Origin of the sequence: Sphingomonas sp. ERG5 (assembly GCF_000803065.1) — a bacterium.
Lineage (GTDB): Bacteria > Pseudomonadota > Alphaproteobacteria > Sphingomonadales > Sphingomonadaceae > Sphingomonas.
In genome coordinates, this window is the sequence record NZ_JSXI01000071.1 from 1 (window position 1) to 49,429 (window position 49,429).

Annotated in this window: 36 protein-coding genes and 1 tRNA gene; 17 read left to right on the top strand and 20 right to left on the bottom strand. The window is 64.3% G+C overall.

Annotated features, from left to right (window positions below):
* The 5 genes from icmH to OO12_RS27205 form a co-directional block, all read left to right on the top strand.
* Positions 1-1,309 (top strand): type IVB secretion system protein IcmH/DotU (gene icmH / locus OO12_RS23060; RefSeq protein WP_052216211.1); only part of this gene is annotated, 1,309 nt, incomplete at its 5' end.
* Positions 1,310-1,314: 5 nt separating this feature from the next.
* Positions 1,315-4,860, top strand: a complete 3,546-nt coding sequence (gene tssM / locus OO12_RS23065) for a type VI secretion system membrane subunit TssM (RefSeq protein ID WP_034161122.1) — start codon at positions 1,315-1,317, stop codon at positions 4,858-4,860.
* On the top strand, positions 4,857-5,342 hold the full coding sequence (tagF, locus tag OO12_RS27200; protein WP_052216212.1) for a type VI secretion system-associated protein TagF: 486 nt from the start codon (positions 4,857-4,859) through the stop codon (positions 5,340-5,342). The genes tssM and tagF overlap by 4 nt, the downstream gene beginning before the upstream one ends.
* The gene (locus OO12_RS23075) at positions 5,339-6,100 is read left to right on the top strand and encodes a PP2C family protein-serine/threonine phosphatase (protein WP_034161123.1); all 762 of its coding nucleotides are present in this window, start codon (positions 5,339-5,341) and stop codon (positions 6,098-6,100) included. The genes tagF and OO12_RS23075 overlap by 4 nt, the downstream gene beginning before the upstream one ends.
* Positions 6,097-7,929 (top strand): serine/threonine-protein kinase, encoded by a 1,833-nt coding sequence (locus tag OO12_RS27205; RefSeq protein WP_052216213.1) that lies wholly within the window; start codon positions 6,097-6,099, stop codon positions 7,927-7,929. Before OO12_RS23075 ends, OO12_RS27205 begins: the two co-directional genes overlap by 4 nt.
* Here the strand turns inward: OO12_RS27205 and OO12_RS27210 are convergent.
* The 14 genes from OO12_RS27210 to OO12_RS29195 all read right to left on the bottom strand — a co-directional run bounded on the left by OO12_RS27210 (position 7,901) and on the right by OO12_RS29195 (position 33,075).
* Complete coding sequence (locus OO12_RS27210; protein WP_160296889.1) at positions 7,901-8,737, bottom strand: CPBP family intramembrane glutamic endopeptidase; 837 nt, start codon at positions 8,735-8,737, stop codon at positions 7,901-7,903. The two genes, OO12_RS27205 and OO12_RS27210, sit on opposite strands and share 29 nt — an antisense overlap.
* A gap of 41 nt (positions 8,738-8,778) precedes the next feature.
* Positions 8,779-11,898, bottom strand: coding sequence for a CHAT domain-containing protein (locus tag OO12_RS23090; RefSeq protein ID WP_034161124.1), 3,120 nt, complete (start codon positions 11,896-11,898; stop codon positions 8,779-8,781).
* A complete protein-coding gene (locus OO12_RS23095) occupies positions 11,895-19,607 on the bottom strand; it encodes a two-partner secretion domain-containing protein (protein WP_160296890.1) in 7,713 nt (2,570 codons plus the stop codon). Before OO12_RS23095 ends, OO12_RS23090 begins: the two co-directional genes overlap by 4 nt.
* A 28-nt stretch (positions 19,608-19,635) precedes the next feature.
* The gene (locus OO12_RS23100) at positions 19,636-21,276 is read right to left on the bottom strand and encodes a ShlB/FhaC/HecB family hemolysin secretion/activation protein (protein WP_152616616.1); all 1,641 of its coding nucleotides are present in this window, start codon (positions 21,274-21,276) and stop codon (positions 19,636-19,638) included.
* Positions 21,277-21,713: 437 nt separating this feature from the next.
* Positions 21,714-24,368 (bottom strand): type VI secretion system ATPase TssH, encoded by a 2,655-nt coding sequence (gene tssH / locus OO12_RS23105; RefSeq protein WP_034161127.1) that lies wholly within the window; start codon positions 24,366-24,368, stop codon positions 21,714-21,716.
* Positions 24,365-25,387, bottom strand: coding sequence for a type VI secretion system baseplate subunit TssG (gene tssG / locus OO12_RS23110; RefSeq protein WP_034161128.1), 1,023 nt, complete (start codon positions 25,385-25,387; stop codon positions 24,365-24,367). Before tssG ends, tssH begins: the two co-directional genes overlap by 4 nt.
* On the bottom strand, positions 25,351-27,228 hold the full coding sequence (gene tssF, locus OO12_RS23115) for a type VI secretion system baseplate subunit TssF (protein WP_235364982.1): 1,878 nt from the start codon (positions 27,226-27,228) through the stop codon (positions 25,351-25,353). The genes tssG and tssF overlap by 37 nt, the downstream gene beginning before the upstream one ends.
* A 12-nt stretch (positions 27,229-27,240) precedes the next feature.
* Positions 27,241-27,774 (bottom strand): type VI secretion system baseplate subunit TssE, encoded by a 534-nt coding sequence (gene tssE, locus OO12_RS23120; protein ID WP_034161129.1) that lies wholly within the window; start codon positions 27,772-27,774, stop codon positions 27,241-27,243.
* Positions 27,775-27,784: 10 nt separating this feature from the next.
* Complete coding sequence (locus OO12_RS23125; RefSeq protein ID WP_034161130.1) at positions 27,785-28,564, bottom strand: type VI secretion system accessory protein TagJ; 780 nt, start codon at positions 28,562-28,564, stop codon at positions 27,785-27,787.
* A gap of 28 nt (positions 28,565-28,592) precedes the next feature.
* A complete protein-coding gene (locus tag OO12_RS23130; RefSeq protein ID WP_034161149.1) occupies positions 28,593-29,087 on the bottom strand; it encodes an Hcp family type VI secretion system effector in 495 nt (164 codons plus the stop codon).
* A gap of 55 nt (positions 29,088-29,142) precedes the next feature.
* Positions 29,143-30,636, bottom strand: coding sequence for a type VI secretion system contractile sheath large subunit (tssC, locus tag OO12_RS23135; protein WP_034161131.1), 1,494 nt, complete (start codon positions 30,634-30,636; stop codon positions 29,143-29,145).
* 32 nt (positions 30,637-30,668) lie between these two features.
* The gene (tssB, locus tag OO12_RS23140; protein WP_235364983.1) at positions 30,669-31,286 is read right to left on the bottom strand and encodes a type VI secretion system contractile sheath small subunit; all 618 of its coding nucleotides are present in this window, start codon (positions 31,284-31,286) and stop codon (positions 30,669-30,671) included.
* Positions 31,283-32,293 (bottom strand): type VI secretion system protein TssA, encoded by a 1,011-nt coding sequence (locus OO12_RS23145; RefSeq protein ID WP_034161133.1) that lies wholly within the window; start codon positions 32,291-32,293, stop codon positions 31,283-31,285. Before OO12_RS23145 ends, tssB begins: the two co-directional genes overlap by 4 nt.
* Positions 32,294-32,328: 35 nt before the next feature.
* Positions 32,329-33,075, bottom strand: coding sequence for an OmpA family protein (locus tag OO12_RS29195; protein ID WP_160296891.1), 747 nt, complete (start codon positions 33,073-33,075; stop codon positions 32,329-32,331).
* Positions 33,076-33,254: 179 nt separating this feature from the next.
* Here OO12_RS29195 and OO12_RS23155 point away from each other — a divergent pair, with 179 nt between their 5' ends.
* From OO12_RS23155 to OO12_RS23180, 6 genes are all read left to right on the top strand, one after another.
* Positions 33,255-35,291, top strand: coding sequence for a type VI secretion system Vgr family protein (locus OO12_RS23155; protein WP_034161134.1), 2,037 nt, complete (start codon positions 33,255-33,257; stop codon positions 35,289-35,291).
* Positions 35,292-35,336: 45 nt separating this feature from the next.
* Entirely contained in the window at positions 35,337-35,906 is a 570-nt protein-coding gene (locus tag OO12_RS28765; RefSeq protein ID WP_052216217.1) for a DUF6931 family protein, read from the top strand.
* Complete coding sequence (gene tagH, locus OO12_RS23165) at positions 35,903-37,399, top strand: type VI secretion system-associated FHA domain protein TagH (RefSeq protein ID WP_034161135.1); 1,497 nt, start codon at positions 35,903-35,905, stop codon at positions 37,397-37,399. Before OO12_RS28765 ends, tagH begins: the two co-directional genes overlap by 4 nt.
* 116 nt (positions 37,400-37,515) lie before the next feature.
* Positions 37,516-38,496, top strand: a complete 981-nt coding sequence (locus OO12_RS27225) for a M15 family metallopeptidase (protein ID WP_052216218.1) — start codon at positions 37,516-37,518, stop codon at positions 38,494-38,496.
* Positions 38,493-38,996: a hypothetical protein gene (locus OO12_RS23175; RefSeq protein ID WP_034161136.1), complete on the top strand. Its 504-nt coding sequence runs from the start codon at positions 38,493-38,495 to the stop codon at positions 38,994-38,996. Before OO12_RS27225 ends, OO12_RS23175 begins: the two co-directional genes overlap by 4 nt.
* Before the next feature lie 580 nt (positions 38,997-39,576).
* On the top strand, positions 39,577-40,713 hold the full coding sequence (locus OO12_RS23180; protein ID WP_152616617.1) for a hypothetical protein: 1,137 nt from the start codon (positions 39,577-39,579) through the stop codon (positions 40,711-40,713).
* A gap of 162 nt (positions 40,714-40,875) precedes the next feature.
* On the opposite strand, the gene OO12_RS23185 is transcribed toward OO12_RS23180, so the two are convergent.
* Positions 40,876-40,968 (bottom strand) — tRNA-Ser (locus tag OO12_RS23185).
* Between the two features lie 187 nt (positions 40,969-41,155).
* Between OO12_RS23185 and OO12_RS23190 the strand changes: the two genes are divergently transcribed.
* From OO12_RS23190 to OO12_RS28955, 3 genes are read left to right on the top strand one after another with little or no spacing between them, the layout of a single operon-like run.
* Positions 41,156-42,043 (top strand): DUF1134 domain-containing protein, encoded by an 888-nt coding sequence (locus OO12_RS23190; RefSeq protein WP_034161138.1) that lies wholly within the window; start codon positions 41,156-41,158, stop codon positions 42,041-42,043.
* 41 nt (positions 42,044-42,084) lie between these two features.
* Complete coding sequence (locus OO12_RS23195; RefSeq protein ID WP_152616618.1) at positions 42,085-42,492, top strand: DoxX family protein; 408 nt, start codon at positions 42,085-42,087, stop codon at positions 42,490-42,492.
* Positions 42,492-42,647 carry a hypothetical protein gene (locus tag OO12_RS28955; protein WP_200887545.1) on the top strand — a complete coding sequence of 52 codons (156 nt, stop codon included), beginning with the start codon at positions 42,492-42,494 and terminating at the stop codon, positions 42,645-42,647. The genes OO12_RS23195 and OO12_RS28955 overlap by 1 nt, the downstream gene beginning before the upstream one ends.
* Before the next feature lie 10 nt (positions 42,648-42,657).
* On the opposite strand, the gene OO12_RS23200 is transcribed toward OO12_RS28955, so the two are convergent.
* Both OO12_RS23200 and OO12_RS23205 read right to left on the bottom strand, forming a co-directional pair.
* Positions 42,658-43,200 carry an NADAR family protein gene (locus OO12_RS23200; protein WP_052216219.1) on the bottom strand — a complete coding sequence of 181 codons (543 nt, stop codon included), beginning with the start codon at positions 43,198-43,200 and terminating at the stop codon, positions 42,658-42,660.
* A complete protein-coding gene (locus OO12_RS23205; protein WP_034161139.1) occupies positions 43,201-44,526 on the bottom strand; it encodes a dihydroorotase in 1,326 nt (441 codons plus the stop codon).
* Between the two features lie 70 nt (positions 44,527-44,596).
* On the opposite strand from OO12_RS23205, the gene ygfZ reads away from it, so the two are divergent.
* Positions 44,597-45,319, top strand: coding sequence for a CAF17-like 4Fe-4S cluster assembly/insertion protein YgfZ (ygfZ, locus tag OO12_RS23210; RefSeq protein ID WP_034161140.1), 723 nt, complete (start codon positions 44,597-44,599; stop codon positions 45,317-45,319).
* Here the strand turns inward: ygfZ and OO12_RS23215 are convergent.
* Positions 45,314-45,736 carry a VOC family protein gene (locus OO12_RS23215; protein WP_034161141.1) on the bottom strand — a complete coding sequence of 141 codons (423 nt, stop codon included), beginning with the start codon at positions 45,734-45,736 and terminating at the stop codon, positions 45,314-45,316. The genes ygfZ and OO12_RS23215 overlap by 6 nt on opposite strands.
* Before the next feature lie 262 nt (positions 45,737-45,998).
* Between OO12_RS23215 and OO12_RS23220 the strand changes: the two genes are divergently transcribed.
* Both OO12_RS23220 and OO12_RS23225 read left to right on the top strand, forming a co-directional pair.
* Positions 45,999-46,931, top strand: coding sequence for an AraC family transcriptional regulator (locus OO12_RS23220; RefSeq protein ID WP_034161142.1), 933 nt, complete (start codon positions 45,999-46,001; stop codon positions 46,929-46,931).
* Between the two features lie 6 nt (positions 46,932-46,937).
* Positions 46,938-47,483, top strand: coding sequence for an AAA family ATPase (locus tag OO12_RS23225; protein WP_034161143.1), 546 nt, complete (start codon positions 46,938-46,940; stop codon positions 47,481-47,483).
* Positions 47,484-47,534: 51 nt separating this feature from the next.
* Here the strand turns inward: OO12_RS23225 and OO12_RS23230 are convergent, their stop codons facing one another.
* Together OO12_RS23230 and OO12_RS23235 are read right to left on the bottom strand one after the other, a co-directional pair.
* A complete protein-coding gene (locus OO12_RS23230) occupies positions 47,535-48,836 on the bottom strand; it encodes a UDP-glucose dehydrogenase family protein (RefSeq protein ID WP_034161155.1) in 1,302 nt (433 codons plus the stop codon).
* Positions 48,837-49,039: 203 nt separating this feature from the next.
* The coding region (locus OO12_RS23235; protein ID WP_034161156.1) for an OmpA family protein at positions 49,040-49,429 on the bottom strand (390 nt) is incomplete at its 5' end.

Consider the following 49,429-nt stretch of genomic DNA (forward strand, 5'->3'; position numbering starts at 1 on the left):
CTCCCATCCCGCCCAGTCCGGTCCCGACGGCGGATATGGTGCGCCGCCGCCGCTGTCGCGATCGAGCGCAGTCCCGGCGGGGTCACCACTCGCCCCTTCTCGCCTCGCCGAGGACGATGTCCCGCTACCGGCGACCGCGCCAACCATCCGCAACGTCATGCTGGCCGAAGCCGAGCCAGTACTCGCACTGGCAGCGAGTGTGCGCAGCGGACGGGTGCGAATGGCGATGCCCGAACTCCATCGGCAATGCACGCAGGCGGTTGCGCGCTTCGAACGCGCGATCCAGCCGCATTATTCCGAAGAGAAGCGGCAGCGGGCCAAATATGCGGTGTGCGCCACGGTCGACGATATCGCGCAGAATCTGCCCGGAATCGGTACCGACGGTGCGGAATGGGCGCGGCGTTCGATGGTCGTGACATTCTTCCAGGAAAATATCGGCGGCGATCGTTTCTGGCAGCTGGTCGATGACATGTTGCGCGTACCGCATGACAATCTCGACCTGATCGAACTGTATCACACCTGCCTTGCCGCAGGGTTCGAAGGCCGGTTCCGCGTCATGTCTGATGGCCGGCGGCGGCTGCACGAGATCATGACGCGGCTGCAAAGCGCCCTGCCGCACGTCCGATCGCTCTCGCAGGTCGAATTGGTACCGGACTGGCGGGGCGAGAAGGCGCCGGCCGCGCGGATCGGCTGGAGCGTCCTCGCGCTTGCCGCCGCTGCCGCCGCGGCACTGCTGCTATTGCTCTACATCATTCTGCGCCTGATGCTCATGTCGAGCGGCGAAGTGCCCTCCGACCGGCTGTCCGCGCTGACGCCCGACGCGCGCCTGACATTGTCCCGTCCGGCCGTCGCGATGGCCGCGACCGACAGTGCGCAAGCGACGCAACTCAAGCGCTTCCTGGAACCGGAAATTCGCGAAAAATTGGTCAAGGTCGAAGAGGATGCGCAGACCGTGCGCGTACGAACGACGGTTGGGCAATTGTTCAAATCCGGCTCCGACGCGCTCGAACCCGGCCGTGACACGCTGTTTCACCGCATCGGGCGCGCCGTTGAGAACGAACGCGGCAGCGTGACGATCGAAGGCCATGCCGACAATGACAAGGTAGCGACGGTTCAATTCCCCAATAATATGGCGCTGTCCGAAGCACGGGCGGAAGCCGTCGGCGCATTGATCCGCAGCGATCTCAGCGATCCGTCGCGCGTGTCGACCAAGGGATTGGGCGAAACCGTGCCGATCGCCTCGAACGCGACAGCGGACGGCAAATCCCAGAACCGGCGCGTCGAAATCGTCGTGCCGCGGCGGTACTGACCCTTATGCGCAGATTCTTTCGCGACTGGTTCCGCAATTGGTACGCCGTGACGATCGTCGCCGCGCTGCTGCTGGCAGCCTTGCTGGCGTTCGGGCTGCCGCTGTTCGTTGCGTTCTTCCGCCCGCTATCAGTGCGCATCGCGTGCGTCGTGGCGGTTGCGCTGGGATGGCTGCTGTGGTGGTTCCTCAGACGTCTGCGCGCGCGCAAGGCGGCGGACGCGATCGCCGCTGAACTTGCCGGACCGGATGCCGTCGAGGAGGAGGGCAAGCTGCTTGGCAAGCGCATGGGCGAAGCGCTGACCAAGCTGCGCGCCAGCACGGGCCATCGCCGCGACTATCTCTACAGCCGGCCCTGGTATGTCATTATCGGACCGCCCGGTGCCGGCAAGACGACCGCTTTGCTCAATTCCGGACTGAGATTTCCGTTCGTCGAACAGGCAGTGCAGGGCGTGGGTGGAACCCGCAATCTGGATTTCTGGTTCGCCGATGAAGCAGTGCTGGTCGACACCGCAGGGCGTTACACCACGCAGGATTCCGACGCGACGGTCGATGCGGCGGGATGGAAAGCGTTTCTCTCGCTGCTGAAGCGCAACCGGCCGGCACATCCGGTCAACGGCGTGATCGTCGCGATCGGAGTGGATGAACTGATCCGCAGCAATTGCGCCGCGATCGATGCGCACGCGCGCGCCATACGTCGCCGGCTGGTCGAGATGCGCCGGACGCTCGAGGTCGCGGTTCCGGTGTACCTCCTGCTGACCAAGGCCGATCTGATCGCCGGCTTTACCGAATATTTCGAAGATCTGGACGTCGAGGGCCGGCGCGCGGTGTTCGGATCGACCGCCAGTTTCGCAGCCGGCCGCCCGGCCGCCGACACGCTCGCGCACGCATTCGATACCATGACGCAGGCGATCGCCGATCGGCAGGCGCGGCGTGTGTTCGAGGAAGTCGATCAGCGCCGCCGTGGCCTGATGATCGGCTTCCCGTCGCAGCTTCGCTCGTTGCGCGCGCGACTGATGCGGCTGCTCGATGGCGCCTTTGTGTCTGGCGAGGAAGCGGCGGGGCAGCTTCGCGGTTTCTACCTGACCAGCGGCCTGCAGGAAGGGGCGCCGCTCGATCGTATCATCGCGGGCATGGCCGAAGTATATGATCAGCCATCGGCCGCACCCGACGCCGTATCCGGCGGTTCAGGGCGCGCCTATTTCCTCAATCGCCTGCTCGCCGAAGTCATGTTTCCCGAGGCCGGGCTGGTCACCACCGATACCAGGGCGAAAACGCGCCGGCGTGGGCAGTTGATCGGCGCGCTGGCGGCGATTGGCGTGGCGGCCGCTCTGGTCGCGACGGCATGGGGCGTCAGCTTCGTGCGCAATCGTACATTCCAGGCGGACCTGACGCGCCAGGTCGCCGTTGCGGAGAAGCAGTTTCAGGAGGCGGGTGTCGATCTGGCGCAAGTTCGCGAAGACGATGCAGACCTGCGCGCGGCGATCCCGGCGCTCGACACGCTGCGCAATTTGCCGCGCGGTTATGCGCAGCGCGCGGCCGGCGGTCCCCCGCTGGCGATGACCTTTGGCCTCTACCAGCGCAGCCTGAGCCAGGAAGCGCTGGAAACCTATCGCGATGCGCTGCGCCGGGTGTTGTTGCCGCGCTTGCTGTTGCGCCTCGAGACGGTGATGAAAGCGCAAGGGCGCGACCCGATGCAGCTGTACGAGCCGCTCAAAGTGTATCTTATGCTCGGGCAGAAGGGCCCGATGGACGCCAATTCGGTACAAGCCTGGGTCACCACGGATTGGGCAAACGAACTCTATCCCGGGGCCGACAGCCAGGCCGAGCGCGCCGCGCTGTCGCGCCATCTCAAGGCATTGCTCGAGGATCGCGATATGGCGAGCGTCTGGCCCAACCGCCAGCCGCCGCTCGATGCGCAACTCGTCGCCAGCGCGCGCGCCGCGGTGCAGACATTGTCGCTCGCCGACCGTGCCTATGCGGTGCTGCGCCAGAAAGCGGCATCGGCGGGCGCGCCATGGGAGGCGGCGAACATCCTCTCGCAAGGCGATGTGCTCGCCTTCGCCGCACCCGATCAGGTCCTGTCCGCGCGGATTCCGTATTTCTTCACCCGGGCCGGCTATGAAAAGGCCTATCTGCCTGGCCTGGTTACCGTCCAGCAGGATTTGAAGCGCGACCTGTGGGTGGTTGGCGGCGCCGACGAAGCCGGCGTCGGAGCGGAGCTGAGCAATGTCCGGCCCGGCGTCACCGGACTATATGCCAAGGACTATATCGCCGCCTGGGAAGGGCTGATCGCCTTGATGCGGCCCGGCGCCTATTTCAGCGACCCGGCCGCCTTCGGCGCCTTTACCAAGAGCCCGTCGCCGATGAAGCGCGTGCTGCTCGAACTGCGCAAGAACACGACTTTCACCGGCGGCGCGCAGGCCGGGCTGGCGCGGGCCGGACGGTACGCCCTCAACCGCTCCCGCATCGGTCGCTTGGGGCAGGAAATGAATCGCGACCGGGCGCGGGGTATCGACGCCGGGGACGAGATCAGCGGCTATTTCGCCAGCGTGCAGGACTATGTCGGGGATGGCCGCGGATCGGCACCGATCGATGAATTCGTCGCAGCCCTGAAATCGGCCGGACAGGCGGTGATGGCCGCGCGCTCCGTTGGCGGCGGCGGCGGCGCCGATACCACGCAGGCGCAGATGGCCGCGGCGATCGCTGCGGTGAAGGCCGCCGCTTCCGGCGCGCCACCACAAATGCAGCCCTTCGTCACGCAAGCTGCCGGCGGGGGCAGCGCGGCGCAGGTGAGCGCTGCGGGCGGCGCAATAACCGATGCCTACACGCAAAGCGTCCTCCCAGCCTGTCGGGAGGTTGCCCAGGAGCGCTACCCTTTCTTCGGCGGCGCCGTGCAGGATGCGGCGATGGTTGATGTGTTGCGCGTGTTCGGGATGGGTGGCGTGATCGACAGCTTCGCGCAAAGCCGACTGAAACCGCTTATCGACACCGAGGGGCCAATCTGGCGCTGGCGCGAGGGCAATGCGGTAACGGCTGCGCTCAACCCACTGACTCCCGAGGCGTTTGCGCGGGCGGGCGAGCTGCGCGATCTGCTTGTCGGTGGGCTGCCGGTAAAGGTGTCGGTGGCGGGCTTTGGCAGTGGTGTCGATGCGGTCGAAGTGACCAGCGGCGGCACACGATATCGTTTCACGGCGACCGACAACAAGCCGCATCCCTTGCTCTGGTCGGCAACGGGCGGACTGCCCGAAGCATCTGTCGTGTTGCTCTCCGCCGCCCGGAAACCTGCCACGACGCCCGCCAAGCCGGCCGAGGCATCGCCCGCGCCGGATCCGTCTTCCGGCACCGAGCTCGCGCGGTTCGCCGCCGAGGGACCTTGGGCGTTGTTCCGCGTCATGGATATGGCGGAAAAGCAGAATGCCGGAGCGCAAGCGATCCGGGCGAGTTTCGGCCAGGGCGCGATCAAGACGACCCTGGCGATTGCGTTGCCAGGAGATCGCAACCCGTTCAGCCGCGCCGGACTCTGGTCTTTCCGGTGCCCGGCATCGCTATGAGCGGCGTCGCCCTGTTCGGAAAGCTGCCCGCACATGGCGATTTTGTCGCGCGCGGTTTCTCTCACGATCAACGCGAGCGGATCGATGCGTGGCTGTCGCCCTCACTGGCGCAAGCGCGAGCCGACCTGGGCGACGCGTTCGCCGATACATTCGATCGTGCATTGCCCTGGTGCTGTGCCGGCGACGGGTTAGCGGGTGCTGTCGCGGCGTCGCAGGACGCGCTGGGCCGACGCTTCCCGATATTGCTGATGATTGGCGACCCCGCTGCGGCGACGCGGTGCGAGGAATTGCTCTATGCCGCGATCGGCGAGCGTTGGGAGGTCGACCGGCTGGTCCGGGAAGCGGGCGACGCCGGCGATGCGCTGACGGTCGATGCCGCAAACCGCTGGTGGAGTTCCGATGATGGCACGGGTGCTACATTGAACGGCGCCTGCCCGCCGACGCTGATATCGGCAATGCTCACCCCGTCGCCGGCATCATGACAAGTCTCAGGATCGACAGCGTCGCGGGCACGCACCCTGGGCTCGTCCGGCGCAACAATGAAGACAGTTTCTGCGATCGCGCCGCCGACGGATTATGGGCCGTGGCCGACGGAATGGGCGGCCATGCCCATGGCGACTGGGCTTCGGCCGCAGTGGTTCAAGCGCTGCAGAGTGTCGATATACCCGGCGATTTCGATACCGCCGCGCAGTCCGTCGCGGACGCGATCCATAGTGCCAACCGCCGTATCTGGTCCGAATCACAGCGCCGTGGACAGCAAATGGGGTCGACAGTCGTCGCCCTGCTGGTGCGCGAGCAGCGCTTCGCGATCCTCTGGGTCGGGGACAGCCGGGCGTATCTGCTGCGCGGCGGCGTGCTGCATCCGCTCAGCCGCGATCATACTCAAGTCCAGGAAATGGTCGATCGCGGGCTGATCACGCCCGAGGATGCCCGCCATCACCCTGGCGGGCACGTCCTCGCCCGCGCGATCGGCGTTGGCGCACGCATGGCGGTAGACGTCGTGACGGACGAGGTCGAGCCGGGCGATGTGTTCCTCCTGTGCAGCGACGGCCTGACCGGCAAGGTCGAGGATGGCGAGATCGCGGCGATGCTCGACATGGGTGAACGGCAAGCGACGCTCGACGCCCTGATCGCGACCACGCTTGAGCGCGGCGCCCCCGATAATGTGACGGCCATCCTGATCGGGGTCGGCGAAACCACCTTGCTCGCGCTGGCCGGCAGCCGGGACATGCTGCCATGAGCAAGCCACCGGGCGGCGGGGACGACGATCCCCGTACCGTGTTCGTGCCATCTACCGCTACGCCATCCGGGACCGATGGCGAGCGTACCGTGTTCGAACCCTCTCCTGCGACTGGCCCGCAAAGCATCAAGGTCGGCGACGTGCTGAACCACATGTTCGCGGTGCGGCGCTTCATCGCCCGTGGCGGAATGGGTGAAGTATTCGAAGGCGCGAACGTGATCACGGACGAACGCGTTGCGATCAAGGTGATGCTACCGGCACTCGCCGCCGACCCGAACGTGATCACCTTGTTTCGTCGCGAAGCGCGGACCCTGACCCGGCTCCATCATCAGGCCGTCGTCCAGTATCGGGTGCTCGCGCAGGAACCTGAACTCGGCGTCCTGTACATCGTCACCGAATATATCGACGGCACCAACCTGTCCGACGTGCTCGGCACGCTTGCGCCGACACCGGAACAGCTTGGCGCGCTGCTACGCCGGCTCGCATCGGGTCTGGCCGCAGCGCATGCCCTGGGTGCGATTCACCGGGACATCTCTCCTGACAATGTCCTGTTGGGCGGTGGCGAGCTGGCGCAGGCAAGGATCATCGATTTCGGCATCGCCAAGGATCTCGACCCCGGCACCGCGACGATCGTTGGCGACGGCTTTGCCGGCAAGCTCGGCTATGTGGCGCCCGAACAGCTTGGCGATTATGGCCGTGAGCTCGGACCATGGACTGATGTCTATAGCCTGGGCTTGCTGATCCTGGCGGTCGCGCGCGGGCGCGATCTCGGGCTGGGCGGGTCGCTGGTCGATGCGGTCGACAAACGGCGTGCCGGCCTGGATCTTTCCGCGGTACCTGCGACACTCAGACCGATCGTCGAACAGATGATCCGCCCGAAACCATCCGAACGATACCCGTCAATGGCAGCTGTGCTGGCCGCACTCGACAGGGCGGAAGTGTCTCGCGAGCCCGTGAAAAGCCTGCCGCGCGCCTGGGCGATCGGCGCAGCCGTCATGGCCGTGTTTCTCCTCGCGGTGATTGGGTGGCTTGTCCTGGGCGGTCGCGGCGCGGATCGCGGTCCAACCGATCGAGCCGGTGTCGGAGGTAGCGCCGATCCGGTCACACGAGCAGGCAATGCGATCAATGCGGCGTTACCGTCGGTCAGTTGTACATGGCTCCAGGTTGTCAGCCTGACCAATGCCGCGAATGGGGCGCATGTTGCGCTGACCGGCGTCGCCGGCAGCCCGGCGGCGGCGCTGACCGAAATCAATCGCGCGCTGAAGACACAGGATATTTCCGGCGCGGACATCGATTTCTCGCAGGTTGCGCCGATCAACCAATCCGGCTGTGCCGCGCTGGACGCTTATCGCCAGATCCGTGCCCCCTCAGGCAATCGCCTGTCGGTGCCGCAGCGCAAGTTCGAGTTGCGCACCCAACCACCCGGCTCGGCCTATCCCGGAAGCATTGCCGCCAACGCAGTGATCGGCATCGTGCTGGCCGACCCGAGCCGCGATTTGACGCTGGTCGGGCTCGAGCCGTCGGGTAAAATCGACATGCTCGTGCCGAGCAGAGCGGCGTTCATGGAGCAGCTGAAGACATCGCAGAAGGGGGTGCCGTTCGCCGACCTGGGCGGTGATCGCTACCGGTTACAGATCGACCTCGACCATGCCGGCTGGTCGGGATTGCTGTTGATCACCGGCAAGGGGCCGTTCGACCCCGCCGTCGTCGCTCCGGCGCTTGGTGCGCGGGGGGCGGACTGGCGCGACCGGCTGGTGTCGATCGCCGCCGAGCGCGGCTGGGAAGCCGATATGATCTGGTTCAGGTCGGTCGATGAGGTGAAGGACTGAGATTGCGCCCGGCGGTCATTGATGCCGCGTCCTGCCCGCGCCCGCGAAATGGCCACAATAATATCGGCACCAGCACGACGCAGAGCGCTATTGCCATCGCCCAGCTGGCATTCAGGCCCTCACCCGATCCTCCCCAACGGGGACTGCCGACCAAATCCAGATCGGCAAGGGCACCAAATGACCCGACACCTGGATTGGGGTCGAGCCCCAGCACTAGTTGTTCGGTTGCGTTCCAGGCGAAATGCGCCGCGAAGGCTCCGGCGATGCCACCACTTCGTGCCGCCAGGACGCCGAACAGAACACCGCCAAGCATCAGGTTGATCAGTCCGACACCGTCGCTCGTACCGGCGAGCACATGCAGTGCGGCAAAGGCGATCGCAATGCCACCGACCGCGAGCGGCGTTCCCACCACCCGCGCCAGCAGCGGCTGCAACCAGCCGCGGAACATCGTCTCCTCGGCCGCGACCTGAAGCGCGATGACCAGCACGCCGGCCAGTAATGCCAGCGAGATACCGCCAGCCGTTCCGTGCCGCAGCGTTCCCGCCAGCGCGGCATAGCCAGTTGCCAGCAGCACCCCGCCCAGGCCGAGCGCGAGGCCCTGCCCGCTCGTGTGAAGCGGTCGCTGCCCCAGTCCCCACGCCGGCAGTCCCGACAATGCGGCGCCCGCGAGCGCAAACGCCAGCAACGGCCCGAAGACAAGGACGGTGAACAGGGCCTCGGAGGTTGCGCCGGTGGCGGTTCCCGCCAATTCCGAGGCGATCCGGGGCCCAAACCATAGCCATGCCGCAACTGCCGCAAGAGCCGTCACCACTATGGCGAAAGCCCTCACCCGAGCGCCCCGCGGCTCTGTCACCGTTGCGTCAGTTGGACCGGTGCGGTGCTCAGCATCGGCTTATTGCTGTCGCCAACCAGGAAATAGGGCGCCCAATAAAATGGGTGGCTATAGGTTGGCTGATCCATCAGCGACCGCTGTGCGGCCTGCAGCGCATTGCCCATCGTCCCGCTGCGCGCATTGGCGTAGAATGTCCGGATGAACTCATCGCTCTCCTGTTCTGCCGACACTTGCCAATAAGTCGCGAGAACCGCGCGCGCATTGGCGGTCAGGAAAGCCCGCACAAGTCCCTCAAGCGTGGCACCGGCCTCTTCCTGCCCGGATTGGCGGGCAAGGTCTTCGTTGCGAACACCACTTGCCGTGTCGCAAGCGGACAGCACGACAAGATTGGCATCAAGCCGTAGCGCAGCAATCTCGGAAAAGCTCAGCAGTCCGTCCGATGCCGCATCGCCAAAGGAGGTGACGAGTGCGGGCGGCGATTTGGCACATCCCCAGACACCTTCCTCAAGCCCATGGGTGGCGAAATGCAGGACCTCGAACTGGGCAAGATCAGTGCGTTCCTTGATGCCGGTATCACTGAATGCAGCATCGATCATCATCGGCGCACCCTTGTCGCCCAGCGCTTCGGCAGCGATGCTCAGCTCAAGGCTGCTGATCGGCTTGAGCGCGCGAGACAAGGTCGCCAGACGACCGAAATCGACTGTACAGCCGAAACCGACATCGATGCCGCGCGCCGCTGCCGGGGCACCGTCCGATGGCGGTGGCGTATGCTCACCCAACCCCAGGAACGGTTTGGGCGCACGCGATGCCGGCAAGGCGCGCGCGACGAGAAAGGAGCGCGGCGACAAGGCGTTCGACACCGTCGTGGTCCGCGCGAGGAACGCTGTCTTTGAAAAATCGAATTGATTGTCGCGCACGGCCTTCTGGTCATAACTGGTGACGAGCGCGCCGATCGGCAGCCGTTCAAGCGGGCCGGCAGGATCAACCACAATCGCGCGTGCTTTCGACACCAGATCCGACGCGGGGCCAGTAACCAGGCGATACAGCGCGTAGGCGGCAGCGTCATCGAACGGCACCAGCTTTCCCACCGCAAGGTCGCCATCGATCGAGGCGCGGACTCGTGTCGCTAGCCCATCCACCGCTTGCTTGGCGGCGGCACTGTCAGCCACGTGATAGATGAACGCACGATCTGTGGTGACATAAATCCCGTAGATGCGCCGATTCAAAGCAGCGAGTTTGAGGAAGCCCTCTCCTGGAGCCAATGCCGCGCGCACTTCCGCGAGCGACGCCGGCCGTTCCTCGACCGTGCGATAGCGTGCGTCGCCGGCCAATTGCGCGTCGATCGCAATCAATCGCTGCTCGGCAGCCTGCCGCGCCCGTTCCAGATCGGCCCGGGGTGTGGTTTCACCCGACACACGACCGGCCAGAGCATAACGCAGACGCGTGATCTCGCGCTCCAGATCGGCGCGCTCGCGCACTGCCTTGCCGACCGCCGGATCCGATGTGACGACGGTCTGCAACTGAGTCAGCTGGCGCGCGACCGCCGGCTCTCCGCTTGCCTGGATGGCGCGGAAAAAGCTGTCGAAAGTGTCGGACTGCGGCGCCTTTGCGCCCTCCGCGACGAGCAGGTCGAGATAATCCTCCATGCCAATCGATGCGCCAAGCGAGGTCGATCCGGCGTCGATCAGCGCGTTGACCGCCTGGGCGAAATTGGCACGCACTTCCGCCCGCGGCGCGCCGCTCCGCGCGAATACCGCGGCGCGCTCCAGATTGGCCTCTGCAATCGCCGGCTCGTTTCCGGTTCCCGCATTGGCCAGGGCGCCTCGGCGGAGTGCGTCGATCGCGCGATCGAAATAGGTCAGCGCTTCACCATAACGGCCGGTCCGAGCAAGCAAGCGACCGCGCTGGCGATCAATCCGCGCGCCGAGCCACAGCAGTTGCGATTGATCGATCCGTTCGCTGGAAAGCGGACGAAAGGCCTTGGCGGAGGCATCAAGCGCGACACTCGCCCCCCGCTCGTCGCCTCGCGACAGCAGAGCGACGCTGCGCGCGTAATTTGCCTCCGCCTCAAGCGCCAGACGCGCGAGATCCCCCGCATTGGGCACTGCCAGCGCGCTCGCCGCGTCGGCGCGCGCCGCGCGCGATTGATTCAGGAGCCGCAAGGTCGCGGGATCGCGCAGTGGCTGGTCCGCCGCAACGGGGGCACTGGTGATTCGATCGAGAATGCCCAGCGCATCGCTGAAAGCGTGTCGATTGAGCGCATCGAGTGCAAGGTACGTGTCGCGTTTATGCGCCAGGAATGGCGTCAATGTGCCGGGTGCCGCCGCAAAGACGCGTTCGGCGTCGTCGAAATGAGTGCGTGCGGCGTCAGAAAAGCGGATGTTGGAATCTGCGAGCCCCGCCTCCAGCAGCAATTCGGCCCGCACCGCAGGCGATGCGCCGGCAGGCAATCGGCTGATCGCATCGTTCAATACTCGCGACGCATCGACGTACAGGCCCTTGTGATTGAGGCTGATTCCCTGATTCAGCCCCGAGGCGGCGTCAAGTGGCGTGTCGCTTACCGCAAGCGATGCCGGCTCGGCGCCGGGCCGTGGCGGCAGGACCGCGGAATCCAGCGTCGCCGCGACCGGGCGCGTGATATCGGAGTTCGGCGCGCGAACTCCGCCGATGATCGCCAATCCTTCTTCAAGCTGCGCGACCAGCCCGGGCGTCGCTTCGCCAGTGATCAGCGTGCCGCGTCGCGTCAGATCGATGCGAATTGTCTCGAGCCCCAGCGTGCGACTGAAGCAGCGCCGCGCGGTCGCCGGTTCGCCTGCCAGCGTCACGGATGCAACGCCGCCGCATTCTCCCCCTGCATCGATCGCCGCCAGCGCCGCGGGCGTTCGCGCCACCGCCCTGATCGAGCCGAGCGGACGGCTTGCCGCCACATTCTGGCAGGTAATCGTGTAGGAGCGGGCAAAGGTATCCGGCGTGGCGGGATCACGCCACTCGCGCGACGCGATACATGCTTCACCAGCCGGGTTGCGCCCGAGGCTGAAGCTGTCGAGCCGCGCAGCCGGTGTGACCGTCGCGCATCCGGTGAGGACGCCGACGGCCGCTGCAACAAACGTCATCTTGCACGCGACACCACGGATCATGGTTTCTGCCCCTCGACCTCGTCCTGTTGGTCCGGCGAAAGCGCCGGAAGACCGGTCAATAATTCCTCATTGTTGCCGCCGACCACCGGATCGAAGGGCGTCGATACGTCCTGCGCTACCCCGAACACATCGTCACTGCTCCATTCGAACGTTTGCAGCACCGGCTGAATCACGATCGTGGTGAGACATCCGACACCCGATCCGGCAAGGCAACCATTGATGCGGCTGTTGCCCAACAGCGTCGGATCGATATCGATCACGCCGGATCCCAGCAACGACGCGCCGGGACCACCGATGCCGTTGATCATGCCGAACATGGCGAAACCGCCACTGACCGATTTGCCCGTCGTCCTGAGCGTGAGGGCGGGCATCGCAGGAGACGCCTGTGTTCCGCCAAGGACAAGACCCGCAAACTGCCCGGGCACGCCGGTATTCTGGAACAGCGCGAAATCGGCAAAGCGGATGTTCAAGCTATGGGCGGACACCAATGTGGTCGCCCCCGGATCGTAGAATCCGCCGCCGAGCCCGGCATTGTACAATGCCGAGTTTCCGTTGTTGATCAGCGCGAGCGCCTGCGCGCTCCCCGCTGCGCCAGGCGTGAGTACATTGAGGAAGCCTGACGCCAATCCCACGGCGATCCGGTCACCACGCAAATCGAGCGTGGCATTGTCAAACAGCAGACGTCCTCCCCCATTGCTGGTGGCGGTCACGCGAATATCGCTTGCCGAGCCGTCAGTGGCGCCACCGCCAATGCGGAAAACGCGGCCCAGGCCACTTCCGGTGACGGTCCCATCAACCGCGACGGCACCGGTCGTGAGCATATCGACCGAGCGTCGGCCGCTATCGGTACCAAAGGTGATCGCGCCGATCTGCAACGTACCAGCGCCTTGATCGAACCGCACCGAGTCGGCGTTGATCAGCGCAATCTCGGTATTCGACAGCCGGAATCCTCCGGCCGCCGTGCCATCGCCGAGCCGCATCGCCGACGTCGCCGCGGCATTGTTCTGGAACCTGACGGCGGCCGCACGCTGCGTTCCGGTCAGCGCCACGTCAGCGGCGCGCACCGTGATCGACGGCCCGGCCGTCAGTGCACCGAGTGTGGCCAGCCCAACGGCGTCGATCGTCGCAGCGCCTCCTGCCTGCCCGCTACCGAGTTGCAGGTCGGTGCCGCTGGTCAGCGACAGCGCGCCACCGGCACGCGCATCTGTGACCTTGATTCCGCGGCCGGTAACGGCGATCGCGCCGTTCGCCGCGATCGCTCCGGCGGTCATCGCACCGTCCGCCCCCAATGTGAGGTCGGTGCCGGCATTCGCATCCGCCATCGTCAGCGTGCTGCGCGCCTTGACCAGTGCCTGCCGCGATGCGGTCAGCTTGCCGGCAATATCGATCGTGTTGCCGTTGAGCGCCAACCCTTCGGAGGAATCGACCGTTCCCAGCTTCATGTTGCCGGCATCGACAATGATATCGCCCGAGGTCGACCGGAGCGAGGTGCCGCCCGTGCCGAGACCCGACAGCGCGCCTGCTGTGCGAATCTGGATCGATCCGGCGCGAACCGCATCGACCTGAATCTCACCACCGGCCAATGCCGCGGCACCCGACGTGGACACGGATGCAGCCGACAACAGGCCGCTGGCGTTCAGTCTGATCGACGATCCCTGAATCGCGCCGGTCGTGATCCCGCCACTCGCAGCCGCCAGGTTCACGGCGCCGGTTGCCGTGACCAGGCCGGTCTTCAGATCGCCGGCCGACAAGCCGATATCGATCGTGCCGGTGACGATATCGCCCGTGGTGACCGATGCCGAATGACGAAGCGCGCCACCGGCGACACTGCCGTCATAGCCGCCGACGCTGCTCGATTCGATCGACCCCAGCTCGATGATTTTCCCCGCACCCGCGCGGAGCCCGAGCGCACCACTGGTGCGTAGCGCGGATCCCGCCAGCGCGATCGCGCCGGCAGTATCCAGCACGATGGCCGGTGCCCCGCCCGCTCCCAGATTGGAGAGGGTCAGCCCTGGCCGCGCATTGATATCACCGCTCAGGGCGGTGATGACGATCGCTCCGCCTGCACGCTGGACCACTGTGCGATCGCCAAGCGCGACGCTTGCACCCGTCACTCTATAGGCGCCGCCGGCGGTGACATCGCCATTGACCGTGGCGCGACCGCTGGCGAGGACAGTGATATCCTGGCCGCTGGACAAGCTGTCGAGAACGACTTCACCATTGGTTGCGGTCAGTGCGAGCGGGCCATTCGCATGCGCTTCCCCGAGCAGCAGGCTGCCGCCGCTGATCGCCATGCCGCCCGAGGCGAACGCCCCGCTGCCGGTGATCGCGCCGTTGGACGATGCCGACACATTTGCCCCGGAGATCGTGACGAAGCTCAGCCCGGTTCCCCCGGATAGCGTCAGCGCACCGGTCGCGGCAACCGTCTGCAGACTCGTCTTGCCGGTCGACGTAAAGGTCGTATCGCCCGCGACAACGTCGCCGCGCACAGTCAGATCGCCATTGTTGGCCACCAGGCTGATCGCGTTGCTACCGACGTCGATCGCTCCGACCGAGATCGAGGATGCGGTGATCGAGGTAGGGCCACCTTCGATATTGCCCAGCTGAACCGCCCGGCCGACCGTCAACGAGAAGGCCTTGCCCGGTCCCGCCGACAGATCGATGCTGCTGCCATTCTGGAAACCGGTCACGTCGCCGGTCGGCGCGCTGACCGTCAGCGTGCCGCCGGTGCTGCGGATGAACGATGCGCGGATGTCGTGACCCGCGGCCACATTGACTGCTCCGTTCGCTCTCAACCCTTGTGCCAGCAGGATATCCGCCCCGGCAGCGGTGGTGGTGAGCGTCGCGGTCCCGTCCGCCATCACGCGCGTGGCGAACAGCGTCCCCGCCGAGGTCAGCGTCACATTGCCGTCTGCGCCGATTGCCGTAAGGCGGCCAAGGCTGATCGTGCCCTGCACGGCATTGACGCCGATCGCGCCGATGGACGTGATGTCGCCACCGGTGACATTGCCCGTCGTTGCCGTGATGCCGACACCCCGGCCGGAGATCGAGTCATAGCCGACCGAACCACCGGTAAGCGACACCGCATTGGCGGCGGAGATCGCCCCGGTCCGGACAGCACCGCCCCCCCCGTCAATGGTGACCCCGCCACCCGCTACGCCGATCGTGCCGGTCGTCACGCCATTCGCGGCCGTCGCCGTGAAACCGTCGGACAGCAATAGGTTGCGGGTGGAAATCGTCGCGATCGGCGTGGCCGCACCGGTCGGTGCCGCAATCACCAGCGATCGTGCCGTCACATCGCCAAGCGCAACGCTGCCGGCATCGGTCGTGGCCGTCACCGCCGATTGTCCGAATTTCCCTCCGGACAGCAGTGAATTCGCCGCGAGCGAAATGCCGCCGCCGGTCGCGCTCAACATGAGCGCTTCGCCACTGACGCCGTCCGTGTCGGACGCAAGCACCAGGCCGGGCTGCCCGATGATCGCGCCGCCGGTCGCGGTGATCGTCACCGCGCCCGCCGCCCCCTGTCGCCCGCCGAGCGTAACCGACTTGCCGGTGACCCGGTAGTTGCCCACAGCGGTGACATCGCCATTGACCGCGGCGCGACCGCTGGCGAGGACAGTGATGTCCTGGCCGCTGGACAATCCGCCGAGAACGACATCACCGTTGGTTGCGGTCAGTGCGAGCGGACCATTCGCATGCGCTTCCCCGAGCAACAGGCTATTACCGCTGATCGTCATGCCGCCCGAGGCGAACGCCCCGCTGCCGGTGATCGCGCCGCTGGACGATGCCGATACATTCGCCCCGGAGATCGTGACGAAGCTAAGCCCGGTCCCGCCGGATAGCGTCAACGTGCCGGTCGCGGCAACCGACTGCAGACTCGTCTTGCCCGTCGACGTGAAGGTCGTATCGCCCGCGACGACATTGCCACGCACGGTCAGATCGCCGGCGTTCGCGTTCAGACTGATCGCGTTGCCGCCGACATTGATCGCGCCGACCGAGATCGAGGATGCGGTGATCGATGTTGGTCCGCCGACGATATTGCCCAGCTGAACCGCACGGCCGACCGTTAGCGAGAAGGCCTTGCCCAGTCCCGCCGACAGATCGATGCTGTCGCCGTTCTGGAAACCGGTCACGTCGCCGGTCGGCGCGCTGACCGTCAGCGTGCTGCCAGTGCTGCCGATGAACGGCGCGCGGATGTCCCGACCGGCCGCAACATTGACCGCTCCGTCCGCCGTCAGCCCTTCTTCCAGTCGCACATCGGCGGCGGCAGCGGTGGTGGTGAGCGTCGCGGTTCCGTCCGCCGTCACGCGCTTGGCAAACAGCGTCCCCAACGCAGCCAGCGTCACATTGCCGTCTGTGCCAGTCGCCGTAAGTCGGCCAAGACTGATCGTGCCCTGCGCGGCGTTGACATCGATCGCCCCATTGGAGGTGATGTCGCCGCCGGTGACACTGCCGGTCGTTGCCGTGATGCCCACACCCCGGCCGGAGATCGAGTCATAGCCGACCGATCCACCGGTAAGCGACACCGCGTTGGCGGCCGAGATCGCCCCGGTCTGGACAGCACCGGCACCACCGTTGACCGTGACTGCACCGCCCGATACGCTGATCGAGCCAGTCGTGACACCGTTCGCCGCCGTCGCGGTGAAACCGTCGGACAGCAACAGGTTGCGGGTGGAAATCGTCGCGATCGGCGTGGCCGCACCGGTCGGTGCCACAATCGCCAGCGATCGTGCCGTCACATCGCCCAGTACCACATTGCCGGCATCGGTCGTGGCCGTCACGACCGATTGACGGAACTTCCCTCCGGACAACAGCGAATTCGCGGCGAGCGAAATGCCGCCGCCGGTCGCGCTCAATATGAGCGCTTCGCCACTGACGCCGTCCGTGTCGGACGCAAGCACCAGGCCGGGCAGCCCGACGATCGCGCCACCGGTCGCGGTGATCGCCACCGCGCCGCGTGCCTCCTGCCGCCCGCCGAGCGTGATCGACTTGCCGGTGACCCGGTAATCGCCCGCCGCGGTGACATCGCCGAGCACTGCCGCCTCGCCGGTGCCGGCGCTGATCGTGACACCGCCACCATTGGCCTGAAGCGCCTTGGTGAAGAGGATCGCGCCGGTCGCGGTGGCCGACAGGGATCCACTGCTCGTCACCGTATCGCTCACCGACATATTGCCGCCGACCGCATTCAACGCAACGCCGTCGCCATCGACCTTGCCAAGGGTGATCCCGCCTGCGGTGGAATTGATCGATACCGCCCCGCCACTCACATTCTGGATGATCACGGCCGCGCCGGTCGCGGACGCCCCGAGCGCGCCGGCCAGCGTGTTCAATCTTACCGTACTGGAGCTTGTTACCGATGCCCGTCCGTCCGTGCTCTCGACCGTATCCAGAATGATCGGCGCGGCGCCAACGAGCGTCACGTCGCCGCTCGCGCGGATCGTGGACTGGATCGACAATGCCCCGACGGGCGCCGCCAGCGATATCCCCTGCCCTGCCCCGGTCACGGCAATGCTCGCGACGCTGAGGCTGCCCCCATCGCTACGCGCCGAGAAACCCTCGACGAGGTTGAGATTGCCGAACGTCAGCGAGCCATTGCTGACGATCGGCGCCGCCTGCGTTGCGGGATTTCCACCAGCCACCGAAAGGCCAGTGAGAGCGCGTGCCGTCACATCCCCCAGAATCAGCGTGGCGCCATTCGTTTCGTTGCGGACGGCAACCCGCAGCGCGCGGTTCGTGCCGGCCGTAATACGGCCGGTCGATGTCAGGTTGATCCCTTGGGGCCCGGCAGCCTGCAATCGCACGAAGTCCGACGTGTCGGTGCTGGTCGATGTCAGCTTGAGCCCCGCGACGCTCGAAATGCCGCCGACCCGCGCTTGCAGGTCGATCGTGCCGCCGCTCGTCACGTTCTGGCCATTCAGCCTGACCGATGCCCCACGCAATATGAGATCGTCGTCCGCGTCGAGATCGCCCCCGAAAATAGCGTCACCGACCGCATCGACCAGGATCGAACGACCGCTTTGGATCGCGCCGGTGGTGAGCGCTCCGGCAGAAATCAGGGTTACGGCCTGATTGGCATCGATCGCGCCGGTCTTGATCGCCCCGGACGTGCTGGTCAAAGCAACGGCATCACTGCTGCTGGTGAGCGCGCCAGTGGTGAGCGTTGTGCCCTGGAGCTTGATCTGGCCGGTCAGCGTTATGTCGCCCGTCGTCACCGCCGCCTGCCGCACGATACCGGTGTCGAATGCGCCGCCGCCCACAGCACCAACCAGGCTGCGCGCGATCACCGCGCCGAGCGTTACGCTGCCATTGGCTGCGCCGGACTGAATACGAATGCTCGATTCCCGATTTGCGCCACCTTTCAGGATCGTGCCCGGCGCAAAATTGATCGTTCCGGAGGGCGTGTTCGTCGCCGTGCCATCGAATGTCGCCGACAACGTCAGCGCTTCCCGATTCTGCGTCGAACCGTCCGCGTTCGCCAGCAGCGTGAGCCCTGCCAGGCCGGTCAGCGACCGGCTCGCCGTAATGTCGATTGCGCCATTGGCGCTCTGGAGCACGGGAGTTGCGCCCCCCAAGGTCACCGTGCGCCCATCGACCGCATAGTCGCGTCCCGCGGTCACCGCTCCGGCCACCGTCACGTCGCCCGCACCGGTCAGCAGGATATCACGCCTCGACGACAATGCGCCAGTGAACGACGCCGAGCCCGTGGCCCCGGCAAGAATGTCGCTGCCGCCATTGTCGGTGCTGGTCAGGTCGCCCCTGACGAGCAGATTGGCAATGCCGCCGGTATCCGCGGTGGTCCCGGCCACCGTCACCCCGTCGACCGCGCTGACCAGCCGTCCGGCCGACAGGACGATCCCGCGCGTGCCGGAGGTCGCGGTCGTGACGCTCGCATCCACCTGGAGCAGGGCGTCGGTCACGGTTGCCTGTGATGCCAGCGCGAACAACGCGTCCGCCCCCGCCACCGTGCCGCGGACGAGCTGACTGCGCCCGCTGACCGCGGTGCCGCGATTGATCTTGATCGACAGCGGACTGCCGGCGTTGAACGTCAGATCGACATCGCTCGCGGTGATGAAGGCGACATCCTGATCGGTCGCATCGAAACTGCCATAAGCATCGATCTTGGGCGCGACCATGATCAAGCCGCGATTGCCGCCCTCAACCTTGATCCGCGCACCGTTCATCACGGTAATCGCGGACTGGCTGCCTGCGGCGGTGCTCAGCTTGAAATTGCCGTTGCGATCGAGGAAATCCGCGTCCGTCATATCGAGCGTACTGAGCACGAGCGAGCCAGTATTGATGTTGGCCTTGCTGCCAACCATGATGCCGCTGCCGTTCATCACCCAGACCGCGACGTTGCTGCCCGACGACAAGGTGCCAAGGATTTTCGAAGGATTGCCCGACAAATCCCGGTTCAGCACCGCAGCCTTGAACCCAAAGCCGCGGTCGAAACGAACGGTACCGTTTTCGGGGATGTTGAACCCGTCGTTCCAGTTGATGATCGTGTTATCGGCACGCAGCGATACGTCGAGCCGGTTGTTCCCGGGATTGAAGACCGGCGCACTGCCGTTATTGCTGCCGGTCGCGGTGCCAGGATTGGGCAGCGACTGACCATGGGCTGGCAGCGCCATGAACCCGACGATTGCCGTGGTTGCCGCCAGCCAGCGCCGGTGCCGGACATACATGCCGCTGCGTAGCCCGGATCTTTTCATAGCAAATCCTATCTTTTGCGACATGCCCTTAACGCGCCGGATCGCGAAACTGCACCGTCAGTGATACGAGCACGCGCGCAGGCGGCTTTCGATGGTCGATCAACAGCGCTTTATCGAGCGGCTTGGCATAACCGATGTCGAGCACCAGCCGGTTGCGCAGCGACAGGCGCACACCGCCGCCGACACTGTTGAAATGTCGCGGCCCTTCGATCGAATTGCGATCGAGGTTGCGCAGGTACAGATGGTCGTAGAATCCGTAGAACTGCGTCCCGAACGCCGTCGTGATGGGCAACTCCGCCCGGATCTCGCCATGGCCGCCAAGCGCGCGATCGCCGCTGTTCGAGCCCGGATCATAGCCGCGTCCGATCGTCAGGTTGCCGAGCGCGAATTCTTCGTAATTCAGCAGCGGGTCTTTGGTCCACTGTGCCTGGCCCTGGGCCATGATGCTGAAAATAGGGCCGATATGGAGCAGCCCATCGATTGCGGCGCGCACCACAAAAGCCTGTGGATTGCCGTCGAACCGTGAGGTCAATATGCCATTTTTGAAACCGCGATCACTCGCACCGAAGATGCCCAGTCCCTTACGCAATTCCACCGACGCGCCGTACGAGAACGAAGGCGCACCGCTTTTCGTCAGCCCCTGATAATCCACATCGATGCCGACAAATCCGATCCGCAGCCGGTCGCGCGACAATATGACCGCGGCGTCTCCCGCGCCCAGGTTCGACGTCTGATTGACGAAATCGAAACCGCCCCGCAGGCGCGCATTGCTGCGTACCGTTCGAACCAGCGGATGGATCACATCGAAACCGGTGATGAACGTCTTGGTCCGCAGATCCAACGGACCGAGATCGGGCCGCGACCAAGCATAGCTGGCGCGCGCACCGAATGTCGTACCACCCCCATCGACGCCAAAGATATGGCCGCCCTGGACGATGATCTGCTCCTTGAAATCGGCGGTGGTGGACGCTCCGAAATAGGTCAGGTCGGACATGCCGGTCAGGCCATAGATTTCACCGCGCACATAGGCCGTTTCCCGCCCGAGCAGCTTTGAATTATAATTCTGGGCATTGCCGAACAGCGCATAGCGGCGCGAACTCACTGTCAGTTCGCCAATCACCGCGCCTTGTTCCGCACCGGCCGGGCGCAGGGCGAGCGCCACGTCGAGGCCGGGAATATCACCCGCGAGCAACAGCAGACGTTCCGCCTCGCGTTCGTTCAAGGGATCGAGCGCCTGGATCGCAGCGAGGCGGCGGCGCAGGATATTCTCATATCGGCCGGCCTCGCCGCGAACCCGGATCTCGACGATGTGCGCGGTGATCACTTGCAAGCGCAGCACGCCGCCAGTGATTTCCTGGGGCGGAATCTGCACTGACGCGACCCAACCGCCTCTGCGCAGCGCCGCATTCGCCCGATCGCGGATCTCGCAGACGATCTTGAGTGTCTGTTCGCCACTTGGCGCGACCACGTCGGCGAGCGCGCGCGCGATTTCCGGCTGAACCGGCGAGCCATCGGGCCGCGACAATTCGATGCGATTGATCGTGAGCCGCAACGGCGAGTTCTCGAACGGACAATTGGGTACCGCCAGGGCGCCCCGTGCATCGACGGTCGCCTTCGATTCGGCCTGCCGATCCGGGGTTGGTGGCGTGATTTCCTGACGCGATGGCAATACCTGCGCGCCGGCGGAACCGGCCGAGGCGGAAATTGCGGCTCCTGCAAGCCCAATCCAACCGTGCAACATCCGTCGCCGAGCCATTTTATCCCCTTTTACTTGCCGCCACTGTTTAACGGATCAATCAGCAACATCAAACCCTTGTCGATGCATCTTTCCAAATTTTGATGTCATGCGACGAACTTCTGTCACCGGGATGTCGTATTTCAGGCAATCATGATTTGCCCATGTCGAGCATTCACCGCGACCGGCGGTTCTTCACCATTGGCAACCATACCGCACCTCCCTGTTTGTCATCGCAAGCGGCACACCGGCCGCAAACAATGTCGTCGCGCTGCTAACGCCACACTTGCCAATCGGTGCCCTGATGATCGCGTGCGCCGGCAATTATTGTGGAACCGGACCGGCATCGGCCCGATCCGCCCCGGTTCTCGTCACGCCGTCGCTTCCTCGACTACGGCCACGACCGGCTCAGGACCGCCGGCAAAGTCATAACTGAATCCGTCGCCCTCGACGCTCAGCCTGATCCGGGTCACTTCTTCGCCGCGCATCTTGCGCTCGAGCAGCGCCACCGACATCTCGGGCAGCATGGTGTTGGTCAGGATCGCGTCGATCATCCGCCCGCCCGACGCAATTTCCGTGCAGCGCGCGACGATATGGTCGACGACGTCGGCGCCGATCTCCAGCGCAATGCCGTGATTGTCGGCAATGCGCTTTTCGATCCGTCCGAGCTGGAGCCGCACGATCCCCGCCAGCATATCCGGGCTGAGCGGATAATAGGGCAGGACCAGCAAGCGCCCCAGCAAGGCCGGCGGGAATACTTTGAGCAGCTCGGGGCGAAGCGCGGTGGCCAGCCCCTCCGCATTGGGCGCCGTCTCCTCGTCTTCGGTCAGTGACATGATCAGGTCCGTCCCGACATTCGACGTCAGCAGAATGATCGTGTTGCGAAAATCGATATGCCGCCCCTCGGCGTCGTTCATGAAACCCTTGTCGAACACCTGGAAGAACATCTCGTGGACATCCGGATGTGCCTTCTCCACCTCATCGAGCAGCACCACGGAATAAGGCCGCCGCCGCACCGCCTCGGTCAGCACGCCGCCCTGGCCATAGCCGACATAACCGGCCGGGGCGCCCTTCAGTGTGGAGACGGTGTGCGCCTCCTGAAACTCGCTCATGTTGATGACGATCATCGACTCATCGCCGGAGAAAAGCAGGTCCGACAGCGCATGCGCGGTCTCGGTCTTGCCCACCCCCGAAGGCCCGCACAGCATGAACACGCCAACCGGCTTGGATGGGTTGTCGAGCTTGGCGCGGCTGGTCTGGATGCGTTTGGCAATCGCATCCATCGCATGATCCTGTCCGACGACGCGGCGCTTCAACCGGTCGGCGATGGTCAGGACACTGGCGATTTCGTCCTTGACCATTCGGCCGATCGGAATCCCGGTCCAGTCGCCTACCACCGCGGCAATGGCGTCGGCATCGACCACACCGAACACCATCGGATCGTCTCCCGCCGCATCGGCCAGTGCCGCGAGCGCCGGTTCGAGCGTATCGTCTCCGCCGGTCGTCTCGGCATCGTCCGGCGCGGCACGCGCGGCGATCACCGCGTTCAGCGCGTCTTTCTCACGCGCCCACTTCGCCTCGATCTTTGCGACCTCGTCCCGCGCGGCGGCGATTTCCGCATCAACGGCGGCAAGCCGGTCATCGTCGCGATAGCGCCCCTCGGTCTCGCGTTCGACCACGCCGCGCTCGGTCTCCAGCAATTCGAGCCGTCGACGCCGATCCTCCACGGGCGCGGGCGTCGCATGCTGCGATACCGCGACACGGGCCGCGGCGGTATCGAGCAGGCTGACCGCCTTGTCGGGCAATTGCCGCGCGGGCACATAACGCTGCGACAATGTCACAGCGGCGGCCACCGCTTCGTCGAGGATGACGACGCTGTGATGCGCTTCCATCACCGGCACGACCGATCGCAGCATATCGATCGCCACGGTCGTTTCCGGTTCGCTGACCTGGACTGTCTGGAAGCGGCGGCTCAGCGCCGGATCCTTTTCGAAATACTGGCGATACTCTGCATAGGTGGTGGCGGCGATCGTGCGCAGCCGACCGCGCGCCAGTGCGGGCTTCAGCAAATTCGCGGCATCGCCCGTGCCCGCCTGCCCGCCGGCACCAACCAGGGTATGGGCCTCGTCGATGAACAGGATAACCGGCGTCGCGGCATTCTCGACCTCATCGATCACCTGACGCAGCCTTTTCTCGAATTCGCCCTTCACGCTGGCGCCGGCCTGCATCAGCGCGACATCGAGCGACCGCAGCGAAACCCCGCGCAGCGGCGGCGGCACATCGCCGTCGACGATGCGGCGCGCGAACCCTTCGACCACCGCGGTCTTGCCGACCCCGGCTTCGCCAACCAGAATCGGGTTGTTCTGCCGGCGGCGCAACAGAACATCGATCAGCTGCCGGATTTCGGCATCCCGCCCCACGACCGCGTCAATCTCCCCGGCCCGCGCTCGCGCCGTCAGATCAACCGAAAAGCGTGCAAGGGCCTCGCCGGGCGAAGAGTCCGACGCGCCCCCGCCGGCTCCCACGTCCGGTGTGGCTATCTCGGTCGTTTCACCCGACGATTTCACGATCGACGCGAATTCCGCTCCCAGTCGATCGACGGAAATCTTGCGCCATTCCCCGCTCATCGCGAACAAGGCGTTGCGCAGCGTCGGTGTCCTGAGCATCCCGTAAATCAGATGGCCCGAACGGATCCTGGCCGCACCGAACTGCAATGACGCGTAAAGCCAGCCCTTCTCGATCGCTTCTTCCACTTGCGGCGCAAAATCGGCGATCGCCGATGCGCCACGCGGCAGGATATCCAGGCTCGCGATCACGTCGCGCGCAAGCCGCGCATCGTCGATGCCGAATGCCGTGCGGATCGCGGCGACGTCGCCCTGCGGATCCTGCAGCAGCAAATGCACCCAGTGAACGAGTTCGACATAGGGGTTTCCCCGCATCTTGGCGAAGCTCGTCGCGGATTCGATCGCCTTCAACGTCGCTGCGTCGAGCCGTCCGAACAGCGATGCGCGGCTGATCTCGGTCATGCCAGTTCCTCTTGTCGCACACGACGACGGAGATGCGCGTCGGCGCAAATCACGTCGTCATTGATTTTACCCACCCACCCCGTCCAGCCGAGGCGCGTGCCGGCATCAAGGCGGGCCGGGCGCGTGTGCCGGCCGGCAACCTCGATCGCGACATCCCATTCGAGATGGCTCGGCGCGAAGGCATCAAGCGCCTCGGACAGGATGCGGAAGCGCGCGCCGGACGGCAGCAACGCATCATAATCGGCGCGAGAACTGGCCCGGACGACGACCCGAAACGCATCGGAAGCGACACTGACCTTCGTCCCCGCCACCGCCTCTGACCCCAACGCGCAAAAGCTGCGCCCCAGCCGGGTGCGATCCTCGGCTTCGATATCGCGCCAGCGCGGCTGATATTCGAGCACCGTGACGCGTTGCCCGATAAGGTGCCCGATCGAATCCTCGATCCCGCCGGCGCTTCGCCGCGAGGCGAACAGCGCAGCGTAATGAATGCGCGCGCGCGCCGGAAAAGCTGCGTCCTCACCAACGCCTTCGGTGGCGCCGGTGAGGTGCGCGATCTTGGACGCAAATCCGTCCTCCATGGGCCGATCGGCTTGTGCGGTCGGTTGCGAATCCGCCCAGGCGCGAAAGAAGAATTGCAGCATCCGCCCGGCAAGCAGATCGAGCCAGCGGCCAAACGGACGGGTCGTCGCATAGCGTCGCTCGAACGACGCGAATTCGGTCATGTGCGACGGCAGCGGTCCCATCGGTCCGGTCAGCCCCAACCAATACCCGCTCACGCGCGCGCGCCCTTTCACGATCTCGACCTCGTCGAGCGTGGAATCGGGAAACGCCATTGTCGGGACTTGCGACAAATCGACGATGTTCTGCGCTGGCCGCCGCGCCCGGCCGATGCGTGGCAAATCCGGCGCGCGCGCCTCCGCGCCCCGCGCGATCGGGAACAGTCCGAACCGTCGCGTCTGCGCCGCCACGCTGGCGAGAAACGTCAGATGGTGTGACGGCGCCCGATCCTTGGCGGCCATTGCTGGAACTCCCCTTCGTTGGCGCTTCTGACGTGAGTTTCGGTGAATGAATTGATGCTGGCGAATTCGGCGAGAAAGCGTTCGAGCACTGCCGAAAAAAGGAACATTCGCCCCTTGTCGAATGCGGTGTCGTCAAGCGTCACCTTGATCCGGTGCCCGCGCGCGATCGCCATGCGGTCGAGCCCGGGAACTCTCCGCGCGACCTTCGACGATCGAATCCCGACAACGCCATCGACTTGCCGCCGCGATGCGGCATCATCCTGTCGACCGTATAAGGCGAGATGATCTCGCAACACTTGCGGGTCATCGCTGTCTTCAGGCGCCAGGGTGGCATAATTCGGCGTCAGATGACCGATCACGCGCCAGGCCGCGTCACCCATGCCAAGCGGCGCGCGCGGGCGGGTCGGCGCCCGCAACACGCTGACCGCACGGGTCGGAAGCCCCGAGACGGTGAAATGCTGGTCGCCTCGAAAGGTCAGCAATTCGGGCAATTCCCGGTTGGTCACCAATGCGCGCACCGCCAGTTCCTGAACGCCGTCCAGGCGCGTGGCGTCGCCGGGCGCGGTGAGGCCGATCCAGGTCTCGGTCCCGGTATATTCCCCGCGCCGCCGCAGCCTTTGTTCGCGCGTGGAAAGGCGCCGGGGGCGCAATTGCGTCGTATAGAACAGCGCCTCGTTCCAGTCGTAGAGCAGCGCGCCGAAGGCGTAGAGCGGCGCGACCGTGCGCGGATCGACCTTGTCGGGACGATGCGCCTGCACCTCGAGAATACGAAACACTTCGAAATCGAGCGGCCGGGCCCGGTCCGGGATAACGTGATGCTCATGGTCGAACCGCGACACCTGCACCCGGCCAAGCTGTTTTTCGAACAGGTTGATCGCCGGGGTGGCGAACAAGCGGAAATTGCTCGGATCGAGCGCATTGTGCAGCACCGGTGCGGTCCGGTCGAACAGCAGCACGACGTCGCAAGCCTTGGGACTGGCGGCAAAGGCGCGCCCGAGGCCCTTCAGGTCGACGAACAGAAACCGCTCGGGGCAGGCGAAATATTCGGTGAGCAGCCGATAACCGCGGAACGACCGCAACTCGACCGGGAGCAATGCCTGGTCATCGTCAAACCCCACCTGGCCTGGCGACGGCAGTTTCAGCCACCCATTCGGCCCCTCCGCGGAATCGGCCGACCTCGCCACCACCGCCAGCGTTTCGCCGATGATCTGTCGATACAGCTCGGCCGGCACCGCCTCCGATCCCGCCAGATAGAGCGGCAAGGAGTCGGGCAGTATCTGCGGCAAATCGACACCGTCGATCGCTTCGAAGCGCAGCCTGAGCCCAGCTTCCGCGCGAACGTTCGCGCTCGACGCAAAGGGCGCGACTGCGGCCCGGCTGGCGAGATATTCGACCTGCGTGATCTTGATCGGCCAGAGCGTCACATCGTGCCCGCTGCGAAACTCGACCGGAACGCCTCCCTGATCATGCGCGGTCGCGACCATCGGCGTTCCCCGCGGCACCACATAACCCTTGATCAGCGCGGGATCGCCACCGTTTGGTTCGAAACCGGCGATGCAGATCGACGGTGTCGGCGCCAGATAGTGCGGCTGTATCGCGTGCAGCAGATGCTGGGTGAATTCGGGATATTGATCGGCCAGCTTGAGCTGAACGCGCGCGCCGAGATAGGCGACCCCTTCGAGCAGACGCTCGACATAGGGGTCGGGATCCGTCGGCGTTTTCAGCCCCAGCCGTCCGGCCACCGCCTCATGTTCTTCGCCGAACGCGCGCGCTTCTTCGCGAAGATAGGCGAGTTCGTCATTGTAGAAGCGCAGAAGGCGCGGATCGATCCCGCCACTCACCGCCGCGAACGCCTATTCACGAACATTCACCGTCGCGGTTTCGGCCTCGACCTCAGTGCGGAATTTGACCGGCATGACCTGCGCGGCGGACGTGATGTCGCCTTGAATCAAATAGGTCAGCGCATGCGGGGTATCATCGTCATCGACCGGATCGACCGTCAGTCCCTCACGATTGAGGCGCGGCTCGAACAACCGGATGGCGCGGCGGATCTCGCGCGCCCGCGCCAGCACCGCACGACGATTCAGCGTCCGACCCGCCAGATCGGTCAGTCCGAAGTTGAGCACCGATTCCGCGACCTGAGGATAGGGTTCCAGATCGACCAGCGATTCCAGGTTCGTCGTGTTGAACAGCCATGCCAGATCACGGCGAATGGTGGCACGCAGCGCCGCTTCATTGAATCGCTCGAGCCGCGGCACCGAATAATAACGGAATTTCTCGCGCGCGACCTCGGGCGCTTCGTCGCTCATGTCACGCATTCCCGAAATATCGAGATCGGCCACGAGCTTGTCGAACAATGTCGGGGTCAGTCGCTGAGTGACGGCCATGTCGATCCGATCAATCCAGCACGAGCGAACGCACCGACAACAATTCGCAATCCTGCCCGTCGGAAAGCGACCAGAGACGCTGGCCCGATCCGGTCTGTCCATTCGGGCCATCGTGCCAATTGGTCGCACGCCCAAGCTGCTCGGCGGCATCGTCCGTGACGCCGGGATAGCGCGCCGGGATCAGCGCGGCGACCGAATGACCCGCCTTCATCGCGATCTCGACCGGATACCAGACAACATCGCGCAGATCCTTGGGTCCTTCGCTCTTCAATCCAGCGATCGCGTCGAACGGAAGCAGCCCGTATCGCCCGCCGATAATCGCTTCGATGCACGGACCGAACCGGACATCCGCATCGGCGATCCACTCGAACCGCTGACCGTCGATCGTGCCGGCCAGATCCGGCGCTTTCTCAAAGGCCTCGTCTCGCGCGGTCAATGCCGCTTTCCCGTCACCGATCGCCATCAATCGAATGGAATCGGCGACACCGTCAGCCCAGGAGGGCCCGCCATGAACCATCGCGGTCGAGGTGCCTGCAAAAACCGCCTCGCGTTCACGCTCGGCGGCGATGGCCTGGCCATAGACGACCGCCAGCATCGCCGCCTCAGGGGAAAGCTGCGCCAGCACGCCAAGGTGCGTCGCCGCCTTGTCCCATTCGCCACGGACCGAAAGCAATTGGAAGAGGAACAGGCGTGTGAGCACATCGCCCGGTTTGCGGCGGACGTCCTCGATCAGCACGCGACGCGCACCATCGAGGTCGCCCGACCGCAAAAAGTCGTCCGCGTTGCTCATCGCGCGCTCAACGGACGACCGGGGCGGATCAGCCCGCCTCGTTCTGACGGATATCGTAATAGGCGGTGACGACGCCGCCGTCCTTGCCGCCCTGTTCATTCTGAGCCTGGTAATCGAACGTCACCTTGGCGCAGTTGAGCGTCACCGATTCCATGATGTTGTCGCCACCGGAGGAACCATTATTGTGAATGTCGGAGACAATGATGTCCTCGAGCTTGATCTTGTAATAGGTCAGCGGCTGATTGCCGTCGCCAGCCTTCTGCGAATAGATCGTCGCTTCCTTGATGTGCTTGCCCGAAGCACAGGATTTGAACAGCAACGGTGAGGCCTTGTCGACTTGCTTCTGGATTCGAATGTCCGAAATCTCGGCTTTGCCGGATCCGCCGCCGGCGCCGCCGGTGTGGAACGAGCCGTGCTGGACCGCACCGAAATCAAACGAAATGATATCGATCTCGTCCTGGTGGTTCTTCTTGCGCGATTCGCCCTGGATACCATCGATTTTCAAAAACAGATCGACTGCCATCATACTTCTCCTGTGTGCGCCTAAGCTACTGATACACTACGTTAGATTGCCGACTTCAGGCCGACGTCTTGGGAAGGCGTGAGACCATGCTCAATGTCACATCCATGCCTTCGAGCTGATAATGCGGTACGAACATGAACTTTCCGAGATAGAATCCGGGATTTTCTTCGTCGGGAATAACCTCGATCTGCGCCTGTTTCAGCGGCAGGCGCGCCTTGGTTTCATCGTTCGATGTCGTTGGTGAACCATCGACATATTGCAGAACCCAGTTGTTGAGATCGCGCTGCAACTGCTCCGCCTCACGCGAACCGCCGACCCAGTCCCGCACCATGCATTTCAGATAATGCGCGAAGCGGCAGCTGGCGAAGATATAGGGAAGCCGTGCGGACAAATTGGCGTTCGCCGTCGCTTCCTTCTTGTCATAGGCGGCCGGACGGTGAACCGTCTGCGCGCCGATAAAGGTCGCCTGATCGGTGTTCTTGCGATGCAGCAAGGGCATCAGCCCCGCATTCGCGAGCTCGGCTTCGCGGCGATCGGAAATGGCGATTTCGGTCGGACATTTCAGGTCGATGCCACCATCGTCGGTCGGGAACATCGCCGTCGGCAAATCCTCGACCGTGCCGCCGGATTCAACGCCGCGAATGCGCGTCGTCCAGCCATAGGTCTTGAACGCCTCGGTGATCCGGGTGCCCATCGCATAGGACGCGTTCAGCCACAGATGCTGGTCATGCTCGCCGCCGACATCCTCTTCGAAATCGAACTCATCGACCGGATCGGTCTTGGCGCCATAAAGCGGACGCCCGAGGAAACGCGGCAACGCCAGCGCCAGATACCGGCTGTCCTCGGTCCGGCGGAAGGTCCGCCACGCGGCATAATCGGTCGCATCGAACAGCTTGCCCAGATCGCGCGGATTGGACAGCTCGGTCCAGCTCTCCATGCCCAGCAACGACGGCCCCGCCGCGGCGATGAACGGCGCATGCGCGGCGGCGCCAATCCGCGACAGGCCCTTCATGACCTCCAGATCAGGCGCGGAGTGGTCGAAATAATAATCGCAGACGAACGCGCCATAGGGCTGCCCGCCCAGCTGACCGAATTCGGATTCGTAAATCTTCTTGAACAGCGGGCTCTGGTCCCACGCGGCATCGCGATACTGGCGGAACATCCGCCGGCACTCTTCCTTCGACATGTTCATCACCCGGATCTTCAGATCCTTGCCGGTGGATGTATTCATGACGAGATAGTTGAGCCCACGCCACGTTGATTCCAGCTTCTGGAATTCTTCGTGATGGATGATCTGGTTGATCTGTTCGGTCAGCTTGCGGTCGATTGCCGCGCGCAGGGCGTCGACGGTCGCGAAGACGTCACCGCCAATGATCTGGGCGTTGTGAAGCGCCTGCTCGGCCAAAGTCTGCACCGCCTGTTCGATGCGCGATTTCCGCACATCGTCAGTCGGCTTGAATTCCTTTTGAAGCAGCGCCTGGAAATCGTCCAGCGCAGCTTCATCTACCTGAGGCTGCCCGCTTGTTTGATGCAGCGCTTCTTGCGCCATAGTCGGCTCCGATTGCGATTGAGGGAATACGATTAAGCGGCGTCTTCGGTTCCACCGCCGGACTCGGCTTTCGTCTTGGCCGCGGAAATAGCCTGCAAAAGCGCCGGATCCTTCAGCACTTTATCAAGCAAATCCTGCGCGCCGTTCTTGCCGTCCATGTACGACAGCAGATCCTCCAACTGAGTCCGCGCCTCGAGCAACTTGGCCAGCGGCTCCACATTCTTCGCGATCTCGCCCGGAGACAGATCGTTCATCGATTTGAAGGTGAGGTCGATGGCCATCTTACCGCCATCGCCGCCGAGCGTGTTGTCGACCGCAAAAGCGACGCGGGGCGCGATCGCCTCCATGCGCTGATCGAAATTGTCCATATCGAATTCAACGAACTCACGTGCCTCGGCCGCTTTCCGGTCCTTCAGGCTCTTACCCGAAAGATCCGACATCACGCCCATCACGAACGGCAGTTCGACCTTCTGGCGCGCGCCATAAGTTTCGACTTCATATTCGATATGGACCCGCGGTTTCCGATTTTCCCGGATGAAGCGTTGTCCGCTCTTGATCGCCATAGGTGTCACATCCCTGTTTAATCTTACACTGACTGGTATTTGGCTGGTGTCGTCTTCACGTGCTGCCCCGCGATCCTGGCAAGTCACATCATATCCGAACGACCATTCTCCTCGATCCGCGCGCGTAGCACCCCGTCCGCATCGGCTACGCCGTTAGGCGATATATCTCTCAATAACGCCATAAAGTCCATTGCAATCCAACCTTTAATTCGGCCCAGGGCTGCAGGAATAGGGCTGGATGGTTCGCGTCGCACATAATAATCGATCACGGAATCGAGCGCGCGCGCAACATCCTCGCGGCTTTCTATCGCGCGACCGGCCGGCCGGCCGGCTCTGCGGCCGCCCCCGCCATCCGACGCGCCGCTCTCTTCAGCCTCCAGGGCCGCGCCGTCACCCGCGCCGGTGGACAATGTCACATAAGGGAGGACTGCATTGCGGATCGATTCGAGAACTTCATAAGTCGGCTCGAAATTGGTCCCCGTCTGGTTGGCATTGGTCGCCTGTTCGGAAAGGACTGCATCGGCACGCGTCAATGCATCGGTAATATTGTTCAACTGGTCGATAATGGCCTGCAATTGTTCGACCGGGGTATCGGCGATCGCCGCGCGAAACTGGCCATAACCGTCGCCGGACTCCCCTTCACGCGCGAAGCGTTCGAAATCCTCGCCCGAAAAACTGCCCAATCGCCCGTGCTCGACCAGCACCACACGCCGAAGCGGTCCGATAAACTCGCCGATCCGGACCAGCGATTCACACGGCGCCTTGCGCCCCTCAATGCCATATTCCTCAAGCTTGGGATGAACGTCATCCCAGAAGGACTCCATCAATCCGGCCAGCGCCTGACAGCCATCCTCGACCAGCGTCAGCCGGTTCGACCGCGCGCCGGCCCGCGCCAGATAGACGGCCAGCCAGAGATCCCTGGTGAGCTGGCTCTGCCCCGTGATCGCGGCGACCGTGTCCTTCCAGTCGACATCATCGGCCGCGCCGGATGCGGCACGCTCAAAGGCATGCTCGATCGCGCCGCGCTCGGGCGAATAGGACAGGTCGGGCCCTGCGGGATCGTTCGCGGCAAGCGGCACCAGAAGGGCCGCCATATCCGCCTGGCGATCAGGCCCGGACGAGGCGGGACTCAGGAGATCAGCTCCGCCTCGACCCGACGATTCGTCGGATCGGTCGACCGATGACCGGGAAGCGGCACATCGGGGCCGAACCCACGCGTCTGGAGACGCTCCGGTTGCACGCCAAGGATCACCAGATAATCGGCCACGGCCTTTGCCCGCGCCCGCGACAGCGCCATGTTGATATCGCGCGTGCCGCGCAGATCGGTGTGCCCCTCGATCAGGAAACGCTTCGATTTCAGCTCAGGGGTGAGCAGTGATTTGGCGAAGATCTGGGTTGCGGTCACACCGTCCGCCGACAGCTTGGCGGAATTGAGATCGAAGCCGATCATCAGGTCCGCGCGGGGCCGCCCCACCGCACCGACCGTGCCCATGGCCCCTGCACCGGCCACGGCCGCCGCTCCGGCGCCAGCAATACGCCGGGGTCCGGCGCCATAAGCGTTGCCGTTCCGTGGCTTGCCGCGGACCATTACCGCTACGGGCTGGCCGGCAACGCGCTTCACGCCCCCGCCATTCACGCCCCCGCCATCGCTGCTGGCCGCGGCGTCCACCGCCGGACGCGCCAGGCGGAAACCCTTTGTCACGGGCGCATCGCGGCTGACGGTTTCCGTCGTCGCGCCGTCGCACTTGCCGGCGAAGGTGCAGAGATAGCCTTCGACGCTGGGTTTTTCGCGAGGTGCTGCTGCCCCGCCGCTCTGGGCGATCGCGGGGAACGCACAAAGAGCCGTGAGGGGAATTATAAGCGAACGCGCCAACATGGCCATCTCCAAGCCAGGTAACATTTCAGCAGACCCCAAGTTTAAGACCCCGATACTGTCGAAGCAACCCGCAACAGCCCCGGGTCACCGCTTGACTTGGATTAAGACGCTGGAGCCATTGTAAGGTTCCATCCGACACAGTAAGTATCGGAAGAATGGACAACAAAGAGGAGTAAGCGGTGCCGGACACGACACAGCGCCTCACCCGGATGTCAATCGATGTCGGTGACGAGCAGGTAGAGCTTGAACGAATCGAGAGCACCGAGACACTGGGACGGCCATTCGTCGTTCATGCCGACATCATTTCGCCGCTCGAAATCGACCTGCAGCCCCATCTCGGCAAACCCGCCTCGCTCGGGGTGCTCGAGGACGAGGAGTTGCTGCGCCATTTCCATGGCCTGGTCACCGCGGGCGAATACCGCAAGGAAACCACCAGTGGCCACCATTACCGCCTGACCATCCAGCCCTGGACCTATTATCTCGCCCAGAACGTGGCGATGGCGATCTTTCAGGATCTGACCGTGGTGGCGATCATCAAACAGGTGATCGAGGCCGCCGGTATTTCCGATGTCGATTATACCCGTCTGTCAAAACCGCGAGTCCCGCGCGGCTATTGCGTCCAGTATAAGGAAAGCGATTTCGCCTTCATTTCGCGCCTGATGGAGGAAGAAGGAATCTATTATTTCTTCCGTCATGATGCCGATCGCCATGTGATGGTGCTGTGCGAGGGGCCGAAATGCCATCAGCCCGGCAAGCCGCCAAAGCTCAAATATAACGCCAACTCGGTCTCCGTTTTCACGGCCGATTCGAAATCGCGCTTTTCGAACCAGAGCGATTTCCTGCAAACTTGGATCGAACGCGTCCGCTCCACCGCCGAAGCCAAGGTGACCTATCGCGATTTCGACTTCGAATCGCCCGATCAGCCACTGACCGCCGAAGCGACCGGCCAGGGCGCTCACCCTGGCGACGATCGCGAGATCTTCCACTATCCCGGACGCTACACGCGTGAACAGACCGGCCGCGAAGAACAGCAGAAGACCGGGCAGGAACGTGGGCAAGTGCTGCTCGATGCCCAGCGTGCCGGGCGACGGACCTTCACCGGGACATCGCAATCCGCCGCGCTGACCTGCGGTTCGCGGGTCGATGTCGAGGATCATCCCGCCGCGCGGATGAATGCGGGCTATCTGATCACCTCGACCTTTCACAGCATCGCGTCGGAAAGCTATCGGTCGGGATCGCAGGACCAGGAAGAAGATGCGTTCAACGTGCGGTTCGAGGCGATTCCCGCGGAGACCTCGTTCCAGCCGCCCCATATTTCGCCCCGCCCCGTCGTCACCGGGCTGGAATCGGCGATCGTCACCGGACCGTCGGGTGAAACCATCTTCACCGACCAATATGGCCGGGTGAAGGTGCGCTTCCACTGGGACCGCGCCAAGACGCCGGGCGAGCAATCGACCTGCTGGATCCGCGTGTCGCAGACCGGCGGACTCGGCAATCTCGTTCTACCCCGTGTCGGGCATGAAGTGCTGGTCGATTTCCTCAACGGCGATCCCGATCGGCCGCTGGTCGTCGGCCGTGTGTTCAACCGCTCGAACATGCCGATCTACGATCTGCCCGCGAACAAGACGCGCGCGCTGTGGCGGACCAAGCGCTATGGCGAGGCCGGGCAATATCCGGAGAGCGAGGGGCTCGACACCGGCGCGCCCGGCGCCAACGAGATTCGCTTCGAGGACAAGGGCGGACAGGAGGAGCTGTTCCTTCACGCCGAACGCGACATGAACAGCCGCATTCGCTTCGACGAGACTCATCATGTCGGCCACAATCAGGATCACAAGGTCGGGCTTGACCGCACCGCGACCATTGGGCGCGATGAGAGCAAGCTGGTCAAGCGCAACCGCGGCGTCCATGTCGTCGGCACCGACACCCTGCTCGTCGACAAGGCATTGTCGATCGAATCGAAGACGAAGATCACGCTCCGGGTCAAGAATTCGATCGTGATCATCAGCCCGGAAGGCATTCTGATCCAGGCCCCGGTGGTTGAGGTCCAGGCCACGGCGGAAGCGACGATCAACAGTCCCGGCAATACGCGGCTTAACGGCGGCGCGTCGTTGCTGCTCAACGGCGGGGTGACCAATATCAATCCCGAAGGAGTCACGCCGGCCACCTTCGGCAGCGCCGCCCCGCTTGGCCCCGCCGCCGGTGAGGGGGGCTCATGATGCCCGGCCGCATCGGGGTGCCTGACCGCCCATGAGCGACTGGCCATGAGCGACTGGGCTACAGTCAAACTTACCGAGGCGCGGCAAGTCGCTGCCCTTATCGGAACCGACGAAGACGATTGGCCGGTCACATCGGTCGGCGTGCGCGACCGGTATCTCGCACTGCGTCAGGCGGGCGCGCTCGCCACTGCGGTCGAATATCTCGGCCATGCCCTGCCCCGCCGCGAGGCGGTTGGCTGGGCGGGCCGCTTGCTCGACGAGGAATCGCGCCGGATCGACCTTTCGCGTCGCAGCCGGCTGGCATTGGATAGCGCGATGCGCTGGATCGGCGAGCCGACCGACGCGCACCGCCACGCGGCGCGCGACGCCGCGGAAGCGATCGGCAAGCCTGTACCCGAACGGTTCCTGGGGCTGGCGGTCTTCTATTCCGGCGGATCGGTGGGTGGCGCCGGCGCACCCCTGACGCCGCCGCCGCATGCCTGTACGCGCTTCGCCGTCAGCGCGATCGAGCAGGCCGCCTATCGCAGCCCCGATGCCGATGCCTTCTTTCGCCGTGCACTCGATCTCGGCGAACGCGTGGCGGAACGCGGCATGGCGGCACTGGCGGAATCGTGACACTCACGCTGACCATCCAGAACAGCGTCCGCCTTACCAACGGCGCGCCGATCGAACTGGTCCTGCATCGGCGCGGCGCCGTCGCCGGGCGCGCGTCGACGTGCGACTGGCCCCTGCCCGATCCATCCAAGCATATTTCCGGCCGCCACTTCGAGGTGACGTTCGACGGGCGTTTCTACATTCTCGCCGATACCAGCACCAATGGGACCTTCGCCAACGGCGCGAGCGAACGAATGTCCTCGCCGCACCGCATCGTCCAGGGCGACCGCTTTCAAGTCGGCCCCTATCTGATTCGCGCCACGCTCAGCGGTGAAGCGGAAGCGTCGTTGCGGAGCGCGGAAGCCGCCGGCGCCCCGCCCACGCCCCGCGCCTGGACCGGCTGGGACGATGGCAATGCGGCCGGGACGGAGGCCGACACAGGCGGTCCGACTGCCGCTGATGGCTGGGGCGCCCCACCCGCAAGCGACAGGCCGGCACAGGGGGGGTGGGACGCCGCTCCCCCGCCGCCGCGCGACACTGGTCGGTGGCAGCCCGAAATGGGCCCCTCGCTCGCCCGGCCGGAGGCACATCGCGAACCGGCGAGTCATGGTCGGGATCGCTCCCCCGGACCCGCCGGCAATAGTGGCTGGGCGCCGACCGGCGCGCTTGCGCTCCCTTCCGTGGACTCCGTCTGGTCGAGCCCGACGCCGCCGCCCGATCCCGCATCGGGCTGGTCGAGCGCTGCGCCCGATCGCCCCCCCGCACCGTCGCCCGACGATGTCTGGGGCCGGATTGCCGAGGGCAATGTCGTCGATTGGGCACGCGGCGGCTTTGGCCAGCCGATCGAGCCGGCGAGCGACCCGCTCGGTCTCGCGCCCGCACGGGCCACCGATTCACTGCCGGCCGCGCGCCCGGTTGCCCCAACCGCGACCGCACCGAGCGCTGACGGCGCGCGGTTCTTTGCCGCGGCGGGACTGACGCCGGACGCCGTCACTGACCCCGCTGCCGCGCTCGACCGCGCGGGGGCCGTGTTTCACCGACTGGTCGCGGGTCTGGTGGTGATGGTCGAAGCGCGGGCGCGGGCGAAAGCGCAGCTTGGCGCGGAGGCGACCGCCTTTTCGCCGCAGGGGCATAACCCGCTGAAGTTCGCGCGCACGCCCGATGAAGCGCTCGCGATGCTGATCGAGCCGCCGCAGCGCGGATTCATGCCGGCCGACCAGGCGGTGGAGGACGCTTTTCTGGAATTGCAGTCGCATCAGATGGCGACATTGAAAGCGATGCAGGGTGCATTGCGCGCAACGCTCGACCGGTTCTCGCCCGCCGCGATCCGCGCTCGTGCCGATTCCGCCGGTGTACTCGAACGCATCGTGCCCGCCGCGCGCGATGCGACATTATGGCAAACCTATGAGCGCGAATTCGGCGGCGTCGCCCAGGATTCGGACGAAGCGTTCATGGACGTCTTCGCCCGGGAATTCCGGCGCGCATATAACGATCAGGCCAGACGGAACGGTTGACCGTCTCATTCGCTATGGACCGGGCAGCTTCGCCATCTGGCGTGTCGGCCGAGACAGAATAGAGGTCGTGCGGATACCGCGGCAACGCGGTGCAGCCTCTGACGATGGAGGTTCGAATGCAGGGTTTGAACGGATCGGTTGGACTTGGCGGCAGAAATCGTAAATCGGACGTTCTCATCATCCAACGCGCGCTCCTTGCCGCATCGGTGTCGCCGGGGCCGATCGACGGGATTTGCGGCCGCCGCACCATTCAGGCGATCGAACGATTCCAGAGCGGCGTCATGCGCCGTCCCGATGGGCGGATCGATGTGAATGGACCCAGTTGGCGCCGCCTGAGCCAGCATTCACACGACGCCACCACTCGACATGCCGCGCCACCGCCGGCAACGCGACATATGCCGACCCAATCCACCGGGCCGGCGGGCGCGACGCGCTCGGTGCCGATCCCCGCGCAACGATCTCCCGCAATGGCGCGGGCCAGCGCGCCCGCCCAGCCGGTCATCGCCACATCGGCGGCGGCGACCATGGCGCCGCCCGCGCAACGCGCCTCAAGCTATTGGACGACCAAGACACCGCTTCCGGCATCCGGAACGGTCAATGTCGGACTTTCATCACCGTCCAGCGCCGAGCAAGTGGCCCGGTTCGATGGCATGCCGAGCGCCCATATGTCGCAGAACGACCAACCGGTCACCAATCCCGAACTCAAATCACTGATCGCGACTGAATCGGTCGGCCCGTTCCGCGTCACCGGGATCCGTCCGGCGATTGCCAGCCTGCGCACCATCCTGGCCGAGGTGCGGCGCGACCTGCCCGATCTGCTGAACTTGCTGAGCAGTGCGGGCATGGAGGTCAACCGGCTCCAGCGCGGCAGCACGACCAAGGTATCGAACCATGCCTGGGGAAGCGCGATCGATCTGCGCGTCGGGGGCATATTGGTCCCATTGGGCGCGAGCTATTCGCTCAAGGGCCTTGATGCGCTGGTGCCCTATTTCAACCGGGCGGGCTGGTATTGGGGCGGCGGGTACCACTCGCGGGGGCGCGCCGATCCAATGCATTTCGAACTCGGCGGGGCATTGATGGCGGGAGTAAGCCGTTGAGATTTTCCATCCCGACGATCGCCGCCACCGGCCTGCTTGCAGCGGCCGCGGCGTGTCAGGTATCGGCCAATGGCGCGCCCGCCAAACCATCCATCGCGGCGGCGAAGCCATGCCGCGCGGAAATGCCGGCGGATCTGACCACCGCACCCGGGCATTGGCTTGGTGACTGCCGGAACGGCATGGCCGACGGCCTGGGCGTCACGCGCTCGGGACGGGCGGCGCCATATGAATTCTTCGCCGGGCGGATGCGGGACGGCCGCCTCGTCGATGGAGTCCTGGTGCTGAAATCCGGCCTGATGATGGTCGCGATCCGGTTCGACGAACAGCGCCATGTCGTGGTCAGCGACGGGTTGCGCCCATCGGAGGACGAGGCGGTATTCCGCACCGCCACTGCCGCCGCCGAGACCGTATCGAAGCGTTTCGCCGCTGCCGGAAGCCGGAGTTCGGCTGCCTATTACGCCAACCTCGCAAAGAAGATCAGGAACGCACCGCCCGAATAGGCGATTGGCGGGGACAACAGCCGACGCCACCGATTCAAACGCGCGCCGCTTCATGCCAACCAGACGCCGGACCAGGCCCATTCACGGCCCCCCCGCCGCTCTTTGATATGACTGCACACCATAAACGGAATCGGGCTGCTGTTCCGGCGCGAAACAGCGTCCGGCGCATGCTGTTATGATGCTGTTTCCATGCTGTTATTGAATAACAGCATTTTCGCTCGCAAGCCGCTGAAAAGACACCGGTAATTTCGGCTCGAAATCCAACTTAACAGCATCGAAAAAATTGCCGTCCGAAAACAGCAAAAACAGCGTGCCGAATCGGACGGTCAGCGCACCTGTTCCGGCATGCACAGGTCCTGTTTTCCCACCTGTTATTGACCTGTTATTCAATAACAGGTGGGGAGCGACTAAATTGCTGAGAATAAATCAGAAAAGCGCGACGAAAATCCAACTTGACCGGCGATAAAAAAAACGGGCGGATTATCAGGCGAAAACAGGTGGGATTGCCAAAGCATCCGCCCAGCACGATACATTGTATCTCGGGGGGTTCACACCGATGAGAATAATTCGCGCACTGGGTTTGCTGGCGATCGCCGCCATCGTACTTTCATTGACGCCGGCCCCGTCCTGCGCCGACAGTTGGATGTTGCCGACGACGACGACATACACGTCATGCAGTGGCCTCGCTCGGATCACGGTCACGCCGCGCGACCTCGACAGTCAGCTACGCTATTTCGAGGACAAGGTCGCCAAAGTCGATTCCGCCGGACAGAAAATAGGTGCTGCGCATGTCGCCGAAGCGCGGCTCGAACGATTGGTGAATAAGCGTTGGCAGATGGTTTGGAAGCGTCAGATTGCGAACGATGTGGCGCCGGTGTCAGCGATCGTTCGAGACGATGGCGAATATGCGATCACATTCGACGATTGGCACGGCCTTGGCTACGGGCCGAACGCCATGGTCATCTACGGCAAAGACGGAAAGCTGGTACGCGCTTTCGCCCTCTCCGATGTCCTCCCCGCGGATTATATAGCGGCTCTCCCCCACTCGGTCAGTTCGATCCAATGGCGTGGCGATCCGCGTTTCTCTACCGATGGCCGGCGGGTGCTGATCCCGATCGTTATCCCCTCGGAGGATTCTTCTCCAAAACCGGCCATGATCGACCTCGCCATCGATCTTGCTGACGCTAAGGTCTCGCCAACCGATCCTGCAGCTTGGGAAGGTGCGCTCGCAACCGGACGTAAGGTTCGCGCTCGGCAGATCGCTTCGGAGGCAACCGCCAAGACAGCATTCCTGGCGCCGCTGGTCGGACCCAACGTCAATGCGGAGCGGGAGTGGCACGACTATCTGCGAGAGGCAGTCGGTCGTTTGATCGGCGATGACTACACGCCATCCACGACGGTCCTGCGCGCGCCGGGCGCCAAGGACTATTCCGTATCGGAAACCTGGGTGCACGATGCGTTGACGGAGAGCTATGCTGACCAGGTCGCGCTGGCGTCGCTGTCCGAGCCGAATCTCGTTTCCGTCTTGGGAAAGATTGCCTCGCAGTTGCCCGATCGTTCGCTGTCGAAGGTGACAATGTTCGTCGCACTTTCCGACCAATATTGGCCGAACGTGGTCACCGTGATGCAGCACACTGGGGCAAAGCTGGTTCAACTCGATCCCACCAAGCCCATAGCTCAGCGTCCGGAGCGCATTGCTCGACGATATGGATCATGACCCACGCGAAACATGCACCGGGTGGGAATCCATCGATGATGTGCGTTACCGGAAATCACACCCGTTCGCGCCATTCGCGCATAGGTTTGGAGAATAAATCTGGAAACGCTGAAACGCGTTGTGCCTAATATAACGGCGTTCGGCCGCTCATGGCGGATTTTATGGCGGAGACGGAGGGATTCGAACCCTCGGTACCAGTAAACCCGGTACGGCGGTTTAGCAAACCGCTGGTTTCAGCCACTCACCCACGTCTCCGGACCTGGCGGCAAGCGGCGGCTATAGCGAGGGGTCGCGCGCCGATCAACAGCGCGTTCGATAGATATGTGAATGAGTCTTTGATTGCCATTGGGCGCGAAATCGACTCGGGTCGTCGCTGCGTTCATTGCGGGTCAATCACGGCACGCGCTAGGATTCGTGATTGGCGCGCCGGGGGAGTAAGACCATGCGCAAGTTGTTATCGACGATCCTCGCCACCACGCTGGTGCTCGGCACCGGGCCAGCGGGCTTCGCACAAGTGCGCACGATCGATCCCAATCAGGCGATCGATTCCGATCTGTCCCGATCGGCACCCGCTCAGCGCGCTCAAAGCGCACCCGTTCCGCTCGACCAACAGCAATCCTATCCGGAGTCCCAGCCGGTCGACCCGGGCCCATCCAATCCATATCCGGCCGACCAGCAGTACCAGGCGCAGCAATATCAATCGCCCCAGTACCAATCGCCTCAGTCTCAGTCGCCGCAGTACCAGCCCCAATATCAATCGCCCCAGTATCAGGCGAACGTGCCGCAATCGGACGTGCCGCAGTCGGACCCCAACCGCGCCAATGCCGCGGCCGAGGCCGCGACGGCGACCACCTTCAAGCGTGAGGAACTGCTTCGCGCCGCCGAAAGCACGTTCGGCAAGGGCACATCGGGCCTTGCGGGCATGCTCGAGAAGCTGCTGAAGGAACAGGGCGAACCCAACGCCTATATCGCCGGCAGCGAAGCGTCGGGCGCGATCGTCGTCGGCTTGCGTTACGGCAAGGGCGAGCTGTTCCATAAGGTCGAGGGCCAGCAGAAGGTCTATTGGACCGGTCCGTCGGTCGGCTTCGATCTGGGCGGTGACGGCAACAAGGTCTTCGCGCTGGTCTACAACCTCCATGATTCGGAAGATCTGTACAGGCGCTTCCCGTCGGGCGAGGGCCGGCTCTACTTCGTCGGCGGTCTGGCGGCGACATATTTGCGGCGCGGCGACATCGTCGTCATTCCGATCCGCCTCGGCATCGGATGGCGCCAGGGCGTCAATGTCGGCTATATGAAGTTCAGCCATAAATCGAAGTGGTTCCCGCTATAAGAACGGCCCCGGCCACCCCATCTGCCCCGCTGTCGCCGAATGTGGAGCGCGCCCGGACGCTGCTCCGCTGGTTGCTGGCCGCCGCTTACCTGATCGCCGGGATTGCGCATCTGCGCTCGCCGCAGACTTTCCTGGCGATCACCCCGGGCTGGGTGCCCTTCCCGCACCAGACGATCATGATCACCGGCCTGTGCGAGATTGCCGGGGCGCTGGCGCTGCTGACCATGCGGCTGCGCTGGATCGCGGGCGTGATGCTCGCCGCCTATGCGGTCTGCGTCTATCCCGCCAATATCAAACATGCGGTCGACGGCATCGCGATCGGTGGCAAGACACTGGGCCTATGGTATCATATTCCGCGTCTGGCGTTTCAACCGGTGATCATCTGGTGGGCATTATTTGCCGGCCGGGTGACCAGCTGGCCGTTCCGACGGCGGGAGTATCCGAACTGATGACCGATTCGATCGACGACACCATCATCGACACGCCCGAAGGCCCGATGACCTGGGCGCAGTGGAAGAAGAAGAATCCGGTGCAAATCCCCTCACGCCGCACCAAGGGCAAGGACCTTCCGGTCAAGGTGAAGCGGTTTACCGAGACGAAGTGACGCGGGCCGCTCAGGCCGAAGGGATATCCGCGCGGACTTTGGTGAGGATGCGGCCCAGTAAATTGCTCCCACGCCATTGGGTCGGGTCGCGCGCGGCGGGATCGTCGACCGTCAGCCCGATGCCCCAGATCCAGTCACGCGCATTGGCCTCGACGAGCATGGCCGGCATGGTGGCGCGAAGCTGGCGGCCCGCACCCCGGTTCTGCCGGAACTTCGCGAGATTCCCGGCATAGACAATGGTGACTTTCCATTCATCCCAGACGTCCTGCCGAAATCCCTCGACCAAATGACCATGGCGTTTCTGTTCGGATGGGTCGGCGGTGGCCAGAATGGCCGCGGCACGTGGCGCATCGCCAAACAGCTCCGCCTTGGCGACCATCATCCATTGCTCCGCGGTCGCAAAATGCCGCTCCCCGATCGAGAAAGGCGTGGCGTGCCATTGGCTGAACACCCCGCGGATGAACGGGGTGAAAGTGACGAAGTCAGCGGGGTCGGGAAGCTGTTCGATCGAAAGCCGTTCGCCCCAGCTCGATACGCAGGCCGCGTCGTCCATTCAGCCGAACTCGACTGCCTCGAAACGGATCGGCTCGCCGATCGCGACTTCGGCCAATGCCCCATCCCACATTACGCGCTGGCCACGCACGATCGTGCCGATCGGCTTGCCGGTCAGCTCCATGCCGGTGAAGGGCGACCAGCCACAGCGTGATGCGAGCCACGCGTCGGTGATCGTCCAGCGCGCTTTCAGATCGACGATCGAGAAATCCGCGTCATAGCCCATGGCGATGCGCCCCTTGCCGATAATGCCGAACACGCGCTGCGGCCCCGCGCTGGTCAAATCGATCACGCGCTGCAGCGTCGTGCGCCCGTGCGCGACATGATCGAGCATCAATGGCAGCATCGTCTGCACGCCGGGCATGCCGCTCGGCGAATCGGGATAGGGCTTGGCCTTTTCCTCGCGCGTATGCGGCGCATGGTCGGAGCCGAGAATGTCGGGCACCCCCTGGTTGAGCCAGTGCCACAGGCCGTCGCGATGCGCGCCGGAGCGGATCGGCGGGTTCATCTGCGCCCAGGTGCCGAGCCGCGGATAGGCTTCTTCGCCGGCCAGGGTGAGATGCTGCGGCGTCACTTCGCACGTCGCGATGTCCTTGTTCGCGCCGAGCAATTCGAGTTCGGCCGGCGTCGTCACATGCAGCACATGGATGCGCCGCCGCGCCGCGCGCGCCAGCTTCAGGATGCGCCGCGTCGCGAGCAGCGCGCTTTCATCGTCGCGCCACACCGGATGCGACGAGGCGTCACCCGCGACCCGCTCGCCGGCGCGCGCATTCATCCGTGCCTCGTCCTCGGCATGGATCGCGACACGGCGATGACCGGAGGCCAGCACTTCGGCGAGGCTCGCATCCTCCGCCACCAGCAAGTCACCGGTCGAGGCGCCCATGAATATCTTGACCCCCGCCGTACCGGGCATGCGCTCCAGTTCGGCCAGGCTCGCGGCATTATGGTTGGTCGCGCCGACGTAAAAGGCGTGGTCGCACCACATGCGATGATGCGCGCGGGCCAGCTTGTCCTCGATCGCTTCGGCCGAATCCGTGTTGGGCTTGGTGTTGGGCATCTCGAACACCGCAGTCACGCCGCCGAGCACCGCCGCGCGTGCGCCGCTTTCGAGATCCTCCTTGTGGACCAGGCCGGGCTCGCGGAAATGCACCTGGGTATCGATCACACCGGGCAGGATATCGAGACCAGTACAATCGATCGTCTCGCCCGCATCGCCCGCGCCGCCGATCGCGACGATCCTGCCACCGCGTACGCCGACACTTGTTTGCACGGGCCCGCTCGGCAAATGAACGGTGCCGTTGATCAGAAGAAGGTCGAATTGCGCCATCGCTCTTTACCTCGGGCTTGTTTCGCTCGGGCCCCTTTCACCTGAGCCTGCGCACCCCTACCTGTTCGTCATGAGCGAGACCACCCCGACGATGCTGGCCGACCGCGCGCTGATTCGCGTTTCCGGCGATGATGTCCACGGCTTTCTGCAGGGCCTGATCACCGCGGACACAATGGGGCCACTCCCGGCCTGGGCGGGGTTGCTGACGCCGCAGGGCAAGGCGCTGTTCGATTTCCTGCTTTGGAGCGACGGCGACGATCTGCTGATCGATTGCGAAGCGGACCAGGTCGACGCGCTCGTTCGGCGGCTGTCGATCTATCGCTTGCGCCGGGCAATCGTCATCGCCCGCGACGCAAATCTGGCCGTGCATTGGTCGCGCGACGATGGCGCGGACCGGGACAGGGGCACGCCCGATCCCCGGCTGGCCGAACTGGGGCAACGCTGGCTCGCCCCACCTTCCGCGCCCGCCAGCGGCTGGCTTGCCCACCGATTGTCGCTTGGCGTGACCGAGGGTCTGGCCGAACTGGGCAGCGACAAGACATTATGGCTGGAATGCAATGCCCGCGAACTGAACGGTGTCAGCTTCACCAAGGGCTGTTATGTCGGCCAGGAAAATACCGCGCGCATGCATCATCGATCGAAGGTCAACCGGCGCCTGGTGGTCGCGCCACTGGGCGAGGCTGGCGAGCGGACGCGCGCCGTCTATCCGGAACTCGGCCTGATGGTCGAGCATCGCCGGGTCGAGGCGCTCGGCGACGCGCTTCGACCCGACTGGCTTGCCGCCGCGCTATAACCCGAAGGTCACCAGCCCGTTCGCGTCGATCGACCAGGCGGGATTCCACGCGATTTCCCAGGCATGATCGTCAGGGTCGGCGACATAGCCGCGAAATCCCCCATGGGCCGGCGCATCACCCGGTCGCAGCATCGTGCCGCCGGCGCGAACCAGGCGGTCGATCAGCGGCTGGACCTCCTCCGCTTGCGGCACGTTATGCGCCATCGCAAAGGCGCCCGGCTTGCTCAGCCCGCTCCGCTGCATATCGGCCTCGAGCCCCGGCTGAAGCCAGGTGCCAAGCATCAGGCCATTCATCTGATAGAAGATGATCTCGTCATTCTCGAACACCGGCGTCCAGCCAAAGCCCCCGACATAGAAGAGCCGTGAGCGCGCGAGATCGGCAACGCCGATGGTGATGACGGAAATCTGTTGCTGCATGGTCCACACCCTTATGTTCGCCAACGCACGAAGCGCAGGCGTTCAGGGTCGTGGGACTCGATGCGATAGCATCGGCCAGAACACCCGGTGGGTGCGATCGGGCTAACCATACCGATCCGCCTTTCTCGACCAGGTCTTCTACCCATCGGACGGGGACGGCGCAATCGGGCTAAAGCGCACTTTACCTCGCGAGATGTTCAAGGCATGGTATTGATCCGGCGTCGAGATATCCATCCCGCCAGCAGAATCGCGAGAGCCTCGAATGATCGAAAGCGGCACGCACACCCCAGGTGTGTCGGCGGAGTCCTTTGGCCTCCCGCCCAATACCGCATTGCGTTACGAGCAGCCGGATTCGCGTCTGACCGGTTATATCACCGACTATCATGTGCTCGATTCGGATGTGGGTCCATCGGGCAGCGCGATCGAATGGATGCTGCCGAGTTGGCCGGCAATCCGCGTCATTCTCGCCGATAATCCCATCGCGCTGACCCTTGGCGAGACGATTTACGACCCGATGCCGGAGGCGACCCTGTACGGCACGACCAGCAAGGCGATGCGGGTCACGAGCTCGGGCGGGGTGACGATCGGTGCGGGGATCACCCCGCTTGGCTGGTCACGACTGTTTCGCGGGCGAGCCGACGAGTATCGCGACCGGATCGTGCCGCTCGACACGATGATGTCGGCGGACATTACCGGAGAGCTCGTCTCGCTTTTGCGGACGTCCGATCGCGCGTTGGATGTGAAGGATATCCTCGACCGTTTTTTCCTGAAGCATATGGGTCCGCCGGATCGCAGCGAAGCGGAGATCAGGGCGTTGATGACGCTGATCGTCGACGACCGGACGCTCGATCTCTCGACCGCGGCAGCGCGGATCGGGATCGATGCTCGCCGGTTGCGGCGGCTGGCGACGCACCATTTCGGTTTCCCGCCCAAGACCCTGCTGCTTCGCGCACGCTTTCTGCGCTCGTTCCTCAAAATGCTCGCGGTTCGCGACCATGCCGATTATTCGCTGATCGCCGCCACCTATCACGATGCATCGCATTTCCTGCGTGACGCCAACCGCTTTCTCGGCATGACCCCGCGGCGTTTCATGGCCATGAAGACGCCCTATCTCGACGCAGCCCTTCGCGCTCGCGCTGCCGTGTTCGGCACGGCGACCACCGCGCTGCACAATGTGGACACCGAGCGGAGCTAAGGGCCGATGAACCGCTTCGTGGTCATTTCGGGATGCTCGGGCGGCGGCAAATCAACGCTGCTCAGAGAACTGGGGCAACGCGGCCATGGCGTTGTCGATGAACCGGGACGGCGGATTGTCGAACAGGAATTGAGCCGCCAAGGATCGGCGCTGCCATGGGTCGATGCAATCGCCTTCGCCCATCGCGCGCTCGAGAGGGCACTGGCCGACCGTGCGGCCGCCGAACATTTGCCGGGCTGGGTCTTTTTCGACCGCAGCGTGATCGATGCCGCCGCCGCTCTCGAGCATCTGACAGATGGCCACGGCCCGGACATCGACGCCTTGCCGCGCTACCATGATACGGTCTTTCTGACACCGCCCTGGCCGGAAATCTATGTCACCGACCATGAGCGACGCCACAGCTTCGACGACGCCGTCGCGGAATATCAGCGCTTGCTGCTTGCCTATCCGGTCAGTGGTTATGACGTATCGGTGCTCGACAAAGGCACTGTCGGCCAGCGTGCCGATGCCATCCTCGCAACACTGGCACGGTCAACGCCTGCCCCGAATTGACGAGAGGACAAGGTCAACCGCCGCTCCCGCCGGGAGCGCTCAAGCCTTCGCTTACCGCCCGATCGAGCTGTACGCGAATCCGGCCCGCTCGACTTCCGACGGTGGATAAATGTTGCGCAGATCAACCATCACCGGCGCGCCCATCACGCTGGCGAGCCGTTTCAGATCGAGCGCGCGAAACACGTCCCACTCGGTCACGATCACCACGGCATCGGCACCGGTGGCCGCTTCATAGGCGTCTTTGCAATAGGTGATTTCGGGCATCATCACCTTGGCCGGCTCCATCCCTTCGGGGTCATAGCCGCGCACTGTCGCGCCCGCGTCGATCAGGCTCTGAACGATCGCCAGGCTTGGCGCATCGCGCATGTCGTCGGTATTGGGCTTGAAGGTAAGGCCAAGCACGGCAACGGTCTTACCCTTGCCCGCGCCACCCAATGCCTTGATCACCTTGCGGCCCATCGCCCGCTTACGGTTATCATTGACCTGCACCACCGCCTCGACAATCCGCACCGGCGTTTCGTAATCCTCGGCGGTCTTGAGCAGCGCCAGCGTGTCCTTCGGGAAGCATGACCCGCCATAGCCCGGCCCAGCATGAAGAAACTTCGATCCGATCCGGTTGTCGAGACCGATGCCGCGCGACACATCCTGCACATTCGCGCCAACCGCTTCACACAGATCGGCGATTTCATTGATGAACGTGATCTTGGTCGCCAAGAACGCATTGGCAGCATATTTGATCAGCTCGGCGGTGCGCCGGCCAGTGAACAGGATCGGGCTCTCGTTGAGATAGAGCGGGCGATAAACATCGCGCATCACTTGCATCGCACGCACGTCCTCAGTGCCGATGACGATGCGGTCGGGGCGCTTGAAATCGCCGATGGCGGCGCCTTCGCGCAGGAATTCGGGGTTGGAGACGACCGCCACCTCATGGCCCTTCACTATTTCGGCCATGATCGCCTCGACCTTGTCGCCGGTCCCGACCGGGACTGTCGATTTGGTCACGATCACGATCGGACCAGTCACCGCTTCGGCGATCTCGCGCGAGGCGGCAAAGACGTAGGACAGATCGGCATGACCATCGCCACGCCGCGAGGGCGTACCAACCGCGATGAAGACCGCATCTGCGCCCGCGACTGCACTTTTCAAATCGGTTGTGAAAGTGAGACGGCCTGCCGCGACATTGGCTGCGACCAGCTTGTCGAGGCCAGGTTCGAAAATCGGCATCCGCCCCGCCTCGAGCGCGGCAATCTTTGACTCGTCCTTGTCGACGCAGATCACGTCATGACCAAAATCCGAGAAACAAGCGCCGGAAACCAGGCCGACATAGCCCGAGCCAATCATCGTGATACGCATGGTGGACCGATATCCCATTGTTTGCGGGCGTCACCGCCCGTGTCACCGCGATGCTCTAGCCGAACATCGTCAAATTGCCACCCCATAGGCTTGGAGCAAGCAGACAAAGGGCAGCAAGCGAGCGTGAGATCGAAGCGCCCCGGACACACAAAAGGGAGGCCAGCGATGCTGACCTCCCTTCCATGTTTTGTACGAGACTAGGCTTAGTTGCCCGAGCCAGGTCCGTAGCTGATTTCCACGCGACGGTTTTCCAGCTCGCGAACGCCTCTGGCGGTCTCGATGCGCGGGCGAGTATCGCCGAACGCCGCTGTGGAGATGACGCCGTCCGGAACCGAGTGCGCCGTGAAGTAAACCTTCACCGCATCGGCACGACGCTGCGAGAGACCGACGTTGTACTTCGGCGAACCCGACTTGTCGGCGTGGCCGGCCAGCATGACCTGCGTATTGCCGCAATTCTGGTACTGCGAGATCGCATTGTCGAGCAACGAAGCCGCTTGCGGCGTGATGTCCGACTTGTCCCACTCGAAGAACACGATGTACGGCCCAGGCGAGCACTGCACCACCTCTGGCGGAGGAGGCGGAGGAGGCGGCGG

Coding starts and splice junctions, on each gene's coding strand:
- tssM (WP_034161122.1), top strand. CDS start 1,315: ATGCGCAGATTCTTTCGCGACTGGTTCCGCAATTGGTACGCCGTGACG.
- tagF (WP_052216212.1), top strand. CDS start 4,857: ATGAGCGGCGTCGCCCTGTTCGGAAAGCTGCCCGCACATGGCGATTTT.
- OO12_RS23075 (WP_034161123.1), top strand. CDS start 5,339: ATGACAAGTCTCAGGATCGACAGCGTCGCGGGCACGCACCCTGGGCTC.
- OO12_RS27205 (WP_052216213.1), top strand. CDS start 6,097: ATGAGCAAGCCACCGGGCGGCGGGGACGACGATCCCCGTACCGTGTTC.
- OO12_RS23090 (WP_034161124.1), bottom strand. CDS start 11,898: ATGATCCGTGGTGTCGCGTGCAAGATGACGTTTGTTGCAGCGGCCGTC.
- OO12_RS23095 (WP_160296890.1), bottom strand. CDS start 19,607: ATGAAAAGATCCGGGCTACGCAGCGGCATGTATGTCCGGCACCGGCGC.
- tssH (WP_034161127.1), bottom strand. CDS start 24,368: ATGACCGAGATCAGCCGCGCATCGCTGTTCGGACGGCTCGACGCAGCG.
- tssG (WP_034161128.1), bottom strand. CDS start 25,387: ATGGCCGCCAAGGATCGGGCGCCGTCACACCATCTGACGTTTCTCGCC.
- tssE (WP_034161129.1), bottom strand. CDS start 27,774: ATGGCCGTCACTCAGCGACTGACCCCGACATTGTTCGACAAGCTCGTG.
- OO12_RS23125 (WP_034161130.1), bottom strand. CDS start 28,564: ATGAGCAACGCGGACGACTTTTTGCGGTCGGGCGACCTCGATGGTGCG.
- OO12_RS23130 (WP_034161149.1), bottom strand. CDS start 29,087: ATGGCAGTCGATCTGTTTTTGAAAATCGATGGTATCCAGGGCGAATCG.
- tssC (WP_034161131.1), bottom strand. CDS start 30,636: ATGGCGCAAGAAGCGCTGCATCAAACAAGCGGGCAGCCTCAGGTAGAT.
- OO12_RS23145 (WP_034161133.1), bottom strand. CDS start 32,293: ATGGCGGCCCTTCTGGTGCCGCTTGCCGCGAACGATCCCGCAGGGCCC.
- OO12_RS29195 (WP_160296891.1), bottom strand. CDS start 33,075: ATGTTGGCGCGTTCGCTTATAATTCCCCTCACGGCTCTTTGTGCGTTC.
- OO12_RS28765 (WP_052216217.1), top strand. CDS start 35,337: ATGAGCGACTGGGCTACAGTCAAACTTACCGAGGCGCGGCAAGTCGCT.
- OO12_RS27225 (WP_052216218.1), top strand. CDS start 37,516: ATGCAGGGTTTGAACGGATCGGTTGGACTTGGCGGCAGAAATCGTAAA.
- OO12_RS23190 (WP_034161138.1), top strand. CDS start 41,156: ATGCGCAAGTTGTTATCGACGATCCTCGCCACCACGCTGGTGCTCGGC.
- OO12_RS28955 (WP_200887545.1), top strand. CDS start 42,492: ATGACCGATTCGATCGACGACACCATCATCGACACGCCCGAAGGCCCG.
- OO12_RS23200 (WP_052216219.1), bottom strand. CDS start 43,200: ATGGACGACGCGGCCTGCGTATCGAGCTGGGGCGAACGGCTTTCGATC.
- OO12_RS23205 (WP_034161139.1), bottom strand. CDS start 44,526: ATGGCGCAATTCGACCTTCTTCTGATCAACGGCACCGTTCATTTGCCG.
- ygfZ (WP_034161140.1), top strand. CDS start 44,597: ATGAGCGAGACCACCCCGACGATGCTGGCCGACCGCGCGCTGATTCGC.
- OO12_RS23215 (WP_034161141.1), bottom strand. CDS start 45,736: ATGCAGCAACAGATTTCCGTCATCACCATCGGCGTTGCCGATCTCGCG.
- OO12_RS23220 (WP_034161142.1), top strand. CDS start 45,999: ATGATCGAAAGCGGCACGCACACCCCAGGTGTGTCGGCGGAGTCCTTT.
- OO12_RS23225 (WP_034161143.1), top strand. CDS start 46,938: ATGAACCGCTTCGTGGTCATTTCGGGATGCTCGGGCGGCGGCAAATCA.
- OO12_RS23230 (WP_034161155.1), bottom strand. CDS start 48,836: ATGCGTATCACGATGATTGGCTCGGGCTATGTCGGCCTGGTTTCCGGC.